Genomic DNA, 44,660 nt, shown 5'->3' with positions numbered 1-44,660 from the left:
CCCCCCCCCCCCCCCATGCCGCTTAATACTTGCAGTGGAAGCGCTTCTCGTACTCCGCCTTGAGCTCGTCGCGGAAGTCGGGGTGGGCAATTTCGATGAGGTTGCGGGCGCGCTGGCGGAGAGTCTGGCCCTTCAGCGCGGCCACGCCGTACTCGGTGACGATGTAGTCCACGTCGTTGCGGCTGGTGGTGACGGCGGCGCCCTCATCCAGCAGCGGCACGATCTTGGAGATTTTGCCCTTGACGGTGGAGGGCATGGCCATGATGGACACGCCGCCCTTGCTGGCGGAAGCGCCGCGGACGAAGTCCACCTGGCCGCCCACGCCGGAGATCTGCTTGGGGCCGATGCTCTCGGAGGCCACCTGGCCCATCAGATCCACCTGTACGCAGGAGTTGATGGACACCATGTTCTCGTTCTGGGCAATGACAAAGGGGTTGTTAACATAGTCCACAGGGCGCAGCTCCACGTCGGGGTTGTGATCCACGAAGTCGTAAAGGCGGCGGGTGCCCATGAGGAACGCCACCTCAAACTTGCCGGGGTGGAGGGTCTTTTTGGCGTTGGTGATGACGCCGGCCTCGGCCAGCTCCACCACGCCGTCGGAGAACATCTCGGAGTGGATGCCCAGGTCCTTCTTGTGCTTGAGGAAGAGGAGCACGGCGTCGGGGATGGCGCCGATGCCCAACTGGAGGGTGGCCCCGTCGGGCACCAGGGAGGCGCAGTGCTCTCCGATGGCCTTCTCAATGTCGCCGATCTTGGGGGGCTTGAGCTCAATGATGGGGGCCTCATGCTCCACGATGCAGTCCAGATCCTTGACGGACACCAGGCTGTAGGGGCCGGTCCAGGGCATCTGGGGGTTCACCTGGGCGATGACCAGCTTGGCCTGCTTGACGGCCTCCAGGGTGTAGTCCACCGACACGCCCAGGGAGCACATGCCGTTCTCATCGGGAGGCGTCACCATGACCATGGCCACGTCCACCGGCATGGTGGAGCTGAACTGGCGGGGCACCTCAAAGAAGAAGCTGGGGGTGAAGTCGCCCCGGCCCTCGGCGATGGCATCCCGGCTGGTTCCGCCCACAAAGAAGGCGTTGTGGCGGAAGTTATCGGCATACTCGGGCTTGCAGTACTCGGCCTTGCCCATGGCCACCATGTGGACGATCTCCACATCCTTGTAGGCCTTGGCGTTGGCCACCATCACGTCCAGCAGATAGGACGGCTCGCCGCAGGCGTGGGCCACCACCACCCGGTTGCCCGACTGGATGTGGTTGACCGCGTCCTCCGCGCTCATCAGGTGCTGCTTGTAATATTCCTTCCAATTCATACGATACACACCCTCTATTCTTTGGATTTTAAGATTGGGCTCAGCGGGCCAGATAGTCCCGGCCGATGCGGTCGGCCTCCAGGATGGCGTCGTAGACCTCCTGGGCGGTGATATCGGCGCGCAGGTTCTTGGTGGACTGGGTGGGCACCACGGCGGCCTCCGCCACTTTTTTCAGGGTCTCGGGCACGATCTCCTTCACCCCGAGCTGGGCCAGGGTCAGGGGCAGGCCGGTGTCCCGCAGGAACGCGAGCACCTGCTCCAGCTCCTCCTGGGGGGCCTTCTCCAGTACCAGCTGAACCAGGGTGCCGAAGGCCACCTTCTCGCCGTGGTACATGCCGTGGGCCTGGGGCTCCTGGGCAAAGCCGTCGTTGACGGCGTGGGCGGCGGCCAGTCCGCCGTTCTCAAAGCCTAGGCCGCTGAGGTAGATTGTGGCCTCCACCACGTCCTCCAGCGCGGGGGTGACCTCGTGCCGCTCCACCGCGGCCAGGGCGTCCCGCCCCTTCTCCATCAGCAGGTCGTAGCAGAGGCGGGCCATCATCAGCCCGGTGTTGGACACGTTGCCCCGGGCCATGGTGCGGGCGCCGCTGTTCTTGCAGGCCCGGGCCTCAAACCAGGTGGACAGCGCGTCGCCCAGGCCGGCGGCAAAGAGCCGCCTGGGGGCGTTGGCGATGATGCCGGTATCGACCAGAACCAGATCCGGGTTGCGGCGCATGAGCACGGCCTTGATAACCACCCCGGCGTCGTTGTAGAGCACGGCCACGCCGGAGCAGGGCGCGTCGTTGGAGGCCACGGTGGGGATGATGACGCAGGGCAGGCCCAGATTTTCCGCCACGGCCTTGGCGGTGTCCAGGGCCTTGCCGCCGCCCATGCCCACCACCACGTCGCAGCCCTGGGCCCTGCACTCGTCCATCTTGGCAAAGACCTCGTCCTTGGTGGCCTCGCCGTGGAAGGTGGTGAACACCACCTCCTTCTCCTGCTCGGCCAGGCTGGCCTCCACCTGGGCGCCGAAGCGCCCGCGGCTGTTGTCGGTGCAGATCACCAAAAACTTATTTCCCAGCTTCTTGGCGCTGCGGCCCAGGTTGGCCAGCTCTCCCGCGCCCTGTGCATAGCGGGCCGGGGCCTTGATTGCGTATGTCATTGCACTGTCTCCTTTTTATTGGGCTACCGGAAGGCCAGCCGCAGCTCCAGATCCGCCGCCAGCACGCCCTCCACAAACACCTGCCCCCGGCAGGCGGCGATGGCCCGCTCCGTCTTCTCCTCCAGAAGGGACACGTGGATTTCCAGCGTATCCCCCGGCAGGATTTTCCGCCGGAAGGTGGCCTCCCGCACCCCCATGAACAGGGGGAGCTTCCCGGCGTAACGCTCCGTGGTCATCATCAGGATGTCCGCCGCCTGGGCGGCGGCCTCGATGGTGTAGACGCCGGGGAGCACCGGCGTTCCGGGGAAGTGGCCCGCGAAGCAGGGCAGCTCCGGCCGGGCGCGGAAGGAGGCCACCGCCTCCTCCCCGGGCACCAGGCGGCTCACCGTGTCGATGAACAGCATGGGCTCCCGGTGGGGCAGGATGTCCAGCACCTCCTCGTGGGTCAGGCTCCGCGTCTGCTGCCCCTTCAGGGCCTCGGCCAGCTTCTCCTTCGCCGGCAGCAGCTCCTCCCACCCGCTGAGGAAGATCAGCCGCCCGGCGGGCACCGCCAGATCGCTGACGTTGGCACAGCGGGAGGGGCAGCCGCACACCACCAGCACCGCCGGGTACTTCACCCCAGCCTGGGCGGTGACGAACTCCGCCTCCGGGAAAAAGCCGCCGATGCGCTTGACCAGGGCCACCCGGTCATACCGGGGATTACAGCCGCCGCAGTAGCGGACGCCGATCTGCCGTTTATCCGCCATGGCGCATCTTCAGGATGGAGCGGGCCTCGTCCAGCAGCTCCGGGCTGATATCCTGCACCAGCACCGCCCGCTTGATGTGCGGGAGGTGCTCGGTCAGCGCGGTCTGGATCAGCTCCTCGGTGGTCAGATCGGCCGCCGGACAGCCGGCGCACTTGCCCTTGAGCTTGAAGCGGACGACGCCGTCCTCCACCTCAATAATCTCCATCTCACCGCCGTGGGTGCGCAGGAGCGGGCGCACGTGCTCGTCCAGCACGGCCTCGATGTCCTCATACATGGCGGATGCCTCCTTTTAGAAAGCCGGAGGGGGGCGGATTGCCGCCGCCCTCCGGTCGAATACAGATGCGATTCGAATATGGTTTTTGCTTACTCCTTGATGTGGGCGATGGCCTTGGCCAGCTCTTTCTTGTGGGCCAGGTTGCCCTGACGGGAGATCATGATGCGCTGGGCCTGGGGAGAGCCGGCGCCGTGCATGGACTCGGTGCGGTAGCCGACGGCGGCGGTGCCCAGGGACAGGTTCTCGATGAGGCGCAGAATGCGCAGGCGGTTCTCGGTGGAGACGGTGGACACGCCCTTGAGGTACTTGTCGATGACGGGCCCCAGCTTCTCGTCGCGGAAGTCGGCCTCGCCGGGGGCGGTGACCATCAGGCCGCCGGCGATGTCCTCGGCCAGACGGACGATCTCATAGGGGAAGCGGGTCACGTTCTGCTTGCAGACGTTGGCCAGCAGCAGGTCGATCATGTAGTTGCCGCTCTCGGTGGGGGCGCCCTCGGCGGAGCAGGCGATGCCGCAGCAGTACAGGGTCTCGTTCAGGTGGGTCATCTCGATGAGCTTATCCTTGATGTGGCTGGCCTTGTTGGCGCCGTTGTAGTCGGCGGCCACGGCGGCGGCGCCGATGAGCACGTCGCCCACGCCCACCTTACAGCCGCCGTAGCTCTGGCGGTGATAGCCGGCGAACCGCTCCACCAGCATGCCGGCGTACTCCGTCTCTCCGTTCATGAAGATGCGGTCGTTGGGCACGAACACGTGGTCGAACACGGTCAGGGCCTCCACGCCGCCGAACTCGCTGTTGCCCACGTCCATCTCGCTGCCCTCCAGCTTGCGGGTGTCGCAGCTCTGGCGGCCGATGATCATGAACAGGCCCTTGGTGTCCAGGGGAACGGCGAAGGAGATGGCGTAGTCCTTGTCGTCGGGGCCCATGGACTGGGTGGGCATCACGATGACCTCGTGGCTGTTGATGATGCCGGTCTGGTGGGCCTTGGCGCCGCAGACCACCACGCCGTCGGGCCGGCGCTCCACCACATGCAGGAACATGTCGGGGTCGTCCTGGGCGTGGGGGGCCTTGGAGCGGTCGCCCTTGACGTCGGTCATGGCGCCGTCCACGGTCAGGTCGTTCTCCTGGCAGTAGAGCATGAACTTCTTGAAGTTCTCATGATAGCTGGTGCCGTACTTCTTGTCGATCTCATAGGTGGTGGAGTACTCGGCGTTGAAGGCGTCCATGCCCACGCAGCGCTGGAAGCAGGCGGCGGTCTTCTGGCCCAGCAGGCGCTGCATCTTCACCTTGTTGCGCAGATCTTCGGTGGAGCGGTGGATATGGGTGAAGCGGTTGATGCGCTCGCCGGTCTCGGGGGAGATGGCGGTCATCAGCTCCTGATACTCGGGCATCTGGGCCAGGTCATAGGTCATACGCACGCTGTTCAGGGAGGGCCGCAGGATCGGATTGTCGACCGGATTCTCCACCTTCTTGCCGAACATGTAGATTTCCATGGGGATCTTACGGATGCTTTCGATGTACTGTTCGCCGGTCATGAGTGCCATAATAGAGGACTTCCTTTCTCAATCAGATTCAATCAATCTATGTTTTTGAATACCCAGAACTCAATGGAACTACTGGTTCGCCTTGTCGTCGGCGGCACCGACGGCCACCTGCTCGGAGGCCTTCTTTTTGCCCTCAAAAAGCATAAAGAACAGAATCAGACCCACTGCGAGTCCCCAGGCGGCACCCTGGATGGCCAGCACCGCGCCCATGACGCCGCAGATACCCCGCTCGATGTCGGTGCGGCACATGTTCATGGCCAGTTGGGTGCAGATGAAGCCCTGCACGATCAGGGTCAGGGACAGGGCTACGGGCAGCACGGGCTGTAGCAGGGAGGAGATGGGGATCAGGGCCACGCAGATAAAGGTACACCAGCGGAAGGTACCGGCACCGGAGTAGATGGACTCCATGGCCTTGGGGCCCTCCTTGTACCGCTGGGACACAGCGGCAGTAACGGCCGCCCACAGGGGACCGCAGGTCTGGGTGTAGGGGCAGCACAGCGCCATGGCCACGTTCCGGATACCGCTGATGACGTTGGAGCGGTTGGCGTTGAAGTCAATCTTCTCATCCTGGCGGACCTCATCGGCGGAGCGGAGCAGCTCCTCCGAGGTGACGAAGTCGCCAAAGGCAATGATATACACCACGATGGCGGTGGGGATGGCGGCAATCCAGGTCGCCGCGCTGGGCCAGCCGATGGCAAAGGGAGACAACTGGTTCCAGATGTTGCCGAACTCTGGGATCTTGATGAGGGGCCACAACTGAACAGCAGGCACCGCGATCTCCTTCACAATGGGGCCCAGAACGACACCGATGATGATAGCCGGCAGCATACCGAACTTGCCGATTAAATCAATGGCCTTGTATTTCCGGCGCAGGTTGGCCCATATGGGACTGAACAGGCAGAAGTAGGCCACCAGCACACCCACGGTAATAGAGATGGGATACGTCCAGAAACGACCGGTTTCTCCCATCTCGCCGATGATGGCCGCTAAGCCGCCGCCCATCAGTACGCCGGCCTTTACGGAGTTTGGCACCAAGTGTACCATCTTGCCGCCGATACCGGTGATACCGAACACCAGGAAGATAAGGCCCAGAATCAACTGCATAGCAATCAGCGCCTGGGTACGCTCAGGGCCCATCTCATATCCGTCGGTCAGGAAGGCGGTAATGATGGGAATGGCAGGGGTGATCCACCCGGGCACCACGGGGTCGCCCAGCAACACATGCAGGTTGTAGAAGAAGCCGTTAATGATGACCATGGACAGGGCTACACCGTACGAAACGCCCAGGACCTCTTGCAGCACGGGGATAGCGCCCAGGCAGGTCGCACACATGAACACGGCCTGCACCATCTCGGGAACCGACCATTTGTAGTGGACAAAGGGGAGGCGGATCTTGAAAATACCGGCCTTCCAGTAGGGCTGTTCTTCACCGTATTTACGGTAACGGCTGACAAATTGTTCGTTTGCCATTTACGTTCCCTCTTTCTCATCCCAAACAGGAGTTTTGTCAGTCTCGCTGCGACAGTTGGCCAACTGTTCGTGACACTCCTTCTCTTATGCATTTCACATGCCAACTTCAAAAAAAAGCCCAATCAACTGCCGCGCAGTTGATTGGGCTTTTCCCCCGAGAAATCCCTCTCCCTGTTTGCTGCATTTCTGCATCAAGAGATCATCGGTTAATTTAAACTTATCTAACTAAAACCGATTGACCTGCCGCAATTCTGTAGACTGGTGCATTTTTACAGCGCCCGTTTCATTTTTGCAGCAGCTCCTCAAACTTGCGGCGTTTGCGGACAAAGGTGGCGCTGTCCATCCCCAGGCTGGCCGCCGCGGCCCGCACCGTTCCGTACTTCTCATAGGCGCGGCAGATATACTCATACTCGAACCGCGCCACCTCCAGCTTCAGGTTCACACGCCCAGTCTCGTCCCCGCCGTGGCTCTCCCCCTCAAACCGGCAGGCAATGGGCAGCTCGGAGGGCTGGATCTCGTCCCCGGCGCTGAGGATCACCGCCTGCTCCACTACGTTTTTCAGCTCCCGCACGTTGCCGGGCCAGACGTAGCTGTATAGAATCTCCATGGCTGCGCCGGCAAACCGCTTCTGATAGCGGTACTTCTTGTTCATGTCCTTGAGAAAGCTCTCCACCAGCGGGCGAATGTCCCGCTTGCGCTCCCGCAGGGGCGGGATCTCGATGGGCACCACATTGAGCCGGTAGTACAGATCCTCCCGGAAGGTCTTTTCATGCACCATGTCCAGCAGGTTCCGGTTGGTGGCGGCGATGATGCGCACGTCCACCGAGATGGAGCGTACGCCTCCAACTCTTCTTACCTGCATCTCCTGCAGGACGCGGAGGAGATGTACCTGCATCTCAAGGGGCAGGTCGCCCACCTCGTCCAGAAAGACGGTACCCTTGTCGGCGCTCTCAAACACGCCCATCTTTCCCTCTTTGCTGGCCCCGGTGAAGGCCCCCTTCTCATAGCCGAACAGCTCGCTCTCGATCAGGCTGGCCGGGATGGCGCCGCAGTTGATGCCGATGAAGCTCTGTCGGGCGCGGGCGGAGTTTTCGTAGATGTACCGCGCGAACTGCTCCTTGCCCACGCCGGTCTCCCCCAGCAGCAGGATCGTCGTGTCCAGGGCGGCCACCTTCTGGGCCCGGGCCAGCACCTCCAGCGTGCGGGGATCGGCCGCCACCATGCGGGAGACAAACCTCTGGTTGCGCTGCAGGAACTCCATCTCGGAGCGGCGGCGCTCCTCGCTCTCCTGATACTTCCGCTGCAGGCCGTAGATCTCCGTCATATCCCGGACCACCGTGATGATCATGGTGATCTCCCCGCTGCTGTCAAAGTGGGGGGTGCTGGTGATGAGCGCCTGCTTGCCGGTGCGGAAGGTCTGCTCCAGCGTCACGGGCTTTCGGGTCTTGAGCACCCCCAGGGAGCCGGAGCGGTCAATCATGCCGGTAGCGACAATCTCCTGCATGCTTTTGCCCAGCACGTCCTCCCGCCGCAGGCCGGAGACCTCCTCATAGGCGCGGTTGATCAGGATCGTGTTGGCCTGTCCGTCCGTAATGTAAAGTCCGTCATAGATGCTGTTCAGGATCGTAAAGAGCTGCCGGTTGAGCTCCCGCTCGCTTCCCCGCAGCAGCGTGGCGTTTTCAGCAATGAAAATACGCTCGGACTCCTGCATCCGTCTCCTCCCCTTCTTGCGTTCCGTCAGCTCTTGGGTACTTCCCCCTCCAGTATTACAATGGGCATGCCGCACTTCCCGGTAATAAACGTATCGAAGCGGTCCAGCTCCGCCGCATCCCGAAACGCCGAGACGGGGATGATATACGCCCCCTGCCCGAAATAGAGGAACCGCCAGTCCTTCAGAGCGGCCAAATGGCTGACCTCCCGGTAGCGAACCGACGTGGCTTCCTTCCCCACTGTGGTACGGATATGGTCGTCCTGGAACAAAAACTCCACACGGGCGGGATATTCGCCCCGTTTTTCCGCATCACGGATCGCTTTCCGGCACGTCTTGGCTTGAGCGCGCCGCGCGCCCAGGGGGATCACCGCGAACTGCAGAACAATAAACGCAATACCCAAAATGCGTATGGGCAGGACCGTATGATTCCAGTTAAATACCAGCAGAACGGCGATCACCAAAGCCACGCTGATCAGGGCGGGATAGGCCATCACCTCCATCCTGTGCTTCTGGAACAGCTTCCAGGTGGCCTTTGCCATGGCCTGATACGCCTGCCTGTCATATGTGCTCTCAATCCGGAAGTCGCTCTCGGGATTCATGCTCCATCCTCCTTCCAATCTGTGTTGCGTGCATGCCCAGTTTACCACTCCAAACTTAGAATTGCAAGAAAATACCTCTGCCGGCGGATGGCTGTCATTATCAGGGACATCGGGAGAGCCGGCCACCGGACTGTGAACGTGGTACAAGCTTTGCGCCTAGCCTAACGTTTGCTACGCTATTTCAAACTATTACGAGCTTATTGTTAGTGCCTGCATCGTCCCTAATGCCCGAAAACTGCACATGAAAATCCTGCCTCTGGAGCACATCCGGGACGACTTGGAGGCTGCTAGGGTGTGGGTACTCCTGCACATGTTCTATTTGGATTTGGACAACGCTCTGCGAAAAGGTGAACTGGCGGCCCTGCGGTTGGACATGTGGACATCCAAGGCCGGACAATTCCGGTGCGCAGGCAATACGTCCGTAACCCTGACTGCTCCCTGGAGCTGACCCACTCCAAAACGGAGAACTCCGTCGGGCAGGTGTCCATCCCACAGGCTGCCGTGGAACTGCTCATCCAGGAGCACGAAAAGCACCCGGACAGAATGGTAAACCTCTATAAGTAAATTTTAAAAATACGGGCCTAGAGCACCTCATGTTCCACGACCTCAGGCCCACCTTTGCTACAACAGCCCTGCAAAATGACGTGGATGTCAAAAAGGTTTTTCCATTCTGGGAAACTACGACGCCGGGTTTACCCTGCGCACCCGCACCTATACCACGCGGTAAAAACAGGGTGAAGTGGCCCATACCGCTATCTTTAGCCTGCATCTTGCGCTCGGCCGCCCGTAAACGGGCATATTATCTTCTATTTGAAACTTTCTTGTCACTTTCACTGCTTTTTGCTAAAGCATATGGGGGAAGCCCACCAGTATAGCTGGTGGTTCTTTCTCCCCCAAAAATAAAGCCGCCCTTTTCAAGCGAAAAGAGCGGTTTTTGTGGAGCTGCTATCCGGATTTGAACCGGAGACCTCATTCTTACCAAGCGATTTTTGATATTTTTTATAATATTTCCCGATTGTTTATAGTTGTTTTTATTCCAGGCAGCACAGTTTCCAGAACTTTCTCGAAGTGCAGACTCCGTTGTTTCCACCTCTGTCTGTGGTGGAACTGTGGTCAAGCAGGGATTTGTGCAGACGGCATCTGCACAAATCTCATCGACTCAGTATCGCAGATAACGCCGCAACTTCTTCGAAAATCAACATAGTCGTTAAGAGGTTGGTATCATAATTTGATACCAACCTCTTTGCCAAAACAGGCGCAAAAGCCCATTCATATTTTGGGCTGCTGTAGACAATAAAAGCCTGCTTTCATCGACCTGTTCTCCCACTTGTTTGAACTGTCCGGAAATTCTGGATGGTTCAAATTTTTCAAGAAAACTATATCACTTTTCTCCTTTGTGGGCGTATTTGTATTAACCTTGCTTCTCTAAGTATTGCAGCAACTGCACGGTCGCCTTGCTTCGCCCCTGAACGCTTGTGAGGCCGTTTTCTTTAAGTTCCTTTAGCGGATACATTCCAGCAGGATATTTTTCGGTCAACTTCAGTTTCATATAGCGGGCATCGGGATCTTTCGCCAAGTCTTTATAATACGGATAATCGTCGGTGGAACGGTTGCCGTACTGATCGGCGGCAATGACCTCGCATTTAAACATAATGGATTTGTATTTTTCGCTGACATATATGTACACCGTGTCGCCTACAGTGGTGTTGGTAGAGTGACTCCACTCGATCACATCAAGGTTGTCAAAAGCAGCGATAATATCGTAATATTTTGGGTTGCAAGGAATGATCCACCGTCATCAAGGCGCGATGAGACTTTTCGCCCCTCTGCTTTTGCGCGCAGTTCGTTCAGCCGCTCTCCGTTATACTTAAAATAGCGCGGTCTGGCAACACCCCATTTACTACCCGTAAGCTCGGTAGCAGGGGCGGAAAGGGATAATTTCCGTCCCTGATATTCTACCGTCTTATCATCCACAACCGTGCATTGCGTGCCCGAATTGTCATTTCCCTGATTGAAGAAGGTGATCACTGCACCAATCGGAATATTGCACTTAGAGAAGGCGAATGGGGACATCCGCTCAATGTGTTCTTCCTCGATCTCCTGAGCCAAATTCTCGCTCTTTTTCTCCTCTGAGGAAGGCTCGTACAGATGAAGCCTGTCCTTACGACCGCCGAGAATAACTATCGTTTCAAGGATAGAGTATGCCTGTTCCTTCGACATTGCATAGAACTCTCGAACGCGCTTTTTGCCGTCCACCTCATCAATGGAACGCAAATTGGGATTGAGTTGATCGATCAGCGCGTGGAGCTTCAAATCCGTTAACCGTTCCTCCACCTCATATGTAGCATAAATACGGAAGGCAAAAGGGATGCACTCGCTGTTATTCAGTTGTTTTAACCGTGATTCCACATTGTCGGCATAGCCGATCTTTACATATTGAGGAAACGACGGATTTGTTAGAATATAAATTACTCCTTTACTCATATTCCTGCTCCATTGCCTTATTTAATTTCCGAGTAATATTTTAATTTTATAGACTCTTGAAGGTCTGTGCGCCTTTCAATCAACTTTAAAATTCGAGATTGATAATTGTTAACCACAGCGTTAAGGAACCTATCGATATTATGGCCAAAATCATAAATACTTACAAGATTTTCAAACTTTCCTTCTCTCAAATACTCGTCCAAACATTGTACTCTTTCATTATAGAGGGAATCAACTTTTGTAATATCACATACATCTTGTATTCGTTGCTTGATTTTTTCGATAGATCCACCCTCAGGAGAAATACCTGATTTGATTTGGCTAACAATATTATTTGACGTATATTTTGTTGCTTGATACGCTTTGTGCTTACGACAATCATTAAATAGTGACTGTTTAGCCTTTTCCAAACAATCTTCTTCTGCACAAAATTCATTTTTGGCAGCTTCGAGCAGCACTAAATCCATAAGTACATTTTCAACTTCGACCACTTTTAGTGCATATATTTTCTCATTTTTCAGTGCAGAAATCTGGGCTTCCGTTTTGTAATCCCAATCTATTATTCCAATAGCATAGTGGGTGGTATCTCCAAAAGTCCTATTATATGTCTTGGTTAAATAAATAACCTCCTCGTGACCACCGGCAGGAACAATTTTGTAATTTGGAAACAATAAAGGATATAGTATGGACTCTACACTTGTTTCTGTCCCTTCGCAATAAAGGATGGGCCTTTCGAGGAAGGCGTTTATACGACTTCCTGTTAGCTTACGAATAGCTTCAAGTTTCTCTTCCTCGTACAACATGGCTTTACCACTATCATTCAGCTTCAACATCTTTATCTGATTTTGATCTGCAACATCAATAAAGGTAGGTGAATGTGTAGCAATAACAATTTGACGATTAGGGTATTCTCCCATCATTGAATACAGATTTTTCTTTCGTATTTCATGCAAATGAGCATCAGGCTCATCCATAAGAACCAATGTTTTTTCGTCCGAAAGAATTTCAAGAACTGTCTTTACAAGGATAAGTTTCTTTTCGCCTTCGCTCAATTGCTCGACGGTAATATCATCATCGATCCGGATAATGATATCCCTAATGATTTTTTCATTCTTAGGCATATATGCTTGCGTCAAATTTTGAAAAACTTCCGTATCTGTTACGCCGTTTTCAGCAAGAAGCTTATTTTCATGTTCATCCACAAGTATATCACCATTTTCATCTGTCAACACACTGTAAAAAATATTATTGCGCAAATCTTCTAAGCTGTACTCGATTTTGCTTTTGTGATCAGGATTGATTCTGTCTATAAAAGTTTTTAACAGCTCATTGATATCATCAAAATACTTAAAATTAAATCTCAGTTCTATTTTTGCAATTGACCTCATTCAAGGTATATACTAATTTGTAATCGCACTTAATTTTTCTACTATCTTTTCCTTTGAATAGGTCATGAAAAATACCACTGATAGCTTCTAATACATTACTTTTACCTGAACCATTATTACCCACAAGCATAGTGAGACCATTGCCAGCCTCAAAATCAATCGTCAAGGGAGACAGATTTTTATATTTCTCAATATATAGGCTTTTAAGCTTCACCAAAAACCGCCTCCTCAAATTGACATTTGGCAAGTAAAATTAATTCTTTAGATTCTTTCTTCTTGACGTCTATTTGAATTCTTTTGCTTTCAATAGTTTTTACGATTTCTTTTTGAACTGCAAGTGTTGGAACAATAAGATCAGCATTTAAATACTCTTGCCCGTTAATATTGGGCTGCCCAAAGATACGCTGATTATTTTTAACCCAAGACTTAAATAGCGATGATTTTGTGTAGTATAAAACATATTCTGGAACCACCACCTGGGGATTAAGAATGTATTTTACTAAGTATCCTGCAAAAATACACTTACCCATGTTTGGTTTATATAAAAATGTTTTTCCAACGGTATTTCCCGATCTTGCAATTAAAAAATCGTTCTCTTCTAAAAGATATTTTTCTTCAACAACTTCAGCAGAAACAAAATCATCATTTAAAGAGCCGTCTTCATTAATATCTGTAATTCGAATATACCTAACATCAGATTTCTTTTTTATTCCTTTGCAGTTTGCTCCATAAATAGGCTTTCCTTTTACTACGGAGCCGAATTTAGAAAAAGAGTATTTCAAAGATATATATTGAGTCGTCTGAGACCATACATCCCACCGCGAAAGAACCGAATAATTGATTTGATGTATTAATGATCCATTATTTTTCTGAATGTCTTCTACTCTTACACCAAGTGTATTCAAAAAATACTCATCGATACTTTTCTCCAACTGGGCAATTTCTTGATCCTTCTGCACAGATTCATTTATCAAACTATTATATTTATCTAATAACTCTTTTTGAATCTCTAAGGGCGGCAATGCAATTTTTGACCTTAAGAAATCTTCTTCATCAACTCGTTGCCTATTGGTAGTTCCACTGCTTTGTGTTTCCCAATATTCTTGAAATCGCTTGGATGACAATACAAGCATCAAATATTGAGGAAGCGCATTATTGACATTAAACAACCAAAAATCGTTTGTAACAACAGCTCCATCGAGTTCCTTCGGGACTATGCCAAAGGCGCCATTTCTTGCATCAATTCGAGAAATGATAAGTTGTCCTTCTCGGGCAATAAATTGCCTTTTTGTCCCTATATCTTTGCCGTAAAGTTCGTCACGCTCAATAACGCCCTGTCCGTAAAGACGCACAGTTATGCGCCTATAGCGCTTTTTGTCCTCAATAACAACAGGTTCCTTAATCCTTTTCAACACACATGAGAGAGGAAGCAATGGATATGAGGATTTGATTTTCTTTAGAAGGGCAGAACTGGCACTCCATCTGCTTAAATCAACAAAGCGAACAAAATTCAATACCTGTTGTTCTGATGTTCGCATCTTAAAGCACCTCCTCACCCTCGTGTGGTGTAATTCTCTTTATAGAACCGTCGCTATACGAATAATCAAACTTTGTTTTGTGTTCTACCCAAAGATTATGGGTAGTCTTATATTCTGAATATTCTTCCTGCAACTGTGGTAACTGGTTGCCTGCAGAAACAGCTCCTGTCGATGTTATGCCGGCGTCTTCAACAACAGCAATTGGAATTTCATAATCAAAATATTCCTTGGTCAATGGCTTAGCTTCTTCAACAATTCTCTTTTCAATATCGCTAAGTTCTTTCAAATATGCGCCAATTAAGGCTTTGACCTTCAGTTTTTTTGCTTTTTCAGTCTCTATCTTTTCTTTAAGCACGTTGATTTCACCGATATATTTTTGACGGATCTCACCTTCTGCTTTGGTCTTGGCCCCCAAATACTGCAATTCTTCTTCCTCGGTAAAACGCTTAAAAAACACAAGGCTGGGCTTAACGGTAGCACCGGCGGCAATAAATACATCCTGTGGGATAGAGCAAATGAGGATGATTTTTGCTTTACCTTCAAAATATTCTCGGATTTTCTGTAGGTTAGATGTATTGAGTACACCTTCGGGCAGAACCATGCCCATGCGCCCACCCTTTTTCAAGAGCTTTAGACAACGCTCCATAAACAGAACTTCGGTCAGTCCGGACATTGACCCCACATCGTAAAGGGACAATAAAGATTTCCCAATATGGTCATTGACTTGCTTAAGTGCATTTTTGTAAGCATCACCGTATTTTGCCTTGTATTTAGCAATCAGTACTTCATCTGTAAATTTGTCAGCTTCGCTAATCTTCTGACTCTTGTCAATACGAGCGCCAAAAGGTGGGTTGGTGAGAATAACATCGAAACGTTCCTCAAAAATTCCATTTACATTCAGCAGACCGTCATGGTGATACACGCCGCCATGTCCATCGCCGTGCATAATCATATTCATCTTAGAGGTTCTTGCCATTCGAGGGTTAGCATCCGTTCCATAAATGCAATTATGAGACAAATTATACATACGACTGCCTTCGACCTGTGTATCCAACTCTTTATTCAGCTTTGCCTGCATTGCTTCAATGCGTGCGTTAATAGCGAGTTGCTCCTTTTCGGAAAGAGTATCATAGTTATCGCCTTCAAGTTCAGCACGCAGCTTGACTTTAGCGTCCCTGACTTCTTCTTCAATCTGTTCTCTTACATACTCAAAGGCTTTGATCAAGAAGCCGCCGCTACCACAAGTGGGGTCACAGATAGTTTCCCCTTCTTTGGGGTCCAGAACATGGGTCATAAAGTCAACAATCGTGCGAGGTGTAAAGAACTGTCCAAGTTCGCCTCGGAAGGTTGTTCCTAAAAATTGTTCAAATGCGATACCCTTAACATCATCCTGAGTGTCGGATAGGTTGTAGGTTTGTAGTTTTTCAAGGATCTGTTCAAAGCTGTTTTGACGAATTTTGATAGACTCATTTTCATCAAATAAATGGTCTTCTCTAAACATATCCTTTGTGTCATTAAACATGATTTGCATGTATGGCAAATCGACACCCTGTCTCTTTAAAGTCGGCCGAGTGTACTTTTCATAATCTTCTTCTAATTGCTTGTATTTTTTGAGCGTAAATACTTCACTACCATTCTTATCACGCTCGTAACGAATCTTCATAAATAAGATTTTGCTGATTTCGTCAAAAGCGGCTTCAGGAGATAGCTTGTCGTTATTTCGGATAATATTGTGGCAGGTTCTAAGCATTTTCGTGAATTCTTCTCGTGTAAATGCTTTGGTTTGTTTTTTTATTGCATCGATTTTCTTTTTGTCTAAGATATCATCATAATGAGGTATCGTTACAATTTGAGTAAAAGCATCTCGTTTGTTCGGAGCTTTCTCCATATCAACAGCGTAGAAATGTGTTTCCTTAGAATTATGCAAAATTAAAAACTGTGCTCTTAATTTTGCGGCATACTCCGCACCTTGATAAAAATCCTCTAACCTAATTTTGACTTCTTCTGCCTTGCATTCTACGACTATAAAAGCATTATAATCGTTGCTTTTCTTTTCCTCATTTTCATAAATAACTATGTCTGCTCTTGTTGAACGGACACCTCTCGTTTTTAAATCCGGGCTGTATTCTTCTGCCATCAACTCAATTGGATATCCAAAATCATTTACAAGTTTACATATGAAATTTTGGCGCACTTCCTCTTCGGGGGTGCATACTAAATCCTTTTGTCTAATAAAAGAATATATTTTTCCATTAGTTTTCCTTATTTCTAAAGTGCTCATAATAACCTCCACATCATTCCATCAACGTTTTTAGCACCGCCAGGATTTGGTTATACTCAATATCCTGTGCATACGCAAACTGCTTGCGATATTTCTCCCACATGGAGCGCAACTCCGGACTTTCTTCGATGTTATGAAGAATACCAGGAACATCCGCAATCTGCTGAGTCGTACCACGGTGGTTTGCAGTTGCTTTCAGCGCATCCGCAAATACAGCCCTATCGAATCTCTGTGTCGTGGTCAGTATATAGGCATCGTAAAAATCTCTTGGGCGGGTATTGAACACGCCGCGCCGCAGAATGGTTTCCACTTTTTCGGCCATAACGGTTTCAATGTTATATGCCCACAGCTCGTAGGATTTCTCGTCATCGAAGATTTCAGAGAAACTGTACTGCACCGCATGGGGTGTAATCGCATCACCGGTGGACACATCAATACTGAGTGGCGTCAGCAGCGTATCAAACCTTGCGTTCAGCATGACGCGATAACCGCCATAAATGTCATCTTCACGGATGGGAGAGATCGTGCCGATCTCAAAATCTACGCCATCATCAAAGGGGGTGGCACAAATCTGCTCCAACGCACTGCGGATCGCCTCCGGTGTAAGGGGCAAATTCTTTAATGTCGTATCCAGATCCATGGTGGCCCGGTTATCCAAACCAACGATGGCGGCCACCAGCATACCGCCCTTTAACACAAACTTCTCTTTATACTCAGAAGCCGAAAGACGGACAAACAGCCGCTCAAACATATAATTCTGCAAAATGACCTGCGCCGGGATATTCTTCTGTTTTGCGATGTTGCGGATCTTTGCTTTCAAACTCATTGCTTTACTCACAGAAGCACCTCCAGATACTGACGCAAAACATTGGATACCCGCATCTTTTTTGCGTAAGAGTTTAGTTTGTTCAAATCCTTCTTCGGATTTGCCGCATACAGCTTCAGCGCTGCGAGAAACGTCTCTGTCCCTAATTTATTGCGGCTGCGAATCACATCACAAATGGTACGCTCAAGATCATATACAGGAACATTGTTCCCGGCCGGCGTTCTCAGCGTTGATAGACCGAGTTCAAACAATTCCGGCTTGATGTAATACACTTTGCATTCAGATTTAATTGCAGAAGATGGAATACACCCAGAGGGTGCAGTAACCGTATGCTCAAATGGGGTACGGTCAGAAATTCCATGAAGGTAGAGCGCCGTCTCATGCGAAAAAATAATATTTTCAGAGCGCTTGCTGATCGACAGCAGTTCATCCTGCATATCATCAGGCAGAATGTACTGCCCTTTTACAATTCGATGAATTTTATCTTCTTTGCACAGCTTATAAAGCATCGCTTTGGAGATCCCATGCTGTGCCGCTATTTTGGTTTCAATGATCCCACCATGCGCCTTGGCAATGGCAGCCAATTCCGTCACGTAATCCATATACTCACCTCTCGGTCGGAACAAATCAATAATATTGTATATATAATTACGATTAAAGTCAACAAAATTTATTAACCATCGTTCAGAACGGTGATTGCCAACAAAATAGAAGTAAGTAAGAAACGCAAGAGATTCTCTTGCGTTTCTTACTAAGTTCGTGTTGTCCCTGCAAAGCCTACCGCTTCAAGCGGTTTCCTCGTTTGGCTTTCTAAAGCATATTATGCGCCGCTGTAGTCAATATAAAGTTTTATCGTCAGCCATTCGGACTGAACTGTCAAGTATCTCTTGACCGTTCAACCTTGTAGAAGAAATCACACCTGATCCAGTTTCGTCACATATTCAACATCACTTATGTTGCCTGCTAAATACTCCGCCTTTAGTTCTTGAATATATGCCACCTGACGGTGCCATTTCTCTGCACTGAGTGTCTCCCGCAGCTTCCTACTCTTCAGTCGGCCATACGCTTTTGCATATTCACGGTAGGCAAAGTCCTTGCCGTTCTTCTCCCGCTCTTTTTTGTGAGCGCCAACCTGACGGCAAGTGCGGGTCATCTCTCCCGGCGCTACCCGCTGACAGTACACCGTGTCGTATGCGCCGATCGCCAAAAACCACTTGCCGCAGTTGTGACAGAGCCGTGGAACATTACCCACTGCCATGCCACGGTACAGATCCATATACAGAAAGCTGATCAAGTCCTCAAAGGTCATCCGCTCTGCCATAAACGGCTGCCCCGTCTTCTTGTCCCGCTCCACCACAAAGGAGATGCTCACCGGGAAGTTGAGCCTACGCTCATTCATGTACGCGAGATCCTCTTCGTCCTCCGTCTGCATATAGATCTCCCGGAATGACTCCATACACGACTCATATGCCGCCGCATACGCCTCCGCTCTGCGGGAGGGCAGCTCCTCAAAGTAGTCGGTCAGCATGTCATCCGTGTCGTACCAAAACCGCTTGAGGTCATCGGCCAAGCGGTCATACATTCCATGCCAGCGCCGCAGCATCTCATTCTCTGCCGTCCCGACCGTGAGCATCCGATCAAGTTTCTGCTCGTCACTGCGCAGCTCACGGACAACACCGCTGACCGAACTCCCTCGGCCATCCCGGTACGGGATCTTATTGTACAGCGGAAGTTGCCTGACAAGTTCCCAGGCACGGTTCAACTCCTGAATCGCCATCCCCGCGCTGGACACTGTCCGCGCAGTCAAAAACATATCAAACTCTTGGCTGGCCCGTTGGGTCAGCCTTTTTAATTCCTTGAAAAACACAGCGTCCAATTCCATGGCCTCTGCCGCAAAGTATCCCAGCGGATATTCTTCACCTGCCACGATGCTGCTCTTCTTCCCGAACAGCACATCAAACCGTTCAAAGAAGTGGTCGTTATAGTAGATCATAGTTTCCCTCACTCTGTTTCCGATGGACTTTAAGTTGTGTACCCAACAACCGCCGGAGCTATTGCGCACGGTATTCTGAATATGCTATGCTCTAATTGCACCCGATAGATAACAAAAAGCCAATCCGGTTCAATCTGAAGAAACCTAAAATCAATTCAGAAGAAAAGAAGGTGATGAACATGGTCTGCTGAAAAAGGAAAGCCGCCAAACTGCTGCAACAGTCCGGCGGCGTGTCGCGTTTCGGAAAACGCAGACTCCATCTGCAACCAGTCTAACAGAGAGGCCTCCGAAACGCAATCAATTTTTTCTCTGAATCTAATTCATGGAGGTAACTGTTTTGAAATCATCTGTCTACAAGAGCTACGATGAACTGCCGCTGTTCCTCAACTCAGATACAGTGGCAAAGACGCTGGGCATTGCGCCATCCAGCGCATACGAGCTGATGCACGAAAAAGATTTTCCCACTCTGCGCGTCGGCAGCCGCATGGTGGTCCCGAAGGAAAAGTTTGTTCAGTGGGTGGAGGAACACACGAAAGGCGGTGACCGCGCATGAGAAGAACGAAACCGCCTGTGGGTTGGGAGCACGTGAAAAACTGTTTCCCCGTCCCCAACGAACTGCTCGAATTCGATCTTCCCGGTGGAGCCATCGCGGTCTACATCTATCTGCTGCGTCACGCAGACCGCAGGACCGGTCAGTGTCATCCAAGCACAGCGACTATTGCTAAGAAGCTGCACTACTGCCGAAACACCATCGCAAACCATGTCCGACTGCTGGAGGAGCGCGGTCTCATCGTCACGGAGAACACGGAGATCATCACGAAGCGGGGCATCAAGAAAAACGGCAACCTGCTCTCCACCCTCGTTCCCATACACGAAGTCACGCAGGCATACTACGACCAGCAGTTCGCAAAAGCAGACCTTGCGGTTGCGCAGCAGAAAGCAAAAGCAGAGGCTGAGAAGCTGGGCTTCCAGTTCGTCCCGGCAGGCGATGAACAGAGCGCATGAGCACCCCGTGTTTGCCCCTGTGTGCCGCTGTGTACGCCCCTATGGGGCTGGGTGGAGTCCCAGCCCCGGCGAGGGGTTTCAAGCAGGTTTTCCCCGCTTTTCGCAGGGGTTCGGAGGACGAAATAAGAAGCAGGATAAAGGCAGGGGTCGCAGGCAACCCCTGCGGGAGCCACTTCTGCCCGCAGTGCGGGCAGTTACGGGGGCTTTTACGGTGTCCTGAAATAGGGTCAAAAACAGAAAAGTGCTATCACTTCTGTGGTCGTTATCCCCAAACACTTACTGCCACAATGAAAAATTAGGGGTCATGCCCCGGAAAGGAGCCTATTTTGAGCAAGAAAGAGGAATTTGCCCTGTACCTGACGCCGGAGAAAAAAGCGGTGCTGGAACGCCGCTACCGGGAGGATGAGAGTCGCAGTCTCACGGCCTTCATCGAACGGGCCGTCGACTTCTATCTGGACTACCTCAGCGCCAACGACGCCGGACTGTTCCTCCCCACCTCCATCAAGTCCTATGTGGACGGACGGCTGGGACAGATGGAGGACCGGATGTCCTCTCTGCTGTACAAACATGCAGTGGAACAGGATATGGTAGCCGGTATCCTGGCGGACGCCTATCAATTCAGCGAGGAGGATCTTAAGCGACGCCGGGCGGAGAGCATCAGCAATGTGAAGAAAACCAACGGCCGTGTCTCCCTGGACCAACGGGTGCGGGAAGTCTGGGAGGAGGGAGATGAGTGGCAAGACTGATCGTCAAGAGTCCCTACTACAAGTGCGGCGGGAACACCTCCTTCAGCGGCTACCTGCGCTATATCGCCACGCGGGAACGGGTGGAACTGCTGCCGGATGACCGTCCACCCACCCGCAAGCAGGAGCAGTTCATCACCAAACTGGCAAACGATATTCCCGGCACCAAAGATCTGTATGAGTACGGAGACTATCAGGCACACCCCATCAAGGCCAATGCCTCTGCGCTCATCACCATGGTGCTGGAGTCCAACTGGGACAAGCTCTCCAACATGGAGGGCTACGCCGGGTACATCGCCACCCGACCGAGGGCGGAGCGGCTGGGTAGCCACGGTCTGTTCGGCGACGATGATGCAGTCTCTCTGGATGGAGCGATGAACGAGTTGGAGAACTACACCGGAAATGTGTGGACCCACATCATATCCCTGAAGCGGGAGGACGCGGTGCGGCTGGGCTACGACAACGCCAAGGCGTGGCGAGATCTCCTTCGGACTCACTGCGGCGATGAACATCCCGCCCAACGACTTCCGGTGGTACGCTGCCTTCCACGATGAGGGTGACCATCCCCATGTCCACATGATGACGTGGTCTGCAAAGCCGAGGCAGGCGTACCTGTCCAAAGACGGTATCCGGCAGATCAAGTCTGAGCTCACCAACGATATTTTTAAGCAGGAACTGCTACACCTCTATGAGCAGAAGTCTACATCCCGTGACGAACTGGTGCGCGAGGCCCGGAAAGCCATGCTGGAGTTGGTACAGGTGATGAAAGAGGGTATCTGTGACCACCCGGAGGCCGAGCAGCTCATGTTGGAGCTGGCGTTGCAACTGGAAACAGTCAAGGGCAAGAGGTCCTACGGTTACCTTCCAACGTCACAGAAGAATCTGGTGGACCGGATCGTGGATGAGATGAAACGGCTCCCCAGTGTCCGCGACTGCTATGACCAGTGGATGGTCCTCCAGGGCAAGGTGGATGGGTACTATCACGATAAGCCCAGAAAACGAAAAAGGTTGTCACAAGAGAAAGCATTCAGACAGATCAAAAACGCCGTCATCAAGGAGGCAGAGAACATCCGGCAGTGCAATCTGTTCTTTGAGGACAAGGGGGTAGAACAGGCGGCTGAGCCGGAGGAATTCCGAAACGCTTCCTATGGCTACGAAAGCCTTCGGGATACAATCCGGGATGAGAGCTTGACACTGGTGGAGCGCAGCGAAGCTGTCGATGAAATGAACGAGCTGGCCCAAAGCGGTGACAAGTACGCGCAGTACCTCATGGGAAAGCTGTGGCGGGACGGTCCATTGCTGACGCCGGACTGGGTGAACGCCCGGTACTGGTTTCAAAAGTCGGCGGAGCAGGGACACACCTATGCGCAGTACGCCCTGGGCAAACTCCAGCTCTCTGATGATCCCGAGGTGCATGATGTGGAGGATGGTATCCGTTGGCTGAAGCGGTCCGCCGAAAGAGGAAACCACTTCGCCGCCTACCGGCTGGGCAAAGAGTATTACAGAGGGAAAAATATCGGACGAAGTCTGACTACGGCGGCGAAGTGGTTTGAGCGTGGAGCACAGGCTGGTAATCAGTACGCGCAGTATATGCTTGGCAAGCTGTATCTCATGGGCCAGGGTGTGGAGTACGACAAAGAGCTGGGTGCATACTGGCTGAATCGGGCGGCGGAGCAAGGCAATGTCTACGCGGAAGCCCTTCTCCAACATCAGGACAGCGGCAGGCCGCCCCATGTGTTCCTGGGCGTCACCCGTCTGCTCCACCACATGAGCAGGATCTTTCAGGAACGATCCCTGCCCCGGTCTGGAACAGGGTTACAGGTGGACAGCAAGATCCGGCAGAGAATCAAAGAGAAGAAGATCGCCATGGGGCACAAGCCGGACGACCATGAAGATCCTGAGCTGACGCAGAGCGGCATGGGCGGCATGACAGGGTATTGATAGGACCAGAGGATGGTATCACATTTTGATACCATCCTCCAAGACCGCCAAATGATAAATCTTTGATAACTCTGCGCATTTGCTGTGGCTATTTTCCGTTTCTGTGGTATGGTGTGTTGCTGACAAGGAGAGGAGGTACACATCATGCGAGAAACACTGGAAGACCTGTACTACGGGAACATCACGCCATACGACCGCCAGATCCGTTTCGACACATCCCTGATGAAAGCGATGGAGCAGTCTCAGGAATGCGAGGAGCAACTCACCAAACTGCTGGAGGGCGAAGCCCACAGTCTGCTGCTGCGGCTCATCAACGCGGAGAACGAGATCGGCAGCACGCTGGCTCTGGAAAATTTCATCCTGGGCTTCCGTCTGGGAGCGCGTCTGATCCTGGAAGCGCTGGACGAGGACGATGGCAGTCTGGTGGAACTGCTCCGCAGAGGCGGCCGAAGGGAGGAACAAGGATGACCACGAACCAACTGCCCATCCAACGCTGCCGCTACTGTGGCAGTGAAGATCTTGGAATGGGATGGCAGCACGGCGAGGGGATCGTCACCTTCAAGAAGCACGGTATCCTGGGCAACCGGATGCGCTGTCTGATCTGCCGCCGCTGCGGCGCGGTACTGTTCCAATAGGTGGCTGAGCCACACAGGTTCCCGCCCATCCGGTAGGCCACGCAAATCCTGCGACGCAAATCAAAGATAAAAACCTCGGAGGTGAAAAATAACATGGCAAAGCGAAGACCGTCCGGTGACGGCATGGTACGAAAACGGGAGGATGGCCGCTGGGAGGGGCGCATCGTGGTAGGCCACAAGGAGAACGGTGAACCCATCTTCCGCTACATCTACGCCGACACCCAAAAAGAACTGACTGCCAAGCTCCGGCAGAATATCACCGCCTATCAGGGTGTGGATCTGACGGAGGAGTGCAAGATGACACTCTCGGAGTGGCTGGACAGATGGCTGGGGCAGATGGAATCTGTTCTCCGGCCAGGTACCATAAATCACTACCGCAGGGATATGGAGCACCACGTCACGCCATACCTGGGCCAAAAGAAGCTCACCCAGATCACCGCTTCTGATTTAAGAAAACTGTATGACGATCTCAAAAAGCAGGGCAGAGTCCATCTCCGCCCAGGACAGAGCCGTGGGCTATCCACAACCACCGTCCACGGCATCCACACCACCCTGCACCATGCGCTGAAGTCCGCGGTAAACCAACGGCTGCTGCCCCACAATCCTGCCGACCACGTGGAGCCGCCCAAGGTGGCCCACAAATCCATGACCATCCTGAATGAGGAACAGCTGGACACCTTTCTGGCGGCAGTGGAGCAGGACCCCATCTGGAAGGACTTCTTCTACACGGAGCTGACTACCGGCCTGCGGCTGGGTGAGATCTGCGGACTCATGTGGTCTGACTTCGATCCCAGGAAAGGAACGCTGAATATCAGCCGTACCCTCCACAAGGAACAGGGCGGGCGGCTGGTGACGGGCAACACCAAGACTTACGCCGGAACCAGAAAAATCGTCCTGCCACCCACTACATTGGAGTTGTTGTCAAATCGTAAGAAGTACTCCTATTCTGTATGGATCTTTCCCAACCCGCTCAAACTCGAAGCACCCATGAACCCCAGCACTGCTTATCATCAACTGAAAAAGATCCTTGAAGAACACAATCTGCCTGACCTCCGATTTCACGATCTCAGGCACACCTTCGCCACCCACGCTCTGGCCAACGGAGTGGACGCCAAGACCCTGTCCGGCATCCTGGGCCACACCAAAGCCAGCTTCACGGTGGACACCTATACCCACACCACCACAGATATGCACCGGAAAGCCGCTGAAATTGTTGGCGGTTTCCTAACTGACTACCTGGGAGAGGAGATGGCTCCATGGCAAAGCGCAGAAACCGCGGCGACGGCAGTCTCCACCTGAGAAAAGACGGACGCTGGGAAGGCCGGTATGTAGTGGGCTACGATGACAAGGGCCTGCCGGTCACCAAAAATGTTCTCGCCAAAACCAAGCCGGAGTGTGCGGCAAAGCTGGCACAGCTCCGGGAAACACTGAAAGAGCCTGTGCCGGACCAACCTAAACCCGGAATCTTACTGGCCGATTGGCTGAACCTCTGGTATCAAGGGTACAAGAAACCGAATCTCCGCCCCAATACTCAGATGTCCTATGAGCGGCGAATTTACCAACACATAACCCCTGCTCTGGGACAAATCCAGCTGGACAAGCTGACCACCGCAGACATTCAGGAATTTTACGCCAATCTCAAGAAAAATGGCCGGTTGCTTCGCACCGAGCTCTATGGCGAAGGTCTCTCCGACCAAACGGTTCGAGGCATTCACACCACCCTCCACGCCGCGCTGGACAAGGCCGTGGAGGAAAACCTGATCTTCCGAAACCCTTCAGATGGATGTCAACTCCCCTCTGCCAAGCCCAGAGAAATGAAGGTCCTGACGCCGGAGGAAATTCAGCGGTTACTGATCCAGGCCAGAGAGGACAGGTGCTATGAACTGCTCCTGCTGGAGCTGTCCACTGGTCTGCGCCGGGGTGAGATCTGCGCCCTCCAGTGGAATGACCTGAATCTTAAAACGGGAGCGCTCCAAGTGGAACGGCAGGTCCACCGGGTGCGAGGGGAACTGGTGGTATCTCCGCCAAAAACCAAGACAGGCCGGAGGACTGTGCTCCTCCCAGCTCCAGTACTCCATGTGATGGAAGAATATCGAAAGACTGTCTACTCCAGATGGATGTTCCCCTCGCCAGTCAAGGAGGACTCCCCCATGGACCCCGCGGCAGTGCGAAAGCGGCTGTCCACTGTGCTGAAACGGGCCGACTGCAAAAGACTCCGCTTTCATGATTTACGCCACACCTTTGCCACTGCTTCCCTGGAGCACGGTATGGACGTCAAGACCCTTTCGACCATCATCGGCCATGTGTCCAGCAGCACTACCCTGAATATCTACGCCCATGTGACGGACGAGATGCAAAGGACTGCCGCAGCCAAGATCGACCGCGGGATCGTCAAAAGCGAAGTCGCCCAAGAGGTTGACACGGCGCCAAGAAACCCGCCGCCCTCCACCTTCCAGCCCTACAAGGGTCAGCGCCGCAAGCCCGGCACCGGCTGTGTCAGCCAGATCAACGAAAACCTCTGGGAAGGACGGTACTCTCCCAGGCTCCCCAACGGCACTCGCCTCGCACGAAATGTCTATGCCCACAGTGAGGAAGAATGTGAGCAGAAGCTGTCCCAGCTAATCCGGGAGATGAAGCAGGAGATCGCTGCCATGAAAGCACAGGCAAAGGCTGGCTGAAAAGCACAGGGCTCCGGCGGGATAGCACCGCCGGAGCCCTGATTTTTTCTGTCTGTGGCTTGTTCTGTGGTCAAAGGCCTGATTGCAAATTTCAAGCAAGCCAAAAAGTTGCGAAAAGCAAAACAAAACCGCCCTTTCCAAACGAAAAGAGCGGGTTTTGTGGAGCTGCTATCCGAATTTGAACCGGAGACCTCATCCTTACCAACTGATTGGAAGGACGAGGTTTTCTGCTTTCCAGACCTTTTGTGTCCTCTTTTGTCCGGAACGCCGTGCTCTCCGGCACTCTTTCGTCCATTGGTTCCGTCCGCTCGTTTCCCCGTGTGGGTCACGGTGTGGGTCAGCCAAAAAGAACTTTTGAAATATAGCGCATCATTAAAGAATGCATATATTTGTTGATTGGAATCTTTCAGTTCGTCAAAGACAGACTTCATCGTAAACTATCTCATTATTAGTATAACTCCATCATGTGACTTAGTCAACCAAATAAGCAAAAATGGCGCCCATTTGCAGCTTCAAATCGCCTGCTCAGAAATTGCGCCGGTATAAACAAAGGAAAGGCCGTGCGGGCAAAAAGCCGAGCCGGGAGCGGGCAAGAATATACATACGTCATCAACTGGAAGGCTTGCCTGAAATAAAACAAGCCCCCATGATAAGTAGCATCATGGGGGCTCCGTATTGTTTATTATACCGACCTCATCCGAGCCAGTTCTATCTTTCCGGACATCCGGCTTTTATCCGGATTCCCCGTCGCTCTGTGCCAGTTTCTTCTGACGTTGCGCCTTGACCACTCTATGAATGGAGAAGGGGCCCAGGATCAGGATGGGAATATACCACACCGGCAGGCGGCAGGCAGAATTGATCTCATTGACCGTAGTTAGGATCCCGTCCAGCCCCAGGGTGGAAAGCGCAGTGGCCGCACCGAAGAACACTACAATAATGATGATCCTACAGAGCAGATCGCTGTTGATCTTTTTCTTCAGCAGGGGAAGGTATCTGGCCTGGGCACCGCCGGCCATGCCGCCGGCCGTAGTGATGTAGGCTAGGAACAGTACCAGGTTGTAGGCAATGATCAAAATGACATAGAGGGGCCCGGTCAGCTTCTGGATGATACCCAGGGTGGGGAGGGCCAGCTCCAGAATATCGGGATAGAATGCCATCAGGCTCAGGAAAGAGGCCAGCATGGCGCCGCAGTTCATCACAAAACCCAGTCCAATGAACTTGACCGTCTCCTTGCGAGACTCAAACTTGCCAGCCATGACTGTTAGCGCCTGGAACGCACCCAGCTGCACCAGGCCATAGGTGAAGCCGGATTTGAATAGAGCGCCGAAGGAACTGTCCTCCACGATCGGCGCGCCCAGATCTGTGGTCAGGGCCTCCACCATGTGGGGGAAGCCATAGATGATACCCACGATACACACGGCGAAAAACATAAAGATGAGGGGGGCGCTCAACTTGCCCAACCGCTCCAGAATGTTCTTGCCAAAACAAAGGATGACTACCATCAAGGCGATAAAAAAGGCACAGCCGACCCAATAGGGCAGACCGAACAACTGATCCATCTAGGAGCCGCAGCCGGCCACACAGGAGCCCAGGATGGAGATGGAGGACATAAAGATCAGCACATCCCACAGAAAAATCGCGATCTTACCCACCACCGGGTTATCCCAATAGATGGACGCGCCCACGTCACGGTAGCTTTTGGCCTTGATCAGGCGGCTGTATTCCAGGCCGACATACATGAACAGACAGTTAGCGACCCACGCGATAACGGGGACGATGGCGCCGATGGTGCCGTACTGGGCCACATACAGCTTGACCTGGGCGCCGGAGGCGAAGCCCGCCCCGCAGTGGAAGCCAAACCACATGAGCGCCGCCAGGACGTACATAGGTGTCTTTTTTTTCATTTGACAATCTTCTCCCTAAAATAATCTCTCAATCTTCTATCTATGCGCATCTTTCCGAGAGCTGGTCCAGGTGCCGGTTCCAAAAAATACACAGATGTCCAGGGACACCATGACCAGATTCAAAACGTAGAAGATAAACACGTAGGTGATATTCCCGCTCGCCAGCTTTCCACAGATGCCGAATGCATACCCAATGGCGATCAGGCACTCAAAGAGCAGGCTCTTCCCCTTCGCGGTGCGGGAGGTGATCGATTTGTACAGAGATAATGGCCAGGACGCGCCGAAGCGGATCACCATGGCCGCCTCCAAAATGCTGCTCATTCCCCCAAACTCCCTTTATTCCCGGATCTGCAGCTTTTCGTAAATCAGCCCCCGGTTAGCCTCCGCTGCATTGCCTACCTGCTCGAACACGCTGTTTCCTTTGGCGTCCATGGCTACAAACAGGGGACCGTATTGATCCGCCTGCAGTTCCAGCACATTCTTGGACCAGCTCTTCTGCGGCCAGTGCTCCTTGATGATGTCCACCACATGGGGCGTATAGATGGCAGAACAGCCGCCCACCACCGACAGGTATACGCAGCCGCACTCCTGCATGGCGTCCAGCACCGTCCGGTCCATGCCGCCCTTGCCGATGATGGCCCGGACGCCTGTCCTCCGGATGATCTCCGGGGTCTGACGGTTAAATTTCATGCTGGTGGTGGCCCCGATGGCTCGAAAGTCATAGACTCCCGACTCATCTTTGCGATAGATGGTCCCAGTGTGGTAGATCACGCCGCCATCCAAGTCCAGCGGAGAGGGCTCCCCCCGCCGGATTGGCTCCATCAGCCGTTCAAAGTGGCTGTCAAACATCATGGCGTACACGGTACCGCTGAGGTAGACCACATCGTCCAGTTCCAACGCACGGATCTGCTCCACGTCCAGCGGAGTATGCAAATAAACAGTCTTGCCCATAGCGCTCCTCCTAAACCTGCTCCACGGTGCCGTCGGCATACACCCGGCAGACAGCTCTTCTTCCCGGCCAGCAGTTGATGTTGACGGCTACCGGGAGCCACGGATTGTGGGCGCCGGAGTATTCGATATTTACCGCCAACACGGTGGTATCGCCTCCCATGCCCATGACGCCAATCTGGCTGAGGTTGATGGCCTCCTCCAGTTCCTTTTCCAACTGGGCATATTCCTCTTTGGGGTTGCGCACGTTAATGGGCCGCAGGGAGGCCAGGGTGGCCCGGTGTGTCACCTCGGCGGCAGTTCCGCCCACACCCACGCCGATGATCTCCGGAGGGCAGGGGTTGGAGCCGGCGCGCAGCACGGAGTCCACCACAAACTTCTTGATGCCCTCGGCGCCGGCGGAGGGCGGGAGAACCGTCATGGTGCTCCACATACCGCTGCCCGCACCCTTGGGTGCCGCCATGATCTCCATATAGTCCAGCCCGGGCTCCAGCTCAAAGTGCAGGATAGGCATGTTTTCCCCGGTATTGTCGCCCCGCTCCTCCCGGGTCAGGGGATCTACCACCATGGAGCGCATGGGAAATTCCTTCAGCGTCATCTCCCGCAGGGCCTCATCAAAGGCGTCCCTGAAGCTATCCTGATAGGGGAAGCCCAGGGATGTACGGATGTAGAAGGTGGGGACGCCGGTATCCTGGCAGATCACAGTGCCGTTGCGGGTAGCGATCTGTGCGTTTTCGATGATGATGTCCAGGTACTGCCTGGCCCGCTCATTCCGCTCTGTATCCCGGGCATTCTGGAGGCCCTCCAGGATGTCCGGCTGGATTTCGGTCAACGAGCGGATCCAGACAGCCTTAATGGCATGCTTCAGGCTCTCCTTGTCAATCATTTGGCTCATTTCTTCTATCCCTCCTCTGTCATAGCTTCTGAACCGTCTCATAGGCGCCCCAGATCACATGCAGCAGGTTACCCACAGTGGTGCAGTCCCCCACAAAGTAGGTCTCGGCCTCCGGCAGGGCTGCCTCCAACGGGGCAGGTTTGTACCCGATGGACAGGATCACCTGCTCTGCAGGGAGCGCAACCTCCTTACCGTCCACGGTGATATCCACACCGTCTGGCCGGATAGCCCTGGCGGCAGCGCCGGTATACACCTTCACTTGGTGGAATTTCAGCAGGTCCCTCAGCATATCAGAGTTCACCTTGCACAGCCCAAGTACATTCATGATGTCCTCCTGGGCTTCCACTACGGAGACCTGCCCGCCCTGCTTGGCGATGGAATAGGCCACCTCACAACCGGTCAGGCCTCCGCCGATGACCACAGTGTGTTTACAGGGCCGCTGATCACCTACCAGGTTGTCCTTGGCGTCCATCACATTGGCGCCGTCGGTGCCCGGGATGGGCAGCGTCTTGTTCACCGCGCCGCTGGCCACGATCACCACGTCCGGGCGCTTCTCCCGGAGCAGTTCCTCCGTCACCTCGGTGTTCAGATGAACCGGGATGTTCAAATCCCGCAGCTGCTTCTCATACCACTTCAGGAGCTTGCGGTCGTCCTCCTTGAAGTCCATGGAGGCGGCGGGGACAAAAGCCCCGCCCAGACCCCCGGTCTTTTCATACAGCTCCACCGGCAGGCCGCGCAGGGCACACAGCCGGGCGGCCTCCATACCGCCGATGCCGCCGCCCACCACCAGGACGTTCTTTTTCCTCTCCGCAGGCTGGATGAAGTATTTGCCCTCCTGGAGGCATTCGGGATTCAGCGCACAGGATACATTTTTCCCGTTGGTCAACCGGCCAAAGCAGCCGTTGTGGCAGCCGATGCAGGGGCGGATATCCTCCACGCGGCCCTCCCGCACCTTGGCGGCCCAGTCGTTGTCCGCCAGGAAGGGCCGGGCCATGGCTACGGCATCCACCGCGCCGCTGACCACCGCCTGCAGGGCCACGTCCGGGTTGCCCATCTTGCCGGAGACCATCACAGGGATCTTGCAGAAGTTGCGGATGTAGGCCGACTCAGGCAGGTTGCAGGCATCGGGCATATACGTGGGGGGGTGGCACCAGTGCCAGGAGTCATAGGTGCCGTTGTCGGTGTCCAAGGCGTCCACCCCGGCGGCCTCCCGCCGCCGCACCACGGAGAGGCTCTCCTCCAGGCTGCGGCCCCACTCGGTATAATCCTCGCCGGGGAGCACGCTCTGATTGAAGCCCGCCGTCTTGCTGGCCACGCTATAACGCATGAGCACGGGGAAATCCTCGCCGCAGGCCTCCTTGATGCCGCGGACCATCTCAATGGAGATGCGCAGCCGGTTGTCCAGGCTCCCGCCGTACTCGTCTGTGCGGTGGTTGTAATTGGCGATGGCAAACTGATCCAGCAGATAGCCCTCGTGGATGGCGTGGATCTCCACGCCGTCGCACCCGGCCTCCTTGGCCAGCACCGCGCTGTTGATCATCACATCCACCAGCTTATGGATCTCGTCCTTGGTCATGGCCCGGTGCTTCAGCTCGGGCTTAAACACGTTGGGCAGCTCGCTGGGTGCGATCATCGCCCGCTCGTAGTTGAAATATGGAAGGGGCAGGCCGCAATTGGCCCGCAGGCCCCGCCCCATACCCGCGCCCAGCTGCATCACCAGCTTGGAGTCGGTCTCCTCGTGGAACTGGGCCATGAAATCCTTCAGAGGGCCGTGGAAGGCGTCCTTGTCCTCATCCAGCCAGCCGGGCCTGCCCCACTTGTCCGCCAGGATGGAGAGCCCCGGGATGACCAGCCCCGCGCCGCCCTTGGCGCAGCGCAGGAAGAATTGCTTTCCGGTCTCATTGAACTTCCCGTCGCTGATCAGGGCGGTGCCGCCCATGGCACACAGGACCAGGCGCGTCGGGATGGTCAGTTTACCCACCTGGAACGGTTGAAAAAGTGCGTCGTATTTATGGCTCTGTGCTTGACTCATGTTACATTCCCCCAGCGCAGTTTTTGATCTGAGCCCTACGATTTGGATGCATCAGCTCCATCCGGCCGGCGTCACGCCAGGGCGGCGGTGAACTCGCCCTCCGTTTTGGCTTGGACCTCCTCCAGCGTAGCCCCCGGCATCAGCTCAATAAGATACATTTTGCCATCCTCAAAGCGGAACACCGCCAGCTCCGTAATCACCATATCCACCCGGCGTTTGGACGTCAAGGGGTATGTGCACTCCTTCAGGATCTTGGCCTCCCCCGTCTTGGTGGTGTGGGTCATGGTACAGATGATCCGCCCGGCACCCTCCAGCAGGTCCATAGCGCCTCCTACGCCCATGATGTCCTGGCCCGGCACAGACCAGTTGGCGATGCGTCCGGTCTGATCCACCTGGAGCACGCCCAGGACCGCCGCCCCCACATGGCCGCCGCGGATCATAGCGAAGGATTCCGCACTGTTGAAGTAGGAGGAGCCAGGCGTTTCCGACACCGGCTTCTTTCCGGAGTTTACCAGGTTGGGATCCCAATTCACCGGATCTGCAGGGCCGATGCCCAGCATCCCGTTCTCCGTGTGCATGTACACCTGATCGTCATGAATGTACTTGGGGATCAGGTTGGGGATCCCGATGCCCAGGTTGGCTACCAGCGGGCCCTTCAGCTCCTGCGCCGCCCGCTTGGCGATCATCTCCTGCATTTCCTGCTTATCCACGGTCTACAATGCCCTCCTTCGTCAGTACGATGCCCGCCTTCACCACGGCATCCACATATAGGTGCGGGGTCACAATACTCTCCGGATCCAGTTCCCCCGCCTCCACGATCTCATCCACCTCGGCGATCACATAGTCTGCCGCCGTGGCCATTACGGGGTTGAAGTTCCTGGCCGTCTTGTAGTAGACCAGATTCCCCAGGGCATCAGCTTTATATGCCCGGATCAGCGCCACATTCCCACGCAGCCCGCGCTCAAGCACATACTCCCGGCCGTCGAAAGACCTGCTCTCCTTATTCTCCGCCAGCTTGGTGCCGCTGCTGGTGGAGGTGTAGAACGCAGGTATCCCTGCACCACCGGCCCGGAGCCGCTCCGCCAGCGTGCCCTGGGGAACCAGCTCCAGCTCCAGTTCCCCCCGCTTGTAGGCCTCGCCCACATCCCGGTTGCTGGTGAAGTAGGAGCCGATACCCCTGCCGATCTTCTCCTGGTTCAGGAGCTTACCCAGGCCCTTCCCGGACTCCCCCAAGTTGTTGCTCACAATGGTCAGATCCTTCACATCCGTCTGTGTGAGCCCCTCGATGAGTGTCAGCGGAGAGCCAATCAGGCCAAAGCCGCCCACCAGGATCACATCGCCGTCCTTCACGACCTTCAGGGCCTCTGCCACCGAACCCTTATATTTTTTCATCATCTGCATATCCCTTACTTCTTCTCAGATTGATACGGTGCAAACTGGGCCACCGTGGATTTCAGTGCTTTGGCGAAAATACCGGTATCTGAACTGTACATGATATATCTGGCCCCGTGCTGGATGTACATCTCCAGGTCCTGGGGATTGGTCACGTTGATGCCGCCGGCCTTGCCGTATTTCTCCGCAGCCTCAAGAACCTTGCAGGCGACCTCCACAATCCGGGGATCCTTGGACTTGCCTGGGATACCCAGAGACTGACTCATGTCAGCCGGACCCACAAACACCACGTCAATATCGGGGATCTGGCAAATCTCATCAATCTTTTCCGCCATCTCCTTGTTTTCAATGTGTACCACCACCAGGCTGCGCTCATTGGCCGCCTCCACATAGGGCTGTTCGGCCTCGTTCCAGAAGCCGAAGCGGCTGCTCCGTGTGCCCCGGGAAAGGCCCCGGGTGCCCAAAGGATAGTATTTGCAGGCCGCTGCGCTGCGCTTGAACTGCTCCACAGTTTTGAGATCGGGGATCTGTACGCCCTCCGCGCCGGAGTCCAGGGCGTGGAGAATGTGTTCCTCTGCATCAGAGGCCACCCGCACCACCGTGGACATGCCGGTGCTGTCGGCGCAGCGCACGATGTTCTCCACGCTTTCGCTGCTGATGGCGCCGTGCTCACAGTCGATGACGATGAAGTCCATCCCGGCCCAGCCCAGCATCTCTGTGGCAATGGGGCTGTTGAGTTTATAGAAAGTGCCAAATACCGTCTCGTGGTTTTTCAGCCGCTGCTTCAACGTCTCACCCATTGTGATCTCCTCCTGTCTGTCCATTCTTGGCCTGGTCAATGCCGATCAGCCAGGCCGGGTTGTCGTGCATCATGACCTTCAGCTGCTCCTCTGTGGCGCCGCACTTCTCCATCAGCAGTCCGGCAAACTTCTGCAGGCCCTCAGTGAGGGGCACGTTGGACGCCTGGCCCATGTCAGAGTCCACCACGATGCGCTGGTAGCCCACCCGGTTGTATACCTCCTTGGCGATGTCGAAGGGGAGGTGGTGGGAAGCGGGGACTACGTCGTCAAATACCACGGCGTTGAGCTCGATCATCGCCCCCTGGTCGGCCCAGCGAACCATGTCGTCGATGGTGGCGTCAATGTTGAAGAAGGGATGGTTCACCAGGATCTTCTGCAGGCCCAGCTCCACCGCCTTATCAATGAGTTTGTTGATCTCCGCCACGGTGCCGTGGCCGGTACCCAGCGTGACCTCCGGATAGTTCTGAGCCAGGAACTCCAGGACCTGGACTACCTCCGGCTTCAATTCGCCCTGCTCATCCAGGTAGTAAATCGGCTTCTCCTGGATCTTCAGTTCGCCGGCGCCTACAAATTTCTTCTTGGTGTGGTGGTTGATGTGATTCAGAGCGGAGATGGTGGGCATGAATACGATCTTAGCCCCCATCGCACAAGCTGCATCTACCGCATAGATGTTGATGCCGCCCACCGCGTTGTTCAGCACGATACATCCGAATGCCTCGCAGCTCCCGTTGCCCAGGAATTTGGTGACCATATCGGTGCCCATAATGGTGGGGAAATAGTGATCCTTGGAGACAAAGCCCCGGTAACCTATCTTCTGCGCATCCAGCAGCATGTCGCCCGCGTCTACCCGCCGCTTGGCTACCGAGGGCCCCGCATGTACATGGATATCCACTACGTTCTTCATGTCAAAACTCATTTCCAGATACCTCCCATCACTATCTTGACCCGTCTTCTCAGACGGTCTCCAAAACCGCGGCCATTCCCATGCCGCCGGCCACGCAAAGCGTAGCCAGTCCCAGGCGCATGCCCCGCCTGCGCATCTCGTGGAGCAGAGTCGCCATGATCCTGCTGCCGGAGGAACCGATGGGGTGACCCAGGGAAATGGCGCCGCCGTTGACATTGATCCGATCCATCCGGTTCTCCAGGCCCATCTCCCGGATGCAGGCCACGGACTGGGCGGCAAACGCCTCATTCAGCTCGATGAGCTCCATGTCCGCCAGAGAGAGCCCCGTCTGTTCCATGACCTTCTCTACCGCAAAGACCGGGCCCATGCCCATGTATCTGGGGTCCACACCCGCTTCTGCGATCCCCCGGATCCGGGCAAGGACCGGCAGCCCCCGGTGTCTGGCATAGCTCTCACTGGCCAGCATCAGGGCCGAGGCTCCATCGTTCCGGCCGGAGGAATTGCCCGCCGTCACCGTGCCCCCATCCCAGAAGGCGGGCTTCAGTCCGGCCAACTGTTCCATGCTGGTCTCCCGGGGAAACTCATCCGTATCGAATACAACCGGCGGCTTTTTCCGCCCCTGCGGCACGGTCAGGGGAATGATCTCATCCCGGAAACGCCCCTCCCGGATGGCATCCGCCGCCTTCTGCTGGGAGGCCAGTGCGAACCGATCCTGATTCTCCCGGCTGATATGATATTTCTCCGCCACATTTTCCGCCGTGATCCCCATGTTGAATCGGCCATAGAGATCTGCCGGCTGAGAGCAGAACTGCGCCTCCGTCAGCGAATCCTTCAGCTCGGCATTCCCTGTGCCAACGCCCCACCGGGCGGTGGAGAGATAAAAGTGGGCGTTGGTCATGCTCTCCGCGCCTCCGGCCAGGACAACTTTGTTCCCCCCCAGCAGGATGGAGTACATCCCATCCCGCACAGCCAGCATGCCGGATGCACAGGCGCACATAACGGTGTTCCCAGGCACTTCCTCCGGGATCCCGGCTTTCAGCGCCGCATAGCGGGCCAGATTGGAGAAGTCCGAGGTCTGGCGGCATTGGCCGAAGTCCACCTCATCGATCTCATCTGGGGATATGCCGGAGCGCTCCACGCTGGCCTTCATGACCGCTACAGCCAGATCCGCCGCCGTCAGAGGCTTCAGCGTACCGCCATATTTCCCCACCGCGGTTCTGCAAGCATCTACAATTACAACTGACTCCATAGTTCCCTCCTTGATTTTACATCTCCAACCCAGATACATACAATTTTTTAAAATGAAATGACAATCTCTTGTGTATTCTGACATCTTTTCTGGTATGTTCAAAGTTTAACATTCTATTATTTTCTTTACAAATGAATAATTTTGTGATAACTTATCTATATCTTCGATATTTTATTAGCCAGAGGAGTGAGTTAGCATATGGCCCTGACCCGAGAAGCTATCGAGAGTTTTCTGGCCGTCGTGCGGCTGCAGTCCGTCTCAGACGCCGCAGATTCCCTTTTTGTCTCTCAGTCTACGGTGAGCCATCGGCTCCAGGTGCTGGAGGCTGAGCTGAAAACCAAGCTGTTCTATCGGCAGCGGGGCTTCAAGCACTTGTCCTTAACGGAGAGCGGAAAGAATTTCATCCCACTGGCCAACCAGTGGCTAGAACTGGACCGATCCATTCACCAGTCCCTTGCCGCTTCTGCTTCCGGGAAAATCGTCATCGGCAGTATGGACAGCATCAATCAATATCTGCTCCGTGATATTTTCCGCCGTATTAAGGTGGAAAACCCACGTATGAATATTGAGTTTGTGTCTTATCACTCCCAAGAGATCTACTCCCGGCTTACCGCCGGATATATGGACATCGGTTTTGCCTTCAACCCGATCCATTACGAGATCGACGCTCTGCCTGTTTTCCGGGAGCCGCTGTACATGATCTCCATCGCCGGGAGCGCCTACCCGTCGGGGCCCATCCACCCCCGTGATCTGGATAAACAGAACCAGGTTCTCTTTCGTTGGAATCCGGATATCCTGGCCTGGAATCACGAGTGGTGGCCCGAGTCGGAAGCCCCTTATGTACAGGTGGACTCCACAGCCCTGCTGACCACTTTTCTGACAGACCCCCTCCACTGGGCCGTCTGCCCGGCCTCTGTAGCAGGCTACTTGTCCTCCCATGGTCTTGTGGAGATCCACCAGTTTGAAATTGCCACACCTCAGCGCATCTGTTATCTGCTGAAAAAGCGGCGTCCTGCCGGTATGCATTCCGAATCTGTCGACCAGTTTATCGACCTGTTTTACCGGCTTCTCCCCACCCATCCATGGCGGTATGAATAACTCCATTTCCAAGTGGAGATGACAAAACCACCGGCCTGTAGGCCGGTGGTTTTGTCATCAGAAGTGGGGAGGTTGGGAATTATGCTCCGGTATGGATCTTCCCGTTCTTTAGCGGACCTCTTTGCTCTCTTCCCGATCCGCGGTGCGCTTAGGGAAGAAAATATCCATGTTATAAACGGGCCTGTCATAGGGGTTCTCGATCCAGTGCATGGCGCCTGCGGGGATGGTCATGAAGCACAGCCCGCCGTCTTTGTCCAGATCCGCGTCGAAGGTATATACCTCGTCGTCCACATGGAAGTCGCACTTCCCCTTCAGAATCGCCACAGTCTGCTCGTAGTCGTGCTTGTGGGGCCCCGGTACATGGCCCGGCTGGATGACGCCCATACTGATGGTGTAGTGGCTACTGCCCTGGTAGACCTTGCGCTTCACGGTGGGCTTCGGGTTAAACCAGTCGCACTTGCCCCAATCCAGATATCTTACCTCGCTCATCGTCTGTTCCTCCTTTGAAGATTTTCCATCTTGGTTGTTGGAAGTCTTACACTTGCCATGCTTCTTTCTACGTTTATGATTGTAGCACTTTCCAACATATTATGCTAATGAATTTCTTGTTCTAACTTATTAAACATATAGATATTTACTTTTATGTCGTCACCAGATCGCTCTATATTTCCCCATACACATCCTGTAGCTCTGCTTTGAGAACCTGATCCTTCTGCAAATCTGCACCGTATTAAATCAATAGAGCCTGGGCCGGCCACCATTGGCCAGTCCAGGCTCCTTCCTTCTCAAGATTGTTTCAGCCACGCCTGGAACTCCTCCAGGGTCAGCTCGCCCCGCTCACAGGCGTCCTTCTTCTCCCGAGCCCTGGCGCTCCACTCGTAAAACACCGCCGGGTCGATCCGCTTTGCCTTGATCCAGGCAAAGCGTTTTTTGTACTCCCTGCGGTAGATCTTGAAGATCTCATCCTCACTCTTGTTTTTGTTCCAGAGGGCAATGGCGCCGATCTCCTTGCAGGTGCGGCCTTTGCTGTCCCGGGTCACTTCACAGTACTCGGCATTCGTCCTCCCAGTGAGGGCGAACCAGCGGCCACAGTTCTTGCACACCCGCATTTCGATTTCCTGCTTGATACATTTCCGTACGCTGAAGTCGATGAGGTCATAGATGCTCCTGGGGTGCAAAACTTCCGTAAAGCCATGGCCCTCCACCCGCTTAAAGTCCACAAGCTGGGGGCGGAAGTGGAATACCTTCAGCGGTTCCCGCTTCTCCCGGGCGTAATAGTCCTCCAACTTCTGCTCCAGAGAGCCCTTGCGCCCGTCTATATCCAGCGCCTTCTGGATCAGGCCCAGCACCTGGTTCTGTATGGCGTAGATGCTGCTAGGGACGTGGGTAATCTCCTTGTGTGGCAGCAGATCAAGGATATTCTCGTAGTTCCGCCTCTGCGCCTCCCGGAGCCGCGCCCGCCACTCCAGCCGGAGCAGTTGGAAGTAAATATGGCTCTCCGCCAGCTCGTCCAGCAGTGGAAGGAGTTGCCGGGCACAGTTCTCCTCCCTGGTACGGTACAGTTCCATCAGCAGTTTGTCAAACTGCTTGATCTGTCCGTCATAGGCCCAGATGTCCAGATACAGCAACCGCAGCAGGCTTTCCGGGAACGGAAAGTCTTTTTTTGTGTACTGTGCACGGCTATCTTCCGTCTCTCCATAGAGAAAATATTCTCTGCCGTCAGCAAGATAGGTCTTGAATACATAGTCCGGCATGGTAGGTCACCTCAGATAGACTGATTGTTATATACAATTATCAATTAGACTTGACAGTGGATGTAAAGTCTGTTATACTGCGCTTAGTCCAATTAAAATTGTCCTATTTTAGCTAGTCTATATCGCAAAGAGGAAAAAGTCAACCACGGGTTTTCCATATGGCCGGCGGCAAAGAGAAGTATCCACAACAGCTGCGGCGGAGTGCCTACTCCGCCGGGAAAGGGAACAGGTAAACATTGCGTTTCCAGGAATGGAACAAACAGGCGAAACTCACACACTTCTTCTCACTCCCCAATGAAATTTTTCTGCTGGGGCTGGCGCATGGGGCGCTGGCGGTCTACTGCTATCTGAAGTATTTGGAGAATCGGAAGACCCATCAGTGCTGGCCCAGCTACCGGAACATCGGGAAAGCAGTGGGCATGAGTGAGAACACGGTGCGCAAGTATGTGGTGATGCTGGAGGGACGGGGACTCATCACGACAGCGTACACCACCATGCGTGCAAAAGACGGGCGGCCCATGAACGGACATCTGATATACACCATCTGTCCGTTCCACGAGGTGGTCGATGCCTGCTACCGAACTCAGATGGAAGATCTGGAACTGCAAAACCAGCGGGTACACGCGGCGGTGCTGCCCTCTAAGAAGGAGGTGCCTGCACAGTGATCACATCAGAGTACAAGAGCTATGACGAACTGCCGCTGTTCCTCAACGCGAAGCTGGTGGCACAGGTGCTGGGCGTGTCCCCATCCAGCGGATATGAGCTGATGCACGAGCCGGGCTTCCCGGTGCTGAAGGTGGGCAGCCGGATGGTCGTGCCAAAGGAGCAGTTCATCCGCTGGATCCAGGAGCACACGGGGAATGGCCACGGTGCCCCGCTGTAAGCCCTGTGTGCCTCGATCAGGAGAGGGGTAGGCTCCCACCCCTTTTGCGCCTTTTGAGGGGTGGTCGGGGAACGAGGATTTACCCGCCCTTGGGTGGGGCAAGCAGAGCATTTGGCTTGCCGCGAGCGGCCGCCAAACGCATTTTTGCGGGCAGAAGCCCGCACCCACTTTCCCGCCGGGAGCCGCCCCACGGGGCTAATTGATAACAATCTGATAACAGTGGCCGGTCCCACTGGCTATCCACGAAAAGATCTGGTATGGTGTGCTTCCCAGCGATGGGGACACGCCATACCAGATCTTTTTACGGAGGTGAGCTTCATGGCAGAGAGGACAAGAAGCCAGGTAGTGGCCTTCCGGGTGACCAAAGCGGAACGGCAGCAAATTAACACGAAGGTGAGCAGATCCGGGCTGAGCCAGCAGGCATACCTGCTCCGGGCCGCACTGGAGGAACCCATCTGCGTGGTGGAGGAGCTCAGGCCCGTCCTGGCGGAGCTGCGGGGCTGGGGCCGGAACCAGTTGACGATGCTGGCCCACAGCGGCCGGGTGCAGACGGTGTACCTGCAAGAGCTCACTGCGGCATTGACCAAGACCTACGAGGCGGTGAACCGCCTGCTGGCAGAGAAATACGGGGTGATCTCCTGTGGCGACGTGCAGCCTCATCCGGGAACATAAGCAGACCGCCGGTGCCATGGGCCGGGTGCTCCGCTACGTCTCTCAGGAGAAAAAGGCGGTGGATCTGGATGGGCGGAAGTATCTTTCCGGCGTCAACTGCGGGGCGGAGGTGGCGCAGCAGAGCCTCATGGCCACCAAGAATCTGTACGGCAAGGCCAGCGGCACGTTCTTCTACCACTACGTCCAGTCTTTCTCTCCGCAGGAAAACGTGACTCCGGCACAAGCCCACCAGATCGCCCTGGAGCTGGCGGAGTTATTCTTCCCCGGCTGCGAGGTTCTGGTGGCCACCCACGTGGATGCGGAACACTCCCACTCCCACTTCGTGGTCAACTCCGTCCACCCGGACACCGGAAAGAAACTCCACTTCACGCCCAAAACTCTGGAGCAGATGCGGGCGGTCAGCGACCAGCTCTGTCTGGAGCATGGCCTGTCCACCCTCAAGCCGTATCAGCAGAACCGGCGCACCAAGGGGCTCCGCACCAGGGAATATCGGGCCGCAGTGCGGGGAGAGAGCTGGAAGTTCCGGCTCATTACCACCGTGGAGGCGGTCATGGAGCTGGCCGGCAGCCGGGAGGAATTCATCCGGGAGATGGAGCGTCGGGGCTACCGGGTGCACTGGGAGGAAGGCCGCAAGAACATTACCTATACCACCCCCACCGGGATGAGATGCCGGGATGACTGGCTGCACGAGGAAGAATTCAGGAAGGAGAAGATGGAACATGAATTCCGAATCCGGCAGCATGCAGCGCAACAGCGCACTGGATCTATTATCTATTGAAGCAGAGGCAGAGGATGACGGCCGGGCCACCCACCTTGATGGATCAGCAGCCCCACGTCCTCTACACCATGCCTCCTCAGACGGTGGAGCGGCTGGAGGACGTCCTGCGGAAAACCCTGGCGCTCCAGGAGACGATCCGGGCCAGTATGGACACCTTGGCCACCAGAGAGGACTTGGAGCCGCTGGCCACAGGCCAGCAGCTGGTAGATTGGCTGGAGCAGGCCGACAAGACCCATCAGGGGATCTGCCAGGAGCTACACTGGACGCTCTTGGAAATGAGAGAACAACAGAAACAGGATGGAAATTGGCACGAAGAATTTATGAGGCAGCTCTCCGAGCAGGCCAGGGAGTTCCGAGGGGATGGCTACGAGCTGATGAAAACCTTCCAGAGATGGGCGGCCCGCACCATCCTGAGTTCCGCGGCGGCGGCCCTGGTGATCAGCATTCTGATCTGCAGGCTTCTGATGTGACCGAGGACGTCCTCCGCCTGCTGGCCAGGCTGGAGGGCAACACTGGGGAGGAAGTCATAGACGCCACCGTGCGCCGTCAACACCGCGACCGGAAGGCTCTGGCCAGAGAGCAGAGGAAGAAAATCGCCCTGGGCCACAAGGCCGCCGACCACGAACAAGGGCAACAGATGGGTTGACAGAGGTTCCAGTCTCCGCACCAAAATCCGGTGCGGAGACTGGAGTTCTTCCTATAGGAGGCCCCTCAAATTCTGCGCCGCTATAAAATTTTATTGAGGCCGCCCTTGTCAAAGCTGAGCCCCCGGGCAAATTGATAACAGTTTGATAACTCTGGCCGCTTGGTATGGCTATCCACAGGAAGGTGTGGTATGTTGTGTTGCTGCAAAGGAGGCGATCATCATGACAAAGAAACGGGCCAACGGCGAGGGTAACATCCGAAAGCGCAAAGATGGGCGGTGAGAGGGGCGGTATACCGCCGGGTACGATGCCAAGGCTGGGAAGCGGATCATCCGGAATGTGTTGGGCAAAACCCAGGCGGAGGTCAAAGAAAAACTCAAGGAGGCATTGGAGGAGATCAAGGGTGTTGACATAACCCGCTCTGGGGACTACACCGTGGCCACCTGGCTGCGAACCTGGCATGAGCTTTACGCCAAACCCAACGTGCGGACAGCCACGGCCAACCGCTACGAGTTGATCATTGAGCACTATACCATCCCCCGCATCGGGAGCATTAAGCTGAATAAACTGACCACCCGGCACCTGCAGAAACTCTACAAAGAGTTATTGGAGAGCGGCAGAATACACATCGGAAAGAACCAGGACAAGGGGCTGAGCACCACCACCGTCCGCGGTGTCCACCTGATGCTCCACTGTGCCCTGGACAGGGCTGTGAAGGGGCGGCTGATCCCCCGAAACCCCAGCGAGGACTGTATTGTGCCCAAGCCCCGGAAACTGGACATGAAGATCCTGCCGCCGGAGCACATCCACGCCTACCTGGAGGCCGCCCAAGCGCGAGGGCTCATGCCCATGTTCTATCTGGAATTGGCCAGCGGCCTACGGAAGGGGGAACTGGTAGCCCTGCGGTGGGTGGATGTAGACACCCAAGGCAGAACCATCTCGGTGAGCAGGCAGTACGTTCGCAACCCAGAGGATTCCCTGGAACTGACCCGGCCCAAGACGGAGAACTCTGTCCGGCTGGTGTCCATCCCCCAAGCGGCAGTGGAGCTGCTGATTCAGGAGCACGAGAAGCACCCGGACAGCCCGTATCTGTTCCCCTCTCCCCTCACCAGCGAGATGTACCACCCGGACTCGGTAGTCAACCTACATAAGAAGATCCTGAAGGACGCCGGACTGGAGCATATCAGGTTCCATGATCTCCGTCACACCTTCGCCACCACAGCCCTCCAGAACGGCGTGGACGTCAAAACCGTGTCCTCCATGCCGGGGCACTACGATGCCGGGTTCACCCTGCGCACCTACACCCACGCCACGCGGCAGAAGCAGGACGAGGCCGCCCAGACTATGGGCAGCGTCCTGGGACAGGTTATATAACCGTTTGAGTAGCCGCAAAAACCGGACGGGAAGACAGATCTTCCCGTCCGGTGCTCTTTTGTCCTTTCCGGCCGTTTCGGCGTGTGTGTCACGGTGTGGGTCAGGATTTTTGACCCGCACCGTAAAACAACTTTTTGCAACAAAAAACCCCCAAAAACCAAGGTTTTCGGGGGTTTTTGGAGCTGCTATCCGGATTTGAACCGGAGACCTCATCCTTACCAAGGATGTGCTCTACCTACTGAGCTACAGCAGCAAATGGCGACGCGGAAGGGACTTGAACCCTCGACCTCCGGCGTGACAGGCCGGCGTTCTAACCAACTGAACTACCGCGCCATCTTTCTATCAAAAGACAGCGGTCGCTGTAATTTGTCATGGCAGGGGCAGAAGGATTCGAACCCTCGGCACTCGGTTTTGGAGACCGATGCTCTACCAGCTGAGCTATACCCCTAAATGGTGGGCCTTCACGGGCTCGAACCGTGGACCGACCGGTTATGAGCCGGCTGCTCTAACCAACTGAGCTAAAGGCCCATACCGTTCCACAGCGTTTAAAAAGTAGGCTTGCCGTCACAGCAACTGTGGCGGCAAGCCACATTCTGGCTCCCCCTGTTGGACTCGAACCAACGACCCTGCGGTTAACAGCCGCATGCTCTACCGACTGAGCTAAGGAGGAATATGAAAGGGTCCGGCCTGGTCAGGCCAGACCCTTCTTTTGTGTCGGCGTTACCTATCTTCCCGGTCCGTCTCCAGACAAGTATTTTCGGCGCAGGTGAGCTTAACTTCCGTGTTCGGGATGGGAACGGGTGGACCCTCACCGCAATCAACACCAACTTACTTTCCTTTGAAAAGAAAAGTAAGCAAAAGAAACTCTAACAACTTTCTTCTCCTTACCGTTCTTCTCAACGATAAGTCATTATATTCATTTTCTTCCTCTTTGTCAAGAGAAAAATGATGGTGACCCGTGCGGGAATCGAACCCACGTTTGCGGCGTGAGAGGCCGCCGTCTTAGCCGCTTGACCAACGGGCC

At 54.7% G+C, this 44,660-nt stretch carries 46 protein-coding genes, 6 tRNA genes, 1 rRNA gene and 2 pseudogenes; 18 read left to right on the top strand and 37 right to left on the bottom strand.

Annotated elements, in window-relative coordinates:
- Positions 1–22: 22 nt before the first annotated feature.
- The 8 genes from ACESY8_RS12125 to ACESY8_RS12090 form a co-directional block, all read right to left on the bottom strand.
- Positions 23–1,318 carry an acetyl-CoA hydrolase/transferase family protein gene (locus tag ACESY8_RS12125; RefSeq protein WP_054338741.1) on the bottom strand — a complete coding sequence of 432 codons (1,296 nt, stop codon included), beginning with the start codon at positions 1,316–1,318 and terminating at the stop codon, positions 23–25.
- A 40-nt stretch (positions 1,319–1,358) separates the two neighbouring features.
- Positions 1,359–2,456 carry a glycerol dehydrogenase gene (locus ACESY8_RS12120; RefSeq protein ID WP_054338742.1) on the bottom strand — a complete coding sequence of 366 codons (1,098 nt, stop codon included), beginning with the start codon at positions 2,454–2,456 and terminating at the stop codon, positions 1,359–1,361.
- A 23-nt stretch (positions 2,457–2,479) separates the two neighbouring features.
- The gene (fabZ, locus tag ACESY8_RS12115) at positions 2,480–3,202 is read right to left on the bottom strand and encodes a 3-hydroxyacyl-ACP dehydratase FabZ (protein ID WP_054338743.1); all 723 of its coding nucleotides are present in this window, start codon (positions 3,200–3,202) and stop codon (positions 2,480–2,482) included.
- Positions 3,192–3,476 carry a NifU family protein gene (locus ACESY8_RS12110; RefSeq protein ID WP_007493425.1) on the bottom strand — a complete coding sequence of 95 codons (285 nt, stop codon included), beginning with the start codon at positions 3,474–3,476 and terminating at the stop codon, positions 3,192–3,194. Before ACESY8_RS12110 ends, fabZ begins: the two co-directional genes overlap by 11 nt.
- 89 nt (positions 3,477–3,565) lie before the next feature.
- Positions 3,566–5,017 (bottom strand): 4-hydroxyphenylacetate 3-hydroxylase family protein, encoded by a 1,452-nt coding sequence (locus ACESY8_RS12105; protein ID WP_007493428.1) that lies wholly within the window; start codon positions 5,015–5,017, stop codon positions 3,566–3,568.
- Between the two features lie 69 nt (positions 5,018–5,086).
- Positions 5,087–6,487: a hypothetical protein gene (locus ACESY8_RS12100; protein ID WP_009260589.1), complete on the bottom strand. Its 1,401-nt coding sequence runs from the start codon at positions 6,485–6,487 to the stop codon at positions 5,087–5,089.
- Between the two features lie 283 nt (positions 6,488–6,770).
- Positions 6,771–8,198, bottom strand: coding sequence for a sigma-54 interaction domain-containing protein (locus ACESY8_RS12095; protein WP_021630024.1), 1,428 nt, complete (start codon positions 8,196–8,198; stop codon positions 6,771–6,773).
- A 26-nt stretch (positions 8,199–8,224) separates the two neighbouring features.
- Positions 8,225–8,797, bottom strand: coding sequence for a YcxB family protein (locus tag ACESY8_RS12090; protein WP_007493433.1), 573 nt, complete (start codon positions 8,795–8,797; stop codon positions 8,225–8,227).
- A gap of 375 nt (positions 8,798–9,172) precedes the next feature.
- On the opposite strand from ACESY8_RS12090, the gene ACESY8_RS12085 reads away from it, so the two are divergent.
- Positions 9,173–9,361 (top strand): hypothetical protein, encoded by a 189-nt coding sequence (locus tag ACESY8_RS12085; RefSeq protein WP_051381878.1) that lies wholly within the window; start codon positions 9,173–9,175, stop codon positions 9,359–9,361.
- Between the two features lie 847 nt (positions 9,362–10,208).
- On the opposite strand, the gene ACESY8_RS12080 is transcribed toward ACESY8_RS12085, so the two are convergent.
- From ACESY8_RS12080 to ACESY8_RS12040, 9 genes are all read right to left on the bottom strand, one after another.
- Positions 10,209–10,529 (bottom strand): hypothetical protein, encoded by a 321-nt coding sequence (locus ACESY8_RS12080; RefSeq protein WP_152970486.1) that lies wholly within the window; start codon positions 10,527–10,529, stop codon positions 10,209–10,211.
- Entirely contained in the window at positions 10,526–11,281 is a 756-nt protein-coding gene (locus tag ACESY8_RS12075) for a GIY-YIG nuclease family protein (protein WP_082382865.1), read from the bottom strand. Before ACESY8_RS12075 ends, ACESY8_RS12080 begins: the two co-directional genes overlap by 4 nt.
- Positions 11,282–11,298: 17 nt before the next feature.
- Positions 11,299–12,669, bottom strand: a complete 1,371-nt coding sequence (locus tag ACESY8_RS12070) for an AAA family ATPase (RefSeq protein ID WP_434307822.1) — start codon at positions 12,667–12,669, stop codon at positions 11,299–11,301.
- The gene (locus tag ACESY8_RS12065) at positions 12,635–12,883 is read right to left on the bottom strand and encodes an AAA family ATPase (protein ID WP_434307823.1); all 249 of its coding nucleotides are present in this window, start codon (positions 12,881–12,883) and stop codon (positions 12,635–12,637) included. Before ACESY8_RS12065 ends, ACESY8_RS12070 begins: the two co-directional genes overlap by 35 nt.
- Positions 12,873–14,207, bottom strand: a complete 1,335-nt coding sequence (locus ACESY8_RS12060; RefSeq protein ID WP_204681691.1) for a restriction endonuclease subunit S — start codon at positions 14,205–14,207, stop codon at positions 12,873–12,875. Before ACESY8_RS12060 ends, ACESY8_RS12065 begins: the two co-directional genes overlap by 11 nt.
- A gap of 1 nt (position 14,208) precedes the next feature.
- Complete coding sequence (locus ACESY8_RS12055; RefSeq protein ID WP_434307824.1) at positions 14,209–16,488, bottom strand: type I restriction-modification system subunit M; 2,280 nt, start codon at positions 16,486–16,488, stop codon at positions 14,209–14,211.
- A 13-nt stretch (positions 16,489–16,501) separates the two neighbouring features.
- Positions 16,502–17,326 (bottom strand): nucleotidyl transferase AbiEii/AbiGii toxin family protein, encoded by an 825-nt coding sequence (locus ACESY8_RS12050; protein ID WP_288859598.1) that lies wholly within the window; start codon positions 17,324–17,326, stop codon positions 16,502–16,504.
- On the bottom strand, positions 17,323–17,916 hold the full coding sequence (locus ACESY8_RS12045) for a type IV toxin-antitoxin system AbiEi family antitoxin domain-containing protein (protein ID WP_054338746.1): 594 nt from the start codon (positions 17,914–17,916) through the stop codon (positions 17,323–17,325). The genes ACESY8_RS12050 and ACESY8_RS12045 overlap by 4 nt, the downstream gene beginning before the upstream one ends.
- Positions 17,917–18,227: 311 nt before the next feature.
- The gene (locus ACESY8_RS12040; RefSeq protein ID WP_054338747.1) at positions 18,228–19,307 is read right to left on the bottom strand and encodes a DUF6076 domain-containing protein; all 1,080 of its coding nucleotides are present in this window, start codon (positions 19,305–19,307) and stop codon (positions 18,228–18,230) included.
- A 337-nt stretch (positions 19,308–19,644) separates the two neighbouring features.
- Here ACESY8_RS12040 and ACESY8_RS12035 point away from each other — a divergent pair, with 337 nt between their 5' ends.
- From ACESY8_RS12035 to ACESY8_RS11995, 9 genes and pseudogenes are all read left to right on the top strand, one after another.
- Positions 19,645–19,860 carry a helix-turn-helix domain-containing protein gene (locus tag ACESY8_RS12035; protein WP_054338748.1) on the top strand — a complete coding sequence of 72 codons (216 nt, stop codon included), beginning with the start codon at positions 19,645–19,647 and terminating at the stop codon, positions 19,858–19,860.
- Positions 19,857–20,312, top strand: a complete 456-nt coding sequence (locus tag ACESY8_RS12030) for a helix-turn-helix domain-containing protein (protein WP_054338749.1) — start codon at positions 19,857–19,859, stop codon at positions 20,310–20,312. The genes ACESY8_RS12035 and ACESY8_RS12030 overlap by 4 nt, the downstream gene beginning before the upstream one ends.
- A 326-nt stretch (positions 20,313–20,638) precedes the next feature.
- Positions 20,639–21,058 carry a hypothetical protein gene (locus ACESY8_RS12025; RefSeq protein ID WP_054338750.1) on the top strand — a complete coding sequence of 140 codons (420 nt, stop codon included), beginning with the start codon at positions 20,639–20,641 and terminating at the stop codon, positions 21,056–21,058.
- A pseudogene (gene mobP3 / locus ACESY8_RS12020) lies at positions 21,046–22,162 on the top strand (MobP3 family relaxase); the annotation flags it as partial. The gene ACESY8_RS12025 and the pseudogene mobP3, both read left to right, overlap by 13 nt.
- A gap of 117 nt (positions 22,163–22,279) precedes the next feature.
- Entirely contained in the window at positions 22,280–22,996 is a 717-nt protein-coding gene (locus ACESY8_RS12015) for a tetratricopeptide repeat protein (protein WP_306820242.1), read from the top strand.
- 144 nt (positions 22,997–23,140) lie between these two features.
- Positions 23,141–23,464, top strand: a complete 324-nt coding sequence (locus tag ACESY8_RS12010; protein WP_054338751.1) for a DUF6809 family protein — start codon at positions 23,141–23,143, stop codon at positions 23,462–23,464.
- Positions 23,461–23,631 carry a hypothetical protein gene (locus ACESY8_RS12005; RefSeq protein WP_164468431.1) on the top strand — a complete coding sequence of 57 codons (171 nt, stop codon included), beginning with the start codon at positions 23,461–23,463 and terminating at the stop codon, positions 23,629–23,631. Before ACESY8_RS12010 ends, ACESY8_RS12005 begins: the two co-directional genes overlap by 4 nt.
- 93 nt (positions 23,632–23,724) lie before the next feature.
- A complete protein-coding gene (locus ACESY8_RS12000; protein ID WP_054338752.1) occupies positions 23,725–24,930 on the top strand; it encodes a tyrosine-type recombinase/integrase in 1,206 nt (401 codons plus the stop codon).
- Positions 24,888–26,309, top strand: a complete 1,422-nt coding sequence (locus ACESY8_RS11995; protein WP_054338753.1) for a tyrosine-type recombinase/integrase — start codon at positions 24,888–24,890, stop codon at positions 26,307–26,309. The genes ACESY8_RS12000 and ACESY8_RS11995 overlap by 43 nt, the downstream gene beginning before the upstream one ends.
- 731 nt (positions 26,310–27,040) lie before the next feature.
- Here the strand turns inward: ACESY8_RS11995 and ACESY8_RS11990 are convergent.
- The 11 genes from ACESY8_RS11990 to ACESY8_RS11940 all read right to left on the bottom strand — a co-directional run bounded on the left by ACESY8_RS11990 (position 27,041) and on the right by ACESY8_RS11940 (position 36,433).
- Positions 27,041–27,868 carry a hypothetical protein gene (locus ACESY8_RS11990; RefSeq protein ID WP_498794748.1) on the bottom strand — a complete coding sequence of 276 codons (828 nt, stop codon included), beginning with the start codon at positions 27,866–27,868 and terminating at the stop codon, positions 27,041–27,043.
- Positions 27,869–28,213: a hypothetical protein gene (locus ACESY8_RS11985; protein ID WP_498794747.1), complete on the bottom strand. Its 345-nt coding sequence runs from the start codon at positions 28,211–28,213 to the stop codon at positions 27,869–27,871.
- Positions 28,214–28,249: 36 nt separating this feature from the next.
- On the bottom strand, positions 28,250–28,534 hold the full coding sequence (locus tag ACESY8_RS11980) for a hypothetical protein (protein WP_434307825.1): 285 nt from the start codon (positions 28,532–28,534) through the stop codon (positions 28,250–28,252).
- Positions 28,535–28,549: 15 nt separating this feature from the next.
- Entirely contained in the window at positions 28,550–29,164 is a 615-nt protein-coding gene (locus ACESY8_RS11975; protein ID WP_054338756.1) for a fumarate hydratase C-terminal domain-containing protein, read from the bottom strand.
- 10 nt (positions 29,165–29,174) lie between these two features.
- Positions 29,175–30,056 carry a fumarate hydratase gene (locus ACESY8_RS11970; RefSeq protein WP_054338757.1) on the bottom strand — a complete coding sequence of 294 codons (882 nt, stop codon included), beginning with the start codon at positions 30,054–30,056 and terminating at the stop codon, positions 29,175–29,177.
- A 19-nt stretch (positions 30,057–30,075) separates the two neighbouring features.
- A complete protein-coding gene (locus ACESY8_RS11965; RefSeq protein ID WP_498794746.1) occupies positions 30,076–32,088 on the bottom strand; it encodes an oxidoreductase in 2,013 nt (670 codons plus the stop codon).
- Positions 32,089–32,159: 71 nt separating this feature from the next.
- The gene (locus ACESY8_RS11960; RefSeq protein WP_434307826.1) at positions 32,160–32,798 is read right to left on the bottom strand and encodes a 3-oxoacid CoA-transferase subunit B; all 639 of its coding nucleotides are present in this window, start codon (positions 32,796–32,798) and stop codon (positions 32,160–32,162) included.
- Positions 32,791–33,480: a CoA transferase subunit A gene (locus ACESY8_RS11955; protein WP_054338775.1), complete on the bottom strand. Its 690-nt coding sequence runs from the start codon at positions 33,478–33,480 to the stop codon at positions 32,791–32,793. The genes ACESY8_RS11960 and ACESY8_RS11955 overlap by 8 nt, the downstream gene beginning before the upstream one ends.
- 14 nt (positions 33,481–33,494) lie before the next feature.
- Positions 33,495–34,280, bottom strand: coding sequence for an HpcH/HpaI aldolase family protein (locus tag ACESY8_RS11950; RefSeq protein ID WP_204681695.1), 786 nt, complete (start codon positions 34,278–34,280; stop codon positions 33,495–33,497).
- On the bottom strand, positions 34,273–35,196 hold the full coding sequence (locus ACESY8_RS11945; protein WP_243427611.1) for a DUF6282 family protein: 924 nt from the start codon (positions 35,194–35,196) through the stop codon (positions 34,273–34,275). The genes ACESY8_RS11950 and ACESY8_RS11945 overlap by 8 nt, the downstream gene beginning before the upstream one ends.
- 37 nt (positions 35,197–35,233) lie before the next feature.
- Complete coding sequence (locus tag ACESY8_RS11940; RefSeq protein WP_054338762.1) at positions 35,234–36,433, bottom strand: thiolase family protein; 1,200 nt, start codon at positions 36,431–36,433, stop codon at positions 35,234–35,236.
- Positions 36,434–36,631: 198 nt separating this feature from the next.
- On the opposite strand from ACESY8_RS11940, the gene ACESY8_RS11935 reads away from it, so the two are divergent.
- Positions 36,632–37,531, top strand: coding sequence for a LysR family transcriptional regulator (locus tag ACESY8_RS11935; RefSeq protein WP_054338763.1), 900 nt, complete (start codon positions 36,632–36,634; stop codon positions 37,529–37,531).
- Between the two features lie 108 nt (positions 37,532–37,639).
- Here the strand turns inward: ACESY8_RS11935 and ACESY8_RS11930 are convergent, their stop codons facing one another.
- Together ACESY8_RS11930 and ACESY8_RS11925 are read right to left on the bottom strand one after the other, a co-directional pair.
- Positions 37,640–38,020 carry a cupin domain-containing protein gene (locus ACESY8_RS11930; protein WP_054338764.1) on the bottom strand — a complete coding sequence of 127 codons (381 nt, stop codon included), beginning with the start codon at positions 38,018–38,020 and terminating at the stop codon, positions 37,640–37,642.
- Between the two features lie 296 nt (positions 38,021–38,316).
- The gene (locus ACESY8_RS11925; RefSeq protein WP_054338765.1) at positions 38,317–39,285 is read right to left on the bottom strand and encodes a DUF6076 domain-containing protein; all 969 of its coding nucleotides are present in this window, start codon (positions 39,283–39,285) and stop codon (positions 38,317–38,319) included.
- A 236-nt stretch (positions 39,286–39,521) separates the two neighbouring features.
- Here ACESY8_RS11925 and ACESY8_RS11920 point away from each other — a divergent pair, with 236 nt between their 5' ends.
- From ACESY8_RS11920 to ACESY8_RS11890, 7 genes and pseudogenes are all read left to right on the top strand, one after another.
- Positions 39,522–39,950: a helix-turn-helix domain-containing protein gene (locus tag ACESY8_RS11920; protein WP_054338766.1), complete on the top strand. Its 429-nt coding sequence runs from the start codon at positions 39,522–39,524 to the stop codon at positions 39,948–39,950.
- Complete coding sequence (locus tag ACESY8_RS11915) at positions 39,947–40,168, top strand: helix-turn-helix transcriptional regulator (protein ID WP_054338767.1); 222 nt, start codon at positions 39,947–39,949, stop codon at positions 40,166–40,168. Before ACESY8_RS11920 ends, ACESY8_RS11915 begins: the two co-directional genes overlap by 4 nt.
- 318 nt (positions 40,169–40,486) lie before the next feature.
- Positions 40,487–40,840, top strand: coding sequence for a plasmid mobilization protein (locus tag ACESY8_RS11910; RefSeq protein ID WP_054338768.1), 354 nt, complete (start codon positions 40,487–40,489; stop codon positions 40,838–40,840).
- Positions 40,809–41,618 (top strand): relaxase/mobilization nuclease domain-containing protein, encoded by an 810-nt coding sequence (locus ACESY8_RS11905; protein ID WP_152970492.1) that lies wholly within the window; start codon positions 40,809–40,811, stop codon positions 41,616–41,618. Before ACESY8_RS11910 ends, ACESY8_RS11905 begins: the two co-directional genes overlap by 32 nt.
- A 14-nt stretch (positions 41,619–41,632) precedes the next feature.
- Complete coding sequence (locus tag ACESY8_RS11900; protein WP_054338770.1) at positions 41,633–42,088, top strand: hypothetical protein; 456 nt, start codon at positions 41,633–41,635, stop codon at positions 42,086–42,088.
- The gene (locus tag ACESY8_RS11895) at positions 42,085–42,264 is read left to right on the top strand and encodes a hypothetical protein (protein ID WP_054338771.1); all 180 of its coding nucleotides are present in this window, start codon (positions 42,085–42,087) and stop codon (positions 42,262–42,264) included. The genes ACESY8_RS11900 and ACESY8_RS11895 overlap by 4 nt, the downstream gene beginning before the upstream one ends.
- Positions 42,265–42,484: 220 nt before the next feature.
- Positions 42,485–43,636, top strand: a pseudogene (locus tag ACESY8_RS11890) (tyrosine-type recombinase/integrase).
- Positions 43,637–43,813: 177 nt separating this feature from the next.
- Here the strand turns inward: ACESY8_RS11890 and ACESY8_RS11885 are convergent.
- The 7 genes from ACESY8_RS11885 to ACESY8_RS11855 form a co-directional block, all read right to left on the bottom strand.
- A tRNA-Thr gene (locus ACESY8_RS11885) sits at positions 43,814–43,889 on the bottom strand.
- A gap of 3 nt (positions 43,890–43,892) precedes the next feature.
- Positions 43,893–43,969, bottom strand: a tRNA-Asp gene (locus ACESY8_RS11880).
- 39 nt (positions 43,970–44,008) lie between these two features.
- Positions 44,009–44,084 (bottom strand) — tRNA-Trp (locus ACESY8_RS11875).
- 3 nt (positions 44,085–44,087) lie between these two features.
- Positions 44,088–44,164, bottom strand: a tRNA-Ile gene (locus ACESY8_RS11870).
- Between the two features lie 66 nt (positions 44,165–44,230).
- Positions 44,231–44,306: transfer RNA gene (locus tag ACESY8_RS11865), tRNA-Asn, on the bottom strand.
- A 42-nt stretch (positions 44,307–44,348) separates the two neighbouring features.
- Positions 44,349–44,464: ribosomal RNA gene (gene rrf, locus ACESY8_RS11860) — 5S ribosomal RNA — on the bottom strand.
- A 121-nt stretch (positions 44,465–44,585) separates the two neighbouring features.
- Positions 44,586–44,660: transfer RNA gene (locus ACESY8_RS11855), tRNA-Glu, on the bottom strand.

Origin of the sequence: Clostridium sp. ATCC BAA-442 (assembly GCF_964239415.1) — a bacterium.
Taxonomy (GTDB): domain Bacteria; phylum Bacillota; class Clostridia; order Oscillospirales; family Oscillospiraceae; genus Flavonifractor; species Flavonifractor plautii.
The sequence above is the reverse complement of the archived record's forward strand: the minus strand, read 5'-3'. Positions and strand labels throughout refer to the sequence as shown.

Bases quoted from the DNA above. Each gene is read 5' to 3' on its own strand.
- ACESY8_RS12125 (WP_054338741.1), bottom strand. From the start codon at position 1,318: ATGAATTGGAAGGAATATTACAAGCAGCACCTGATGAGCGCGGAGGAC.
- ACESY8_RS12120 (WP_054338742.1), bottom strand. From the start codon at position 2,456: ATGACATACGCAATCAAGGCCCCGGCCCGCTATGCACAGGGCGCGGGA.
- fabZ (WP_054338743.1), bottom strand. From the start codon at position 3,202: ATGGCGGATAAACGGCAGATCGGCGTCCGCTACTGCGGCGGCTGTAAT.
- ACESY8_RS12110 (WP_007493425.1), bottom strand. From the start codon at position 3,476: ATGTATGAGGACATCGAGGCCGTGCTGGACGAGCACGTGCGCCCGCTC.
- ACESY8_RS12105 (WP_007493428.1), bottom strand. From the start codon at position 5,017: ATGGCACTCATGACCGGCGAACAGTACATCGAAAGCATCCGTAAGATC.
- ACESY8_RS12100 (WP_009260589.1), bottom strand. From the start codon at position 6,487: ATGGCAAACGAACAATTTGTCAGCCGTTACCGTAAATACGGTGAAGAA.
- ACESY8_RS12095 (WP_021630024.1), bottom strand. From the start codon at position 8,198: ATGCAGGAGTCCGAGCGTATTTTCATTGCTGAAAACGCCACGCTGCTG.
- ACESY8_RS12090 (WP_007493433.1), bottom strand. From the start codon at position 8,797: ATGAATCCCGAGAGCGACTTCCGGATTGAGAGCACATATGACAGGCAG.
- ACESY8_RS12075 (WP_082382865.1), bottom strand. From the start codon at position 11,281: ATGAGTAAAGGAGTAATTTATATTCTAACAAATCCGTCGTTTCCTCAA.
- ACESY8_RS12070 (WP_434307822.1), bottom strand. From the start codon at position 12,669: ATGAGGTCAATTGCAAAAATAGAACTGAGATTTAATTTTAAGTATTTT.
- ACESY8_RS12060 (WP_204681691.1), bottom strand. From the start codon at position 14,207: ATGCGAACATCAGAACAACAGGTATTGAATTTTGTTCGCTTTGTTGAT.
- ACESY8_RS12055 (WP_434307824.1), bottom strand. From the start codon at position 16,488: ATGAGCACTTTAGAAATAAGGAAAACTAATGGAAAAATATATTCTTTT.
- ACESY8_RS12045 (WP_054338746.1), bottom strand. From the start codon at position 17,916: ATGGATTACGTGACGGAATTGGCTGCCATTGCCAAGGCGCATGGTGGG.
- ACESY8_RS12040 (WP_054338747.1), bottom strand. From the start codon at position 19,307: ATGATCTACTATAACGACCACTTCTTTGAACGGTTTGATGTGCTGTTC.
- ACESY8_RS12030 (WP_054338749.1), top strand. From the start codon at position 19,857: ATGAGAAGAACGAAACCGCCTGTGGGTTGGGAGCACGTGAAAAACTGT.
- ACESY8_RS12015 (WP_306820242.1), top strand. From the start codon at position 22,280: ATGAACGAGCTGGCCCAAAGCGGTGACAAGTACGCGCAGTACCTCATG.
- ACESY8_RS12010 (WP_054338751.1), top strand. From the start codon at position 23,141: ATGCGAGAAACACTGGAAGACCTGTACTACGGGAACATCACGCCATAC.
- ACESY8_RS12005 (WP_164468431.1), top strand. From the start codon at position 23,461: ATGACCACGAACCAACTGCCCATCCAACGCTGCCGCTACTGTGGCAGT.
- ACESY8_RS12000 (WP_054338752.1), top strand. From the start codon at position 23,725: ATGGCAAAGCGAAGACCGTCCGGTGACGGCATGGTACGAAAACGGGAG.
- ACESY8_RS11995 (WP_054338753.1), top strand. From the start codon at position 24,888: ATGGCAAAGCGCAGAAACCGCGGCGACGGCAGTCTCCACCTGAGAAAA.
- ACESY8_RS11990 (WP_498794748.1), bottom strand. From the start codon at position 27,868: ATGGATCAGTTGTTCGGTCTGCCCTATTGGGTCGGCTGTGCCTTTTTT.
- ACESY8_RS11985 (WP_498794747.1), bottom strand. From the start codon at position 28,213: ATGAAAAAAAAGACACCTATGTACGTCCTGGCGGCGCTCATGTGGTTT.
- ACESY8_RS11980 (WP_434307825.1), bottom strand. From the start codon at position 28,534: ATGAGCAGCATTTTGGAGGCGGCCATGGTGATCCGCTTCGGCGCGTCC.
- ACESY8_RS11975 (WP_054338756.1), bottom strand. From the start codon at position 29,164: ATGGGCAAGACTGTTTATTTGCATACTCCGCTGGACGTGGAGCAGATC.
- ACESY8_RS11970 (WP_054338757.1), bottom strand. From the start codon at position 30,056: ATGAGCCAAATGATTGACAAGGAGAGCCTGAAGCATGCCATTAAGGCT.
- ACESY8_RS11965 (WP_498794746.1), bottom strand. From the start codon at position 32,088: ATGAGTCAAGCACAGAGCCATAAATACGACGCACTTTTTCAACCGTTC.
- ACESY8_RS11955 (WP_054338775.1), bottom strand. From the start codon at position 33,480: ATGAAAAAATATAAGGGTTCGGTGGCAGAGGCCCTGAAGGTCGTGAAG.
- ACESY8_RS11950 (WP_204681695.1), bottom strand. From the start codon at position 34,280: ATGGGTGAGACGTTGAAGCAGCGGCTGAAAAACCACGAGACGGTATTT.
- ACESY8_RS11945 (WP_243427611.1), bottom strand. From the start codon at position 35,196: ATGAGTTTTGACATGAAGAACGTAGTGGATATCCATGTACATGCGGGG.
- ACESY8_RS11940 (WP_054338762.1), bottom strand. From the start codon at position 36,433: ATGGAGTCAGTTGTAATTGTAGATGCTTGCAGAACCGCGGTGGGGAAA.
- ACESY8_RS11935 (WP_054338763.1), top strand. From the start codon at position 36,632: ATGGCCCTGACCCGAGAAGCTATCGAGAGTTTTCTGGCCGTCGTGCGG.
- ACESY8_RS11930 (WP_054338764.1), bottom strand. From the start codon at position 38,020: ATGAGCGAGGTAAGATATCTGGATTGGGGCAAGTGCGACTGGTTTAAC.
- ACESY8_RS11925 (WP_054338765.1), bottom strand. From the start codon at position 39,285: ATGCCGGACTATGTATTCAAGACCTATCTTGCTGACGGCAGAGAATAT.
- ACESY8_RS11910 (WP_054338768.1), top strand. From the start codon at position 40,487: ATGGCAGAGAGGACAAGAAGCCAGGTAGTGGCCTTCCGGGTGACCAAA.
- ACESY8_RS11900 (WP_054338770.1), top strand. From the start codon at position 41,633: ATGACGGCCGGGCCACCCACCTTGATGGATCAGCAGCCCCACGTCCTC.